The sequence below is a fragment of the Actinomadura sp. BRA 177 genome (genome assembly GCF_013372625.1).
GTDB lineage: Bacteria > Actinomycetota > Actinomycetes > Streptosporangiales > Streptosporangiaceae > Spirillospora.
In genome coordinates this window covers 1-56,474 of the sequence record NZ_JABXFD010000724.1, presented here as the reverse complement: position 1 = coordinate 56,474, position 56,474 = coordinate 1, and the positions used below count along the sequence as shown (strand labels likewise).

Annotated in this window: 56 protein-coding genes, 1 tRNA gene and 2 pseudogenes (1 of these 59 running past the window's edge); 46 read left to right on the top strand and 13 right to left on the bottom strand. The window is 70.6% G+C overall.

The annotated features are described in order from the left end of the window. The 8 genes from HUX53_RS39215 to HUX53_RS39180 form a co-directional block, all read left to right on the top strand. Positions 1–2,064, top strand: the 3' portion of a protein-coding gene (locus HUX53_RS39215) for an FtsK/SpoIIIE domain-containing protein (protein ID WP_176408321.1). Its footprint begins 195 nt before the window's first position; 2,064 of the gene's 2,259 nt are visible here — the last part of the coding sequence; the start codon falls outside the window, past its left edge; its stop codon occupies positions 2,062–2,064. A gap of 143 nt (positions 2,065–2,207) precedes the next feature. Then, the gene (locus HUX53_RS42160; protein ID WP_255206041.1) at positions 2,208–2,336 is read left to right on the top strand and encodes a hypothetical protein; all 129 of its coding nucleotides are present in this window, start codon (positions 2,208–2,210) and stop codon (positions 2,334–2,336) included. A 269-nt stretch (positions 2,337–2,605) separates the two neighbouring features. Then, on the top strand, positions 2,606–2,959 hold the full coding sequence (locus tag HUX53_RS39205; RefSeq protein ID WP_176408320.1) for a hypothetical protein: 354 nt from the start codon (positions 2,606–2,608) through the stop codon (positions 2,957–2,959). Beyond that, positions 2,956–4,107: a DNA cytosine methyltransferase gene (locus HUX53_RS39200; RefSeq protein WP_176408319.1), complete on the top strand. Its 1,152-nt coding sequence runs from the start codon at positions 2,956–2,958 to the stop codon at positions 4,105–4,107. The genes HUX53_RS39205 and HUX53_RS39200 overlap by 4 nt, the downstream gene beginning before the upstream one ends. Beyond that, a complete protein-coding gene (locus HUX53_RS39195; protein WP_217920416.1) occupies positions 4,104–5,039 on the top strand; it encodes a bifunctional DNA primase/polymerase in 936 nt (311 codons plus the stop codon). The genes HUX53_RS39200 and HUX53_RS39195 overlap by 4 nt, the downstream gene beginning before the upstream one ends. After that, positions 5,036–6,604, top strand: coding sequence for a hypothetical protein (locus HUX53_RS39190; protein WP_176408318.1), 1,569 nt, complete (start codon positions 5,036–5,038; stop codon positions 6,602–6,604). Before HUX53_RS39195 ends, HUX53_RS39190 begins: the two co-directional genes overlap by 4 nt. Positions 6,605–6,956: 352 nt before the next feature. Then, entirely contained in the window at positions 6,957–7,151 is a 195-nt protein-coding gene (locus HUX53_RS39185; protein WP_176408317.1) for an AlpA family transcriptional regulator, read from the top strand. After that, on the top strand, positions 7,148–8,515 hold the full coding sequence (locus HUX53_RS39180) for a site-specific integrase (RefSeq protein WP_176408316.1): 1,368 nt from the start codon (positions 7,148–7,150) through the stop codon (positions 8,513–8,515). The genes HUX53_RS39185 and HUX53_RS39180 overlap by 4 nt, the downstream gene beginning before the upstream one ends. Positions 8,516–8,647: 132 nt before the next feature. Here HUX53_RS39180 and HUX53_RS39175 read toward each other — a convergent pair. Next, positions 8,648–8,719, bottom strand: a tRNA-Arg gene (locus tag HUX53_RS39175). A 128-nt stretch (positions 8,720–8,847) separates the two neighbouring features. Between HUX53_RS39175 and HUX53_RS39170 the strand changes: the two genes are divergently transcribed. The 13 genes and pseudogenes from HUX53_RS39170 to HUX53_RS42150 all read left to right on the top strand — a co-directional run. Then, entirely contained in the window at positions 8,848–9,210 is a 363-nt protein-coding gene (locus HUX53_RS39170) for a response regulator transcription factor (protein ID WP_176408340.1), read from the top strand. Positions 9,211–9,231: 21 nt separating this feature from the next. Beyond that, positions 9,232–9,894 carry a DALR anticodon-binding domain-containing protein gene (locus tag HUX53_RS42860; RefSeq protein ID WP_176408315.1) on the top strand — a complete coding sequence of 221 codons (663 nt, stop codon included), beginning with the start codon at positions 9,232–9,234 and terminating at the stop codon, positions 9,892–9,894. Next, the gene (gene lysA, locus HUX53_RS39160) at positions 9,891–11,282 is read left to right on the top strand and encodes a diaminopimelate decarboxylase (protein WP_176408314.1); all 1,392 of its coding nucleotides are present in this window, start codon (positions 9,891–9,893) and stop codon (positions 11,280–11,282) included. The genes HUX53_RS42860 and lysA overlap by 4 nt, the downstream gene beginning before the upstream one ends. After that, a complete protein-coding gene (locus tag HUX53_RS39155; RefSeq protein ID WP_176408313.1) occupies positions 11,279–12,583 on the top strand; it encodes a homoserine dehydrogenase in 1,305 nt (434 codons plus the stop codon). The genes lysA and HUX53_RS39155 overlap by 4 nt, the downstream gene beginning before the upstream one ends. A 79-nt stretch (positions 12,584–12,662) precedes the next feature. After that, the gene (thrC, locus tag HUX53_RS39150) at positions 12,663–13,730 is read left to right on the top strand and encodes a threonine synthase (protein ID WP_176408312.1); all 1,068 of its coding nucleotides are present in this window, start codon (positions 12,663–12,665) and stop codon (positions 13,728–13,730) included. Positions 13,731–13,753: 23 nt separating this feature from the next. Next, positions 13,754–14,674 carry a homoserine kinase gene (gene thrB, locus HUX53_RS39145; protein WP_309237642.1) on the top strand — a complete coding sequence of 307 codons (921 nt, stop codon included), beginning with the start codon at positions 13,754–13,756 and terminating at the stop codon, positions 14,672–14,674. A gap of 456 nt (positions 14,675–15,130) precedes the next feature. Then, positions 15,131–17,170: a transcription termination factor Rho gene (gene rho, locus HUX53_RS39140; RefSeq protein ID WP_176408310.1), complete on the top strand. Its 2,040-nt coding sequence runs from the start codon at positions 15,131–15,133 to the stop codon at positions 17,168–17,170. 263 nt (positions 17,171–17,433) lie between these two features. Continuing rightward, positions 17,434–18,813, top strand: a complete 1,380-nt coding sequence (locus tag HUX53_RS39135; RefSeq protein ID WP_309237641.1) for a sensor histidine kinase — start codon at positions 17,434–17,436, stop codon at positions 18,811–18,813. Between the two features lie 32 nt (positions 18,814–18,845). Next, the gene (locus HUX53_RS39130; RefSeq protein WP_176408309.1) at positions 18,846–19,499 is read left to right on the top strand and encodes a response regulator transcription factor; all 654 of its coding nucleotides are present in this window, start codon (positions 18,846–18,848) and stop codon (positions 19,497–19,499) included. A gap of 180 nt (positions 19,500–19,679) precedes the next feature. Continuing rightward, positions 19,680–19,898 carry a 50S ribosomal protein L31 gene (rpmE, locus tag HUX53_RS39125; RefSeq protein ID WP_021598595.1) on the top strand — a complete coding sequence of 73 codons (219 nt, stop codon included), beginning with the start codon at positions 19,680–19,682 and terminating at the stop codon, positions 19,896–19,898. A gap of 111 nt (positions 19,899–20,009) precedes the next feature. Further along, positions 20,010–21,074: a peptide chain release factor 1 gene (gene prfA, locus HUX53_RS39120; protein WP_176408308.1), complete on the top strand. Its 1,065-nt coding sequence runs from the start codon at positions 20,010–20,012 to the stop codon at positions 21,072–21,074. Further along, positions 21,071–21,931, top strand: a complete 861-nt coding sequence (prmC, locus tag HUX53_RS39115; protein WP_176408307.1) for a peptide chain release factor N(5)-glutamine methyltransferase — start codon at positions 21,071–21,073, stop codon at positions 21,929–21,931. Before prfA ends, prmC begins: the two co-directional genes overlap by 4 nt. 61 nt (positions 21,932–21,992) lie before the next feature. Next, positions 21,993–22,634 (top strand): annotated as a pseudogene (locus HUX53_RS42150) (L-threonylcarbamoyladenylate synthase); the annotation flags it as partial. 484 nt (positions 22,635–23,118) lie between these two features. On the opposite strand, the gene HUX53_RS39105 reads toward HUX53_RS42150, so the two are convergent. Continuing rightward, positions 23,119–23,550 carry a hypothetical protein gene (locus HUX53_RS39105; RefSeq protein ID WP_176408305.1) on the bottom strand — a complete coding sequence of 144 codons (432 nt, stop codon included), beginning with the start codon at positions 23,548–23,550 and terminating at the stop codon, positions 23,119–23,121. A gap of 216 nt (positions 23,551–23,766) precedes the next feature. On the opposite strand from HUX53_RS39105, the gene HUX53_RS39100 reads away from it, so the two are divergent. The 14 genes from HUX53_RS39100 to HUX53_RS39035 all read left to right on the top strand — a co-directional run bounded on the left by HUX53_RS39100 (position 23,767) and on the right by HUX53_RS39035 (position 36,304). Further along, entirely contained in the window at positions 23,767–24,669 is a 903-nt protein-coding gene (locus tag HUX53_RS39100) for a DUF2207 domain-containing protein (protein ID WP_176408304.1), read from the top strand. Positions 24,670–24,829: 160 nt separating this feature from the next. Next, positions 24,830–25,990 carry an MraY family glycosyltransferase gene (locus HUX53_RS39095; protein WP_176408303.1) on the top strand — a complete coding sequence of 387 codons (1,161 nt, stop codon included), beginning with the start codon at positions 24,830–24,832 and terminating at the stop codon, positions 25,988–25,990. 207 nt (positions 25,991–26,197) lie between these two features. After that, entirely contained in the window at positions 26,198–26,614 is a 417-nt protein-coding gene (locus HUX53_RS39090; RefSeq protein ID WP_176408302.1) for a hypothetical protein, read from the top strand. A gap of 84 nt (positions 26,615–26,698) precedes the next feature. Continuing rightward, positions 26,699–26,923 (top strand): hypothetical protein, encoded by a 225-nt coding sequence (locus HUX53_RS39085; RefSeq protein ID WP_176408301.1) that lies wholly within the window; start codon positions 26,699–26,701, stop codon positions 26,921–26,923. Positions 26,924–26,993: 70 nt separating this feature from the next. Then, positions 26,994–27,788: a F0F1 ATP synthase subunit A gene (gene atpB, locus HUX53_RS39080; protein ID WP_176408300.1), complete on the top strand. Its 795-nt coding sequence runs from the start codon at positions 26,994–26,996 to the stop codon at positions 27,786–27,788. A 103-nt stretch (positions 27,789–27,891) separates the two neighbouring features. Continuing rightward, complete coding sequence (gene atpE / locus HUX53_RS39075) at positions 27,892–28,125, top strand: ATP synthase F0 subunit C (RefSeq protein ID WP_176408299.1); 234 nt, start codon at positions 27,892–27,894, stop codon at positions 28,123–28,125. Between the two features lie 29 nt (positions 28,126–28,154). Then, entirely contained in the window at positions 28,155–28,715 is a 561-nt protein-coding gene (locus HUX53_RS39070; protein WP_176408298.1) for a F0F1 ATP synthase subunit B, read from the top strand. Next, entirely contained in the window at positions 28,712–29,533 is an 822-nt protein-coding gene (locus HUX53_RS39065) for a F0F1 ATP synthase subunit delta (protein ID WP_176408297.1), read from the top strand. The genes HUX53_RS39070 and HUX53_RS39065 overlap by 4 nt, the downstream gene beginning before the upstream one ends. 87 nt (positions 29,534–29,620) lie before the next feature. Continuing rightward, a complete protein-coding gene (gene atpA / locus HUX53_RS39060) occupies positions 29,621–31,255 on the top strand; it encodes a F0F1 ATP synthase subunit alpha (protein WP_176408296.1) in 1,635 nt (544 codons plus the stop codon). A 5-nt stretch (positions 31,256–31,260) separates the two neighbouring features. Beyond that, positions 31,261–32,166, top strand: coding sequence for a F0F1 ATP synthase subunit gamma (locus HUX53_RS39055; RefSeq protein WP_176408295.1), 906 nt, complete (start codon positions 31,261–31,263; stop codon positions 32,164–32,166). Positions 32,167–32,168: 2 nt separating this feature from the next. Beyond that, positions 32,169–33,599: a F0F1 ATP synthase subunit beta gene (gene atpD / locus HUX53_RS39050; protein ID WP_176408294.1), complete on the top strand. Its 1,431-nt coding sequence runs from the start codon at positions 32,169–32,171 to the stop codon at positions 33,597–33,599. 141 nt (positions 33,600–33,740) lie between these two features. After that, a complete protein-coding gene (locus HUX53_RS39045; protein WP_176408293.1) occupies positions 33,741–34,127 on the top strand; it encodes a F0F1 ATP synthase subunit epsilon in 387 nt (128 codons plus the stop codon). A gap of 42 nt (positions 34,128–34,169) precedes the next feature. Next, positions 34,170–34,634: a DUF2550 domain-containing protein gene (locus tag HUX53_RS39040; protein ID WP_176408292.1), complete on the top strand. Its 465-nt coding sequence runs from the start codon at positions 34,170–34,172 to the stop codon at positions 34,632–34,634. A gap of 128 nt (positions 34,635–34,762) precedes the next feature. Next, a complete protein-coding gene (locus tag HUX53_RS39035; RefSeq protein ID WP_309237640.1) occupies positions 34,763–36,304 on the top strand; it encodes a M28 family peptidase in 1,542 nt (513 codons plus the stop codon). Positions 36,305–36,313: 9 nt separating this feature from the next. Here HUX53_RS39035 and HUX53_RS39030 read toward each other — a convergent pair whose 3' ends face one another. Both HUX53_RS39030 and HUX53_RS39025 read right to left on the bottom strand, forming a co-directional pair. Next, the gene (locus tag HUX53_RS39030; RefSeq protein WP_176408291.1) at positions 36,314–37,252 is read right to left on the bottom strand and encodes a DUF4097 family beta strand repeat-containing protein; all 939 of its coding nucleotides are present in this window, start codon (positions 37,250–37,252) and stop codon (positions 36,314–36,316) included. A gap of 135 nt (positions 37,253–37,387) precedes the next feature. Then, complete coding sequence (locus tag HUX53_RS39025; protein WP_176408290.1) at positions 37,388–38,002, bottom strand: cob(I)yrinic acid a,c-diamide adenosyltransferase; 615 nt, start codon at positions 38,000–38,002, stop codon at positions 37,388–37,390. Positions 38,003–38,074: 72 nt separating this feature from the next. Between HUX53_RS39025 and HUX53_RS42855 the strand changes: the two genes are divergently transcribed. Continuing rightward, positions 38,075–39,667, top strand: coding sequence for a GMC family oxidoreductase (locus tag HUX53_RS42855; protein WP_176408289.1), 1,593 nt, complete (start codon positions 38,075–38,077; stop codon positions 39,665–39,667). A gap of 55 nt (positions 39,668–39,722) precedes the next feature. Here the strand turns inward: HUX53_RS42855 and HUX53_RS40480 are convergent, their stop codons facing one another. Further along, positions 39,723–39,875, bottom strand: a complete 153-nt coding sequence (locus HUX53_RS40480; protein WP_217920414.1) for a hypothetical protein — start codon at positions 39,873–39,875, stop codon at positions 39,723–39,725. Positions 39,876–40,005: 130 nt separating this feature from the next. On the opposite strand from HUX53_RS40480, the pseudogene HUX53_RS43270 reads away from it, so the two are divergent. The 7 genes and pseudogenes from HUX53_RS43270 to HUX53_RS38990 all read left to right on the top strand — a co-directional run. Next, a pseudogene (locus HUX53_RS43270) lies at positions 40,006–40,752 on the top strand (serine hydrolase domain-containing protein); the annotation flags it as partial. Between the two features lie 91 nt (positions 40,753–40,843). Then, positions 40,844–41,167, top strand: coding sequence for a hypothetical protein (locus HUX53_RS42135; RefSeq protein ID WP_255206040.1), 324 nt, complete (start codon positions 40,844–40,846; stop codon positions 41,165–41,167). 88 nt (positions 41,168–41,255) lie between these two features. Then, positions 41,256–42,329 carry a DUF6745 domain-containing protein gene (locus tag HUX53_RS39010; RefSeq protein WP_176408288.1) on the top strand — a complete coding sequence of 358 codons (1,074 nt, stop codon included), beginning with the start codon at positions 41,256–41,258 and terminating at the stop codon, positions 42,327–42,329. An 11-nt stretch (positions 42,330–42,340) separates the two neighbouring features. After that, a complete protein-coding gene (locus tag HUX53_RS39005; RefSeq protein WP_176408287.1) occupies positions 42,341–42,784 on the top strand; it encodes a hypothetical protein in 444 nt (147 codons plus the stop codon). Between the two features lie 1,226 nt (positions 42,785–44,010). Further along, a complete protein-coding gene (locus HUX53_RS39000) occupies positions 44,011–45,429 on the top strand; it encodes an HNH endonuclease signature motif containing protein (RefSeq protein ID WP_176408286.1) in 1,419 nt (472 codons plus the stop codon). A gap of 736 nt (positions 45,430–46,165) precedes the next feature. Then, on the top strand, positions 46,166–46,603 hold the full coding sequence (locus HUX53_RS38995; protein WP_176408285.1) for a hemerythrin domain-containing protein: 438 nt from the start codon (positions 46,166–46,168) through the stop codon (positions 46,601–46,603). 19 nt (positions 46,604–46,622) lie between these two features. Beyond that, a complete protein-coding gene (locus tag HUX53_RS38990; protein WP_176408284.1) occupies positions 46,623–46,988 on the top strand; it encodes a cupin domain-containing protein in 366 nt (121 codons plus the stop codon). On the opposite strand, the gene HUX53_RS38985 is transcribed toward HUX53_RS38990, so the two are convergent. From HUX53_RS38985 to nucS, 7 genes are all read right to left on the bottom strand, one after another. Continuing rightward, entirely contained in the window at positions 46,985–48,511 is a 1,527-nt protein-coding gene (locus HUX53_RS38985; RefSeq protein WP_176408283.1) for an OmpA family protein, read from the bottom strand. The two genes, HUX53_RS38990 and HUX53_RS38985, sit on opposite strands and share 4 nt — an antisense overlap. 86 nt (positions 48,512–48,597) lie before the next feature. Continuing rightward, positions 48,598–49,089, bottom strand: coding sequence for a GNAT family N-acetyltransferase (locus tag HUX53_RS38980; protein ID WP_176408282.1), 492 nt, complete (start codon positions 49,087–49,089; stop codon positions 48,598–48,600). A gap of 50 nt (positions 49,090–49,139) precedes the next feature. Further along, positions 49,140–50,639: an aldehyde dehydrogenase family protein gene (locus HUX53_RS38975; protein WP_176408281.1), complete on the bottom strand. Its 1,500-nt coding sequence runs from the start codon at positions 50,637–50,639 to the stop codon at positions 49,140–49,142. A 193-nt stretch (positions 50,640–50,832) separates the two neighbouring features. Continuing rightward, the gene (locus HUX53_RS38970) at positions 50,833–51,621 is read right to left on the bottom strand and encodes a site-2 protease family protein (protein WP_176408280.1); all 789 of its coding nucleotides are present in this window, start codon (positions 51,619–51,621) and stop codon (positions 50,833–50,835) included. Positions 51,622–51,666: 45 nt separating this feature from the next. Continuing rightward, positions 51,667–52,251: a TetR/AcrR family transcriptional regulator gene (locus tag HUX53_RS42355; protein ID WP_176408279.1), complete on the bottom strand. Its 585-nt coding sequence runs from the start codon at positions 52,249–52,251 to the stop codon at positions 51,667–51,669. A 30-nt stretch (positions 52,252–52,281) separates the two neighbouring features. Beyond that, positions 52,282–52,689 carry a DUF3224 domain-containing protein gene (locus HUX53_RS38960; RefSeq protein WP_255206039.1) on the bottom strand — a complete coding sequence of 136 codons (408 nt, stop codon included), beginning with the start codon at positions 52,687–52,689 and terminating at the stop codon, positions 52,282–52,284. A gap of 26 nt (positions 52,690–52,715) precedes the next feature. Then, positions 52,716–53,396 carry an endonuclease NucS gene (nucS, locus tag HUX53_RS38955; RefSeq protein WP_176408277.1) on the bottom strand — a complete coding sequence of 227 codons (681 nt, stop codon included), beginning with the start codon at positions 53,394–53,396 and terminating at the stop codon, positions 52,716–52,718. A gap of 140 nt (positions 53,397–53,536) precedes the next feature. On the opposite strand from nucS, the gene HUX53_RS38950 reads away from it, so the two are divergent. Together HUX53_RS38950 and HUX53_RS38945 are read left to right on the top strand one after the other, a co-directional pair. Further along, positions 53,537–53,719 (top strand): hypothetical protein, encoded by a 183-nt coding sequence (locus tag HUX53_RS38950; RefSeq protein ID WP_176408276.1) that lies wholly within the window; start codon positions 53,537–53,539, stop codon positions 53,717–53,719. 142 nt (positions 53,720–53,861) lie between these two features. Next, complete coding sequence (locus HUX53_RS38945; RefSeq protein WP_176408275.1) at positions 53,862–54,248, top strand: SCO5389 family protein; 387 nt, start codon at positions 53,862–53,864, stop codon at positions 54,246–54,248. Between the two features lie 159 nt (positions 54,249–54,407). On the opposite strand, the gene HUX53_RS38940 is transcribed toward HUX53_RS38945, so the two are convergent. Continuing rightward, complete coding sequence (locus HUX53_RS38940; protein WP_176408274.1) at positions 54,408–55,391, bottom strand: LLM class flavin-dependent oxidoreductase; 984 nt, start codon at positions 55,389–55,391, stop codon at positions 54,408–54,410. A gap of 55 nt (positions 55,392–55,446) precedes the next feature. On the opposite strand from HUX53_RS38940, the gene HUX53_RS38935 reads away from it, so the two are divergent. Continuing rightward, a complete protein-coding gene (locus tag HUX53_RS38935) occupies positions 55,447–56,367 on the top strand; it encodes a 3-hydroxyacyl-CoA dehydrogenase family protein (RefSeq protein WP_255206038.1) in 921 nt (306 codons plus the stop codon). Positions 56,368–56,474: the final 107 nt, after the last annotated feature.

Genomic DNA, 56,474 nt, shown 5'->3' with positions numbered 1-56,474 from the left:
GACGGCGACGCGCTAGAGGGCCGCGTGCTGGTGGACCGTCCCGACACGTTCCGGCCGGACGTGCGCGCCCGCCGGATGACCGGTGAGCGTGCGCAGCGACGCCCGATCATCGCGCCGTGGCTGCGCGACCGCAGCGAGGCACGCGCCACCGTCCGGTGGGCGGTCGGCTACGCCAGCCACGTCACCGGCTACCACGCCGCCCGCATCCCGCTCTACAGCTTGCGGCTGGCCGGACGCTCGCCCCGTGGCCTGTTCCGGGTGGTGGCCGGCACGTGGCGGTGGACGTTCGACATGGACGCCCGGCCGCTGCGTACACACGCCATCGACCGCCGCAACGACGAGGCGTACTTGAAGCTGATGAGTGAGCGCAACGACCGCGTCCGCGCCCGCCTCATGGTGACCGGCGCCGGTGTGGTCGGTGGCGGGCTGGCCGCCGTGTCGGTGGCCGCCGCTGGCGGCGTCACCCAAACCGCCGTCCTGGCCGCGCTGGTGTTCCTGCTCGGGTGGATCGGCACGCCGACCGACCGCCGCATCCTGGACACCGCGGTTGTCTCGACCAAGGCGCCCAAGCTCACCTCGGAAATCGTGGTGCGGGCGCTGGCCGCGCTCGGCAACGCCGAGATCAACAAGGCGGTCGGCAAGGGCGGATCCGGGATCACCTTCCCCGCGCCGATCACCCGCGATGGTCCCGGCTGGCGCGCCGAGGTCGATCTCCCGTACGGCGTGACCGCTACCGACATCATGGAACGCCGCGACCGCCTCGCCTCCGGCCTGCGCCGTCCGCTGGGCTGCGTGTGGCCCGAACCCGCCCACCACCAGCACGCCGGACGGCTGGTGCTGTGGGTCGGTGACCAGGACATGAACCAGGTACGCCCGCCGGTGTGGCCGCTGGCCAAGACCGGCGCCGCCGCGGACGTGTTCAAGGCCATCCCGTTCGGCACCGACCAGCGCGGACGCCCGGTCACGCTCACCCTGATGTATGCCAACATGCTGATCGGCGCCATGCCCGGCGCCGGCAAGACGTTCGCGCTCAAGGTGCCGCTACTGGCCGCGGCCCTCGACCCGACCGCGCAGCTTCGGGTGTTCGAACTCAAGGGCACCGGTGACCTGGACTTCGCCGAGAAGGTCGCCCACCACTACGGGAGCGGCCCCGACGACACCACCATCGGCGAGTGCCTCGCCTCGCTCCGCGAGGTCTACAAGGACCTGGAGCGCCGCGCCAAGACGCTGGCCGGACTGCCCAAGGACGTCCGTCCCGAGAACAAGGTCACCCCGCAACTGGCCGCCTCCACCACCTACGGTCTCGGGCCGCTGGTGTTCGTGGTGGACGAGTGCCAAGAGCTGTTCTCCCACCCCGAATACGGCAAAGAGGCCGGCGAACTGGCCACCGCGATCATCAAGCGTGGCCGCGCCCTCGGCGTCATCCTGCTGCTCGCCACACAACGCCCGGACAAGGACTCGTTGCCGACCGGAATCTCGGCGAACGTGGGCATCCGGTTCTGCCTACGGGTCATGGGCCAGCTCGAAAACGACATGATCCTCGGCACCTCGATGTACAAGAACGGGATCCGCGCCACCACCTTCACCAAGCAAGACCGCGGCATCGGCTACCTCGCTGGAGAGGCCGACGAACCCCAGATCGCCCGCGGCTACTACCTCAACGGCCCCACCGCCGACCGCATCGCCGACCGCGCCCGCGCCGCCCGCAAGACCGCCGGAACCCTCACCGGCTACGCCGCCGGCGAGGACACCACCCCAACCGCCGAGGACGGTTCCTCGCTGCTGGACGACATCGCCGCCGTCCTGCTGCCCGGCGAAGACAAGGTGTGGTCCGAGACCATCGTGACCCGCCTCGCCGACCTACGCCCCACCGCCTACGGCGCATGGGGCGACCTCGACCCGACCGGCAAGGCCAAGCACCTGGCCGCCGCCCTCAAGCCCTACGGCGTCGCCACCGGACAGATTTGGGGACAGGACGAAACCGGCAAGGGCGGCAACCGCCGCGGCATCACCGCCGCGCACATCCGCGACGCCCTCGACAGCCACGGCAACACCGCCCCGTGACACCCGACCGGCCCGCTAGGTCTAGCGGCCCCCACCGCTAGACCTAGCGGCCCGGCTAGCGACCCACACCCCACGCCACCAGCGATCAAGCATCTAGCGGCCCCTACCTGCACCCATGCCAAAAACCGCCCTAGGAGGCACCTTTGAGCCCCCTGCTCGCCACCGCTAGCGACACCGGCCTCAACCTCGGCGCGTGGTTGCTGTTCGCCGTCCTGGCCGCCGCCGGCTACCTGTCCCCACTGCGTCATCTGGCCGTATCGGGCGTGCCGTAAATGCGACGGCGCCGGCCGGTTCCGCTCCCCGTCCGGCCGCGCCTGGCGCTACTGCAACCGCTGCAGCGGCAAGGGCGCCCAACTCCGACCCGGCCGCCGCATCTGGACCCACCTCAAGAACACCAACCGCCACCGCCAGTGAGGAGACGCGCCCGCCCTGGACGCAAAAGCGGCCCTCGGCGCACAAGCCACCAAGCACGCCGCCGAGAGCCGCACCCCCAACCGATCACGGACCCCAACGAGGTCCCTAGAAGGAGGCACCTTCCATCATGACGCACAGCCCGCCCGAACTCCCGCCCGTCGAGCAATGGCCCATGCTGGCCGCGCCCGACTGCCCCACCTGCCAGCGCCCTGCCGACGTGGCATGGATCGGCCCGGCCACCCTCGCCGACGGCGCCGAGGTCAACGTGTGGCGCTGCCGCGCCTGCCCCGCCGACTTCTCCATCCCCGCCGTCCGCTGGCCCGTCCTCGACGGCCCGGACTGCCCGTCCTGCCGCACCGAGGTGACGTGCTGGGCCGCGCTCGCCCCCGACGCCCTCGGCGACCTGTGGACGTGCGAGCACGGGCACGAGTTCGTGCTCACGCCCGAGGGACGGATCATCCTGCCCGAGGACGCCGCATGACCCACATGACCGTGTTGGAGGGGTTCGCCGGCGCCGGTGGCCTGTCCGAGGGCGCCCGCATGATCGGCCTCGCCCCCACCCTCGGCTACGAGACCAACCCCGACGCCTGCCGCACCGCCCACGCCGCCGGGCACCCCCGCGTGCAAGCCGACGTGCGCGCCCTCGACCCCGCCCGCCTCGCCGACGCCGAGGGATGGATCTCCGGACCGCCCTGCCCCACCTACGCCGCGTCCGGCAAACGGTCGGGCCGCACCGACTACGCCACCGTCCTGACCGCCGTCGAGCACCTCGCCGACAGCCACCACCCGCGCCGGACCCTGGACGGCATCGGCGCCGAGGTCGCCGACCCGCGTACCGCGCTGGTGCTGGAAGCCCTCGACGTTGCGCTCGACGCGCCGAATCTGCGTTGGGTGGTGGCCGAACAGGTGCCCGCCGTCGCCGGCATCTGGCGAGAGTTCGCCGCCGAGTTGGCCGCCTGCCACCGGTGGGACGCCTGCACCGTGCTGACGTTGCGCGCCGACGACTTCGGCGCCGCCACCCGCCGCACCCGCGTGTTCCTGATCGCCACCCGCGACGGCGCCCCCGACCTGACCGGCCTGCCCTACCGGGACCGGTGGGACTGCCACCGGTTCGGCCCCGGCCCAACCGACCGGCCGCCCAACCCGATTACGCCGTTCCCGCTGACGTCGATGGCCGCCGCCCGCGGCTGGCCGGACGGCGTGCGAGTCAACACCCGCGGCAACCGCCGCACCTCCGGCGGCAACGAGTTCGCCGCCGACCGGCCCGCACTGTCACTGACCGGCAACGGCGCCCGCACCTGGTACCGCACCGACCTCGGACCCGTCGCCGGACGCCTCACCGACCACGACGCCGGACGGTTGCAAACCTTCCCGTCCGACTACCCCTGGCAAGGGTCACGCTCATCCCGATTCCAGCGCATCGCCGACGCCGTACCCCCGGTCATGGCCGCCGCCGTCCTCGGCGCCGCCACCCGCCGCCCCTGGCAGCCCGCCGTCTGGCAACGCCTCACCGAGGTCTACGGCCACACCCGCCCGGCCACCCCGCACACCCGGTCCGGTCTGGACTGTCCGGCCTCACCACAACTCGACCTGTTCGTCCTGCCTACTGGTGAGGGGGCAGCGGCGTGACCGAACCCGCACCGCCGCACGCATCCTCGCGGCCCGGCGCCGCCGTGCTGATGCGGTACGCGCTGGCCGCCGCCGCGCGCGGCTGGCACGTCTTCCCGCTTGCGCCCGGTGACAAGGAACCGCCCCACGGGGTGCGGTGGACGCGTACGGCCACCACAGACCCCGACGTGATCCGGCGGATATGGGCGCGGCGCCCCTACAACATCGGGATTGCGTGCGGCCCGTCCGGTCTGCTGGTGATCGACCTGGACATGCCCAAGCCCGGCGAACGCCCGCCGCCTCGGTGGGCGCTGCCCGGCGTCAACGACGGCGCCGACGTGTTCGCGCTGGTGTGCGAACAGGCGGGCGAGGCGATGCCGCTGGAGACCTTCCACGTCCGCACCCGGCGCGGCGGGTTCCACTTGTACTTCACCGCACCCGACGGAATCCGGCTGACCAACACCTCCGACGACCGCGGCAACGGGCTGGGCTGGAAGGTCGACACCCGCGGCGACGGCGGATACGTCGTCGGACCCGGATCCTTTGTCGACCTGCCGGACGGGACCGGCGCCTACGCCCCGATCCACACCCCGGCACCAGCGCCGCTGCCGGGCTGGCTGGCCGAACGGCTGCGACCGGCGCCGCTGCCGGCGCAACGCCCCGTCACGGTCGACCTGGCCACCGGCCACCGCGGCGCTTACCTGGGCAAGGCGGTCACCGCCAGCCTGGACGCGCTCGCCGCCGCGCCCGAGGGCCGCCGTAACGCCACCCTGTACGGCGCCGCCGTCGCCCTCGGCCAGCTGGTGGCCGGTGGCGCCCTGGACCCCGACGACACCGAACAACTGCTGACCGCTGCCGCCCTGCGCACCGGGCTGGCCGAGATGGCCGCCCGCCGGACCGTCCGGTCCGGGTTCCGCGCTGGCACTCAACGACCTAGGAGCGTGCCCGCATGACCGCCAAGCCGCACCTGCAGGTGGGATCCGGCCCCGAAACCATCCGCGTCCTGAAAGCCGAACTCGCCGGCGGCACCCTGCCCGACACCTACGTGTCCGCCGGATCGTTGGTGCACATGGAGACTGTGTCCGGCGGGCAGACGTCCCCGGCCGCCGACGAAGACTCACCGCTCCCGGTGACCGCCAGCCCGATCACCCCCGCCACTCTCGCGGGCCTGCTGGCCGAACACGCCTACGTCTACCGCGTCCGGTCCCGCAAGACCGGCAACGGCGCAAGCGAGACCTTCGAGGAAGAGGTCACCCCGGCCCGCGACATCCTGTCGTCAGTGCTGGCCGGCAAGACCTGGCCCGGCCTGGCCCCGCTGCGCGGCGTGATCGGCGCGCCGGTGCTGCGACGTGACGGCACCTTGCTGCAACGCCCCGGCTACGACCCCGCCACCGGCCTGTACCTGGCCTCCAAAGTCGCGCTGCCACCCGTTCCCGAACGGCCCACCGCCGAACAGGTGAACGGTGCCCGTGACTTCCTGCTGAACCGGTTCCTGCGCGACTTCCCATGGTCAAGTGCCGCCGACCGCGCGAACTATGTGGCGCTTCTGGTCACCCCGATCTTGCGGCACTTCACCCGCTCCCTGACGCCGTTCGCGCTGATCGACGCGACCATGCCCGCATCCGGGAAGTCCATCCTGACCGGCGGTCCCGGCATGCTCTACGGCCAGCGCGTCATGCCCTGGGCCTACACCGAGGAAGAACTCCGCAAGTCCATCACTGCCGTCCTGGCCGAACAGGTGGGCGTGGTGGTGTGGGACAACCTCGCCGAGGGCACCGTCATCGACTCCGCGACCCTGGCACTGCTGGTCACCGCCGGCGTGTGGTCCGACCGGCAGCTCGGCGCGTCCCGCAACATCGCCACCGTCAACGACCGGCTATGGATGGCCACCGGCAACAACCTCCAAGTCGGTGGCGACATGGCATCGCGCACCGTCCGGGTGCACCTGGACCCCAACATGCCCCGGCCCGAGCAACGCGACCAAAGCCGCTTCGGGATCCCGCACCTTGACCAGTGGATCACCGCGCCCGCCAACCAGCTCACCGTTCTGTGGCACCTGCTGGTGATGGTCCTGGACTGGACGGGCAGTGGCGCCCCGCGCGCCGACACGGTCTCGATGCGCCAATTCACCCCATGGGCGCAAGCCCTCGGCGGGTTCCTGACCCACCACGGCATCGGCGGGTTCCTGGCCAACGCCGCCCAAGTGCGCGACATCGACGAGGACGAAACTCGGTGGCGCGCGTTCCTGGCCTGCTGGCATGACCTGCACGGCGCCGAGCCGATGACCGCTGCCGAGCTACGCCGCTCCGGCGAACCCGACCGCATCGGCCTGGACGAACACGACCGGTGGGAAGGCCAGTTCATCACCACCCACACCGGCCGCCTGCCCAATCCGCTGGCCCTGGGACGCCTGCTCACCGGACAGACCGGACGCTGGCGCGGCGACTACGTCATCCGCTCCGGCAAGCACGACCGCGGCGACCGCAACGTCTTCTGGGTCGAACACCATGAGCAGTGACCCGAACCGAAACCCGCTGAAACATCTCCGCATCTCCGCAACCCCGCAAACCCACCGCCGACCTGCGGTGATACCTGCGGAGGTCACCACCACCGGTCTTCGTCCATCTCCGCAACTCCGCAACGGTTGCGGAGATGGACCCCCGATTGCGGAGATGGCCAGAGCCCCACCCAACCCATCTCCGCACACATCACCGCAGGTCACGCACCCAAGTGCGGACATGCGGAGATGCGGAGATGTTTCAGCCCTCTCTACACAGCAGCACGCCGTCACCGGCGCACAGACCACCAAGCACGCCGCCGGCGACGCCCCAACCGATCACACCCGGACTGATTGAGGTGAACGCCCCCAAATGGCCCAGAGGTCCAACACGTGGATCACGGTTCCCGAGATCCTCGACGAACTCGACATCACTCGGCGCACGTGGCAGCGCTGGCGCGCACTCGGCAAGACGCCGCCCTGCACCGTCCTGCCGAACCGCAAGCTTCGGATCCGCCGAGTGGACTTCGAGAACTGGCTCTCCAGCCTCGAAGAGAGGACCGCGTGAACAAGAGCTACGACGTCCGGTTCTGGAAGGTCACCGTAAAGAAGGGCAGGAAACGGCCGTACGTCCTGCGCTGGGTGGTGGGCGGGAAAGTCCAGTCGCGACCATTCACCACTCGGGAACTGGCCGACAGCTTCAAGTCGGAACTCATCCAGGCTGCCCGGCGAGGCGAGGCATTCGACGTCGAGACCGGTCTTCCCGAGTCCAAGGTTCGCGCCGCGCTCTCCGTGAGCTGGTACCAGCACGCTCGGGACTACGTTGACGACCGGTGGGACAAGGTATCCGCCAAACAGCGCATTTCGATCGCTGAAACGCTGACCGCCGTCACGGTCGCGCTTACAGCCAAGCACAGGGGAGCGCCCGACCCGGAAACGCTGCGCATGGCACTCCGCCGGTGGGAGTTCAACAAGGCTCGGCGTGACGCCGAGCGTCCCGCCGAGGTGGCGGCCGCTCTCACATGGGCGACAAAGACCGGTGTTCCGCTCGCCGACCTCGCCGAGTTCGAGGGCATCACGAGGGTTCTGGACGCGTGTGCCCGCAAGCTGGACGGAACGCCGGCCGCGCCTAGCTACTACACGCGGCGCCGCCGGGTTCTCTACAACGTGCTCAAGTACGCCGTTCAGCGGAAACGCCTCGCGGTCAACCCCATCGACGGTCTCGACTGGAAACCGACGCAGGATGACGAGGTGTGGGAGGAGGTAGACCCGGCCGTTGTCCCGTCGCCCCGCCAAATGGCGGAACTCCTCACGGCCGTTAGCTACGCCGGACCTCGGCGAGGTCCTCGAATGGTGGCGTTCTTCGCGTGCGTCTATTACGCGATGATGCGGCCCGGCGAGGTCGTCTCACTGCGGGATGTCGACTGCAACCTTCCCTCGACGGGATGGGGCCGCCTGATGCTCGCCGGTTCGCGTCCCTCGGTCGGCACCGAGTGGACGGATTCCGGCGAATACCACGATGACCGCGGACTCAAAGGCCGCAACCGCAAGGCCAAGCGGCCCGTCCCCATACCGCCGGAACTCGTCAGGATCCTGCGGGCGCACATCGACCGGTTCGGCGTCGCCCCCGACGGCCGTCTGTTCCGCACGGAGCGCGGGGGAGTGCTCCTCCCGTCCGGCTATGGGCGCACGTGGCACCGAGCGCGCACGGTCGCCCTCACGCCCGTCGAGGAGGCGTCCGACCTGGCTCGGCGCCCGTACGACCTACGGCACGCCGGGGTGTCCCTACGGCTCCAAGCCGGCGTCCCGCCTACGCAGGTCGCCGAGTGGGCCGGACACAGTGTCGAGGTGCTCTTGAAGATCTACGCCAAGGTCATAGCCGGTCAGGACCGCGTATGGGAGGGGCTCATAGACGACGCCCTCGGCGACTGACAGCCGGAACACAAATGGAACGCGCGCCGTGGCATACGGCGTCCCACGGTGGCATCTGATGTCACATGGCCCATGAACGACAGAAGCCGGTTTCCGCAGGTCAAGCGCGGGAACCGGCTGATCGTTGAGAGGTGCCCCCTGCAGGATTCGAACCTGCGCACACGGCTCCGGAGGCCGTTGCTCTATCCCCTGAGCTAAGGGGGCCCTGCGCCCGTGTGGGGGCGCGGTAGAAGGTTAGCAGGGTTGGCGGGGTGACGCGCACCTGGGATTTCGCCGTGCGTCCGGGGGTGGGAGTGGGCTAACTTCGAGCCGTGACCGAGCCACTGGGACGCGTGCTGGTCGTCGATGATGACGAGGTGATCCGCCAGCTCATCGCCGTGAACCTGCAACTGGAGGGGTTCGAGGTGGAGACCGCGGTGGACGGTCAGGACTGCCTGGAGAAGGTGGGCGAAGTACGGCCGGACGTCATCACGCTGGACGTGATGATGCCCAGGCTGGACGGGTGGGTCACCGCGGTGAAGCTGCGGGAGGATCCGGGGACCGCGCACATCCGGGTCGTGATGATCACGGCGCGGGCGCAGGAGCACGATGTGCGGCGCGGGCACGAGATCGGCGTCGACGCCTACGTGACCAAGCCGTTCGACCCGAATCAGCTGATCCAGACGGTGCGGAAACTTGCTGCCGTGTCCAAATAGTGGTCGGATAGTCTCACCAGGGTGACTCCAGGCGATGCCCTTCTGCGCGCGGTGCGGGACGCCGTGGCCGAGGGTGAGATCGATGTCGCCGTGCCGGAGAGCGTGGTGGTCTTCTCGCGCGGGCAGGGTGTTTTCGAGAGTCCGGTGGCCCTGCGGCTCGGGGTCGATCCCCAGGTGATCGCGCGGCGGGTCGGGGGTGTCGTCTCGGGGGGCGGGTTCGTCCGGGTCGTGCTCGGGGTGGACGAGGTCATCAAGGGGATTCTGCGTGATCCTCGTTACGGCGTTGCCCGGGTTCCGGCGAACATGTGGCGTGAGTGGCCTCGGACGTTCGAGAATCCCGGGTTCTCGGTGCGTTATGCCTATGCGCGGGCCTGTTGGGCGGAGCGGTGGGCGCGTGAGTTCGGGGTCCTGGAGGCGGGGGAGTTGGAGGCTGAGCTCGTGTGGGCGCTGGGGGACGTGCCGGGGCGGGCCGAACAGGCGGAGCGGGAACGGGATGCCAGGCCGCTGATGTTTTGTTTGGAGAGAGTGGCCGAGGCGTACCACGACGTGCATGAGCGCTGCCCGGCGGTCCCGAAGGGCGATGAGGAGCCCGTTCCGGGACGGGCGGGCCTGGCGCGGGCGGTCAGGGTCGTCCTCGGCAACGGGCTGAACACGATCGGTGAAACCCCTAGAGAGCGGATATGAGTCGAGTACACCCTGCTGGGCCGCGGCATGCCGATGTCCTGCCCGAGGAGAACCCCGTCGGGCCGGCGGACGATCTGAACGCGCTGGATCCCGCCGTGTGGCCGCGCAACGCCCGGCGTGAGGACGGCGTCCTGACGGTCGGCGGCGTCGACGTCCGGGATCTGGCCAAGGAGTACGGGACGCCTCTGTACGTCTATGACGAGGAGGACGTCCGGAGCCGCGCCAGGGAGTACGCGGCGGCGTTCCATGACGGGGACGTCCACTACGCGGGCAAGGCGTTCCTCTGTACTGCCGTCGCCAAGTGGCTCAAGGAAGAGGGCCTCGGGCTCGACGTGTGCAGCGGCGGTGAGCTTGCTGTTGCTCTGGCGGCAGGGTTCCCTACGGAGCGCATCACGCTGCACGGGAGCAACAAGGCGTCCTGGGAGATTGACAAGGCCCTTGAGGTCGGGGTCGGACGGATCGTGCTGGATTCGTTCGAGGAGATCGCCCGGGTGGCGTACCTCGCCCAGGAGAAGGGCGTCCGGGCCAAGGTGATGGTGCGCGTCACCACGGGGGTGGAGGCGCACACCCACGAGTTCATCGCGACCGCTCACGACGACCAGAAGTTCGGGTTCTCGCGGAGTTCCGGGGCCGCGCTGGAGGCGGTGCGCAGGGTTCTGGAGCTGAAGCAGCTGGAGCTGGTCGGGCTGCACTCCCACATCGGGTCGCAGATCTTCGACGTGGACGGGTTCGAGGTGGCCGCGCACCGGCTGGCGGAGCTGCTGGTGGCGATCCGGGACGAGCACGGCATCGAGCTTCCGGAGCTCGACCTCGGCGGCGGCTACGGCATCGCCTACGTGCCGGGCGAGGAGCCGCACGACCCCAAGTCCATCGCGGACGGGCTGCGGGACATCGTGGCCCACGAGTGCAGGGCGTACGACCTGGCGATGCCGCGGCTGACCGTGGAGCCGGGCCGGGCGATCATCGGTCCGGGCGGCGTCACGGTGTACGAGGTCGGCACGGTCAAGGACGTCGAGGGCCTGCGCACCTATGTCTCCGTGGACGGCGGCATGAGCGACAACCTGCGCACCGCGCTGTACGGCGCCGAGTACAGCGGCGTGCTCGCGAGCAGGACGTCCGACGCATCACCCATGCTCAGTAGGCTTGTCGGGAAGCACTGCGAAAGCGGCGACATTGTAGTGCGGGACCTGTGGTTCCCCGCAGATCTTGCGGCGGGGGACCTGGTGGCGGTGGCGGCGACCGGTGCGTACTGTCGGTCGATGGCCAGCAACTACAACTACGTCCCGAAGCCCGCCGTGGTGGCGGTGAGGGACGGCAGGTCGCGCGTGATCGTCCGCCGGGAGAGCGCGGAGGACCTGCTGCGGCTCGATGCGGAGGTCGAAGCGTGAAACCCGGACTGCGCGTGGCGCTGCTCGGATGCGGCGTGGTCGGCACGGAGGTCGTCCGGCTGCTGATCGAGCAGGCGGACGATCTGGCCGCGCGGGTCGGGGCGCCGCTGGAGCTGGCCGGGATCGCCGTCCGCAGGCCGGACCGGGTCCGCGCGGGCGTCCCCCGCGAGCTGCTGACGACGGACGCGCAGGCGCTGGTGACCCGGGACGACGTCGACATCGTCATCGAGGTCATCGGCGGCATCGAGCCGGCCCGGACGCTGATGCTGGAGGCGATGAAGTCCGGCAAGTCGGTCATCACGGCGAACAAGGCGCTGCTGGCCGAGGACGGCGCGACGCTGTTCGCGGCGGCCCGCGAGTACGGCGCCGACCTGTACTACGAGGCGTCCGTCGCGGGTGCGATCCCGCTGTTGCGGCCCCTCAGGGACTCGCTCGTCGGCGACCACGTGCACCGGGTGCTCGGCATCGTGAACGGCACCACGAACTACATCCTCGACCAGATGGACACGCACGGCGCCGGTTTCAACGACGCGCTGGAGGAGGCGCAGGCGCTCGGCTACGCGGAGGCCGATCCGACGGCCGATGTGGAGGGTTTCGACGCGGCGGCCAAGGCGGCGATCCTGGCGCAGCTCGCCTTCCACACGCCCGTCACGGCCGCGGACGTCCACCGTGAGGGCATCACCGAGGTGAGCGCCGCCGATGTGGCGGGCGCCAAGGGAATGGACTGCGTCGTCAAGCTCCTGGCCATCTGCGAGCGCATTCCTTCGGAGGACGGACGGAACGGCCGCGGCGTGTCCGTACGCGTGTATCCGGCGATGATTCCTAGGTCGCACCCACTGGCGAGCGTTCGCGAGGCCTACAACGCGGTCTTCGTAGAGGCCGAGTCTGCGGGCTCGCTCATGTTCTATGGCGCGGGTGCCGGGGGCGCTCCGACGGCGTCCGCCATCCTTGGTGACCTGGTCGCGGTCGCACGGAACGTGGCCGGCGGTACACCGGGCCCTGTCGAGGTCACGTACGCGAAGCTTCCCGTCCTTCCGATGGGCGAGACGGTCACGCGCTACTACATCCAGGTGGACGTCACCGACGAAGCCGGTGTTCTGGCCACGGTCGCCGAAGAGTTCGCCAGGCACGGTGTGTCGATCCAGGCCGTCCGGCAGGTCGGGCTGGGCGAGGAGGCTCAACTCGTCGTCGTGACGCACCGCGCCCCGGACGCCGCGCTGACCGCGACGGTGGAGGGCCTGCGCGGGCTGGAGATCGTCCGTGCGGTGGCGAGCGTGATGCGCGTCGAAGGCGACGTGTGAGCCGCACCCGGGGATCGGAACGGTACGGGCGATCCCGGTAGACTCCGGGCAACATCCCAGGTCATTCCAGGAGACCGACGTGAACCCGAACGCCCGCGCGTGGCGTGGCCTCATCGAGGAGTACCGCGACCGGCTTCCGGTGACGGACAAGACACCGGTCGTCACGCTGCTGGAGGGCGGCACCCCGCTGGTGCCCGCCCACCGGCTGTCCCAGCTGACCGGCTGCGAGGTGCACCTCAAGGTCGAAGGCGCCAACCCGACCGGTTCGTTCAAGGACCGCGGCATGACGATGGCGATCAGCAAGGCCGCCGAGGACGGCGCGAAGGCCGTCATCTGCGCCTCGACCGGCAACACCTCGGCGTCCGCCGCCGCCTACGCGGTGCGGGCCGGGATGACCTGCGCGGTCCTCGTCCCGGCCGGCAAGATCGCGATGGGCAAGCTGGCGCAGGCGCTGGTGCACGGCGCGCGGCTGCTGCAGGTCGACGGCAACTTCGACGACTGCCTCGAACTGGCGCAGAAGCTGTCGGTCGACTACCCGGTGGCGCTCGTCAACTCGGTCAACAAGTACCGGCTGCTGGGCCAGAAGACGGCGGCGTTCGAGATCGTGGACGCGCTCGGCGACGCCCCCGACGTCCACTGCCTGCCCGTCGGAAACGCCGGGAACATCTCCGCGTACTGGATGGGCTACAAGGAGTACGCCGCCGACAAGGAGGCGTCCAGGACCCCGCGCATGCTGGGCTTCCAGGCCAGCGGCGCGGCGCCGTTCGTCAAGGGCGAGCCCGTCCTGAAGCCGCAGACGATCGCGACCGCGATCCGCATCGGCAACCCCGCGTCCTGGGACCTGGCCGTCGCGGCGCGGGACGAGTCCGGCGGCGCGATCGACTCCGTCACCGACCGGCAGATCCTCGCCGCCTACCGCCTTCTCGCCCGCGAGGAGGGCGTCTTCGTGGAGCCCGCCTCCGCGGCGAGCGTCGCGGGCCTCCTGCAGGCGGCCGAGCAGGGCGTCGTCGCGCCCGGCTCCACGGTCGTCTGCACGGTCACGGGCAACGGCCTCAAGGACCCCGACTGGGCTATCTCCGGCGCCCCCGCGCCGACCACCATCAAGGTGGACGCGCACTCCGCCGCCTCCGAACTCGGCCTCACCTAAGCGTGGGCTGGACCGAAGGCCCGGTGCGGGTCCGGACCCCCGCGACCAGCGCCAACCTGGGCCCCGGCTTCGACTCGCTCGGCCTCGCGCTGAGCCTGTACGACGACGTCGAGGTCGAGGTGACCGGCGGCGGGGTGGCCATCGAGGTGGACGGCGAGGGCGCCGAGGTCGCCGACCGGGGCGAGCGGCACCTGATCGTGAAGGTGCTGCGCCGCGCCTTCGACGTCCTGGACGACCTGGCCGGATCCGGCCCTTCCCGGCCGCCGGGGCTCCGGCTGCGCTGCCGCAACCGGATCCCGCACAGCCGCGGGCTCGGCTCGTCGTCCGCCGCGATCGTCGCCGCGATCGTCGCGGCCCGCGCGCTGCACCCCGCCGGGAAGTTGCTCACCGACGAGGCCGCGCTGTGCCTCGCCACCGAGATCGAGGGGCATCCCGACAATGTCGCGCCGTGCCTCGCCGGCGGCCTCACCGTCGCCTGGACGACCCCGTCCGGCCCGCGCCTGGTCCGGCTGGAATCGCAGGTCGCGCAGGTCGCGGCGATCGTCCCCGAGCACCGGCTGGCGACCGAGCGGGCCCGCGGGCTGCTGCCCGCGAGCGTCCCGCACGCCGACGCCGCCGCCAACTCGGCGCGCGCCGCCCTGCTCGTCGCGGCGCTCACGGCGGGGCTGCCCGAGGACGTCCTGCTGGACGCGACGCAGGACCGGCTGCACCAGGACTACCGCGCGCCCGCCATGCCCGAGTCCGCGGCGCTCGTCAAGACGCTGCGGGACGCGGGGGTGCCGGCGGTGATTTCCGGGGCGGGCCCGACCGTGCTGGCCTTCACAAACGCATCACGAGTTGATTCAGTAGTGCCCGAAGTGGGTAAAGGGTGGCACATACACCCGTTGGACGTCGCGACCCGCGGCGCACGCGTCATGACCGGAGAACTCGAGGTCCGGGCCTGATCGCGGCACCGTGGGCGGGGCCGCGACGGCGCTCCGGCCGGTGCCGGCCCCGGCCCGATCCCGCTAGGTAAAATGCGAAGACATCGACCTCTGGGGAATAGCAGTGTGCCCTGGTGATGTTAGGCTGGATGCCGCACCAGATGCCCCGTTCGGGGCAGCGTGCTCGTCAGCCGCGCGTCGCCTGTTCGACCCTCCGGTCGTGTCGGTCCCGCGTACCAGGCTCCCCGACACCGTGACATCCCGTTGTCAGGCATTCCAGCGCAACAACTTCGGACGTGGCGGTACCGGGGACACGCACGAGCGGAACGTCCCGTCCACCATCTGGCTGTGCCCAGAACACGCAGATCCCGGTTCCATCGTGATCAGCGGAGCCCGTCCCGGCGCCCCCGCCGGGCCGCACCACCGGGTCGACTGGCCGAACGCCGGCCAACGCCCGCTCCCTGGGAAGGACCCTTAGTGAGCGAATCCAGCGAACTCCTTACGGACGCACCCAGCACGGGACCCGCCGACGCGGCCCCGGCCGGCACGGAGTCCGCCGCCCCCCGGCGCCGCCGGGCCGGTACCGGCCTCTCGGCCATGGTGCTGCCCGAGCTCAAGAAGCTCGCGTCCGACCTCGGCATCACCGGCGTGACCGGGATGCGCAAGAGCCAGCTCATCGCCGCCATCCAGGAGAAGCAGGGCGGCGGGCAGGAGCAGGGCTCGGCGGGGGGCGAGCAGGGAGCCGCTGCCCCGAAGGCCGAGCGCCCCCGGCGGACCCGCACCGCGGCCGCCAAGCGCGAGGTCTCCGACGACCAGGTCACCATCGCCGACAGCGCGCCCGCCGCCGAGCAGGCCCCGGCCAAGCAGGCCGAGAAGCCCGCCGACACCGAGGGCAAGGGCGCCGAGAAGGCGGAGCGGGCCGACAAGCCGGAGAAGGCCGAGCGGGCGGACCGGCAGGGCGGCCGCCAGCGCGGTGACAGGCAGGACCGGGGGGCCGGCGAGGGACGCGGCGAGCGGCACGGCCGCGACCAGGGCCGCGACCAGAACGGCGAGGACGGCGAGTCCCAGGGCGGCGGCCGCGACCACGGCCGCGACCAGCAGCGCGAGCAGGGCCGCGAGGGCGGCGGACGCCAGCGGCAGCGCGGCGGCCGCGACCGGGGCGACCGGGGTGACCGGAACGACCGGGGTGACCGGGGCGATCGGAACGACCAGGGTGGCGGCCGGCAGCGCGGCGGCCAGAACCAGGGCGGCGGCGGCCAGCACGGCGGCCAGCACGACGATGACGACGGCAGCGGCCGGGGCCGGCGCGGGCGCCGGTTCCGCGAGCGCAACCGCGGCCGCGGCGGCCGCGAGCGCTACGAGGAGCCGGTGATCACCGAGGACGACGTCCTCATCCCGGTCGCGGGCATCCTCGACATCCTCGACAACTACGCCTTCGTCCGGACGACCGGCTACCTGCCCGGCCCGAACGACGTGTACGTGTCGCTGGCGCAGGTCCGCAAGAACGGCCTCCGCAAGGGCGACGTCATCACCGGCGCCGTCCGGCAGGCCCGCGAGGGCGAGCGGCGCGAGAAGTTCAACGCGCTGGTCCGCCTCGACACGGTCAACGGGATGGAGCCGGAGCAGGCCAAGGGCCGCGTCGACTTCACCAAGCTGACCCCGCTGTACCCGCAGGAGCGGCTGCGGCTGGAGTCCGACCCCGGCATCCTGACCACCCGGATCATCGACCTGGTGTCGCCGATCGGCAAGGGCCAGCGCGGCCTGATCGTGTCGCCGCCGAAGGCCGGCAAGACGATGGTGCTCCAGGCGATCGCCAACGCGATCACCAAGAACAACCCGGAGTGCCACCTGATGGTCGTCCTGGTGGACGAGCGTCCGGAAGAGGTCACCGACATGCAGCGGACGGTGAAGGGCGAGGTCATCCACTCGACCTTCGACCGTCCCGCCGAGGACCACACCACGGTCGCCGAGTTGGCGATCGAGCGCGCCAAGCGGCTCGTCGAGCTGGGCCACGACGTCGTCGTGCTGCTCGACTCGATCACCCGCCTGGGCCGGGCCTACAACCTGGCGGCGCCGGCGTCCGGCCGCATCCTGTCCGGTGGTGTCGACTCGACCGCGCTGTACCCGCCGAAGCGGTTCTTCGGCGCGGCGCGCAACATCGAGAACGGCGGCTCGCTGACGATCCTCGCCACCGCGCTGGTGGAGACCGGGTCCCGCATGGACGAGGTCATCTTCGAGGAGTTCAAGGGCACCGGCAACATGGAGCTGAAGCTCAACCGGTCGCTCGCGGACAAGCGGATCTTCCCGGCGGTGGACGTCGACCAGTCGTCCACCCGCAAGGAGGAGATCCTGATGGCTCCGGAGGAGCTGCGGGTCGTCTGGCAGCTGCGCCGTGTGCTGCACGCGCTCGACACCCAGCAGGCGCTGGAACTCCTCATCGAGAAGATGAAGGAGACCAAGTCCAACGCCGAGTTCCTGCTCCAGGTGCAGAAGACCACGGTCTCCGACGACCGCTGACGCACCAACGCACGCAGACGCCCCCGCCCGGACCACCGGACGGGGGCGTTCCGCGTCCCACGCGTCCCGTGTCGCATGGTGGGGGCCGCGCCGTGATGTGGGGCCGAGTGCCGTGCTAGTGGGGCGGCGCTGCGGTGCTAGGGCCGGACGTGGTGATGGTGGGGTTAGCCCCACCTTTTATTCGGCGGTGCGCGTCATGGTTGGTCTGCCCTCTGGCCCGGCAATCTGGTGACCGTAGGTTGGAATGGGGCACGGAGGGCGATGTGGGTGAGCTGAGCAGAGATTCCGGCGGCGGCGCCGTGGGGTGGGCCGCGACGTGGTGGGCCGCGGCGACGCGCGGCGGCGGGGACGCGCCGTCCGTGCTGACCGGCTCGTGGGCGCCGCTCGCGATGGTGCGGTCGTCCGTCACCTGGCGTTCCGCGCTCTACCTGGCCGTCAGCCTGGCGTTCGGGATCGGCTGGCTCGTCGTGCTGACCGCCGGGCTGTCGGTGTCGGTCGCGCTGCTGATCATCTGGGTCGGGCTGCCGCTGCTGGCGCTGCTGATGATCGCATGGCGGGCCGGGGCGATGCTGGAGCGGCGGCTCGTCCGGGCGGCGTTCGGCGTCCGCGTCCCGGACCCGTACCGGCGGCTGCCCGCAGGGCGCAACCCGCTGACGAAGCTCAAGGGCATGGTGACCGACCCCGCCACCTGGAAGGACCTGGTCTACCTCGCCGTCCTGTTCCCGGTGACGCTGGTCGAGTTCGTCGTGTCGGCGGCGGTCTGGGGCGCGACGGTCACCACGCTGTTCCTGCCGGCGATCGTCGCGGGGAACGGCGGCGCCGAGATCAACTTCGGGGTCGTCTCGTACTGGGCGGGCAACCCGCTGGAGGCCGTCCCGGTGATGGCGCTGGGGGCGGTGTTCCTCGTCATCGCGGTGTACGCGACGCGGGCGATGGCGATCGGCCACACCGTGTGGGCCGCGCTGCTGCTCGGCCCGAGCCCGGCGCAGGCCGAGAACGTGGAGCTGCGCAAGCGCACCGAGCACCTGCGGGCCAGCCGCGCCCGCGGCGTGGACGCCGCCGAGTTCGAGCGGCGCCGCATCGAGCGCGACCTGCACGACGGCGCGCAGCAGCGGCTGCTGGCCGTGGCGATGGACATCGGACGGGCCCGCGCCAAGCTCGACGACGACCCGGAGGGCGCGCGGGCGCTGATCGAGCAGGCGCACTCCGGCACCAAGGAGGCCATCTCCGAGCTGCGCGACCTGGCCCGCGGGATCTACCCGGCGATCCTCACCGACCGCGGCCTGGACCCGGCGCTGTCCGGCCTCGCCGGCCGCGCCCCGGTGCCCGTCGAGGTGGACGTCGACCTGCCGGAGCGCCCGCCGGCGGCGGTGGAGAGCATCGCCTACTTCATCGTGGCCGAGTCGCTGGCGAACGTCGCGAAGTACGCCCGCGCGACGCAGGTGTCGGTCCGGGTGGCGCGCGAGGACCGCTGGGTCGTCGTCGAGGTGATCGACAACGGGGTGGGCGGCGCCGTCGCCCGGCCCGAGGGCGGCCTGTCCGGCCTCGCCGACCGGGCCGCGACGATCGACGGCATGCTCATCGTGGACAGCCCGCCCGGCGGCCCCACCATCGTCCGCGCGGACCTGCCCTGCACTTGGTGATCGATGCTCCCGGCGCGCAACATAATGGGTGGATGCGGGTTGTGATCGCCGAGGACTCGGTGCTGCTGCGGGAAGGGCTCGTCCGGCTGCTCGGCGACGCCGGGATCGAGACGGTGGCGACCGTGGGGGACGGGCCGGGGCTGCTCGGCATCGTCGAGGAGCACGCCCCCGACCTCGCCATCGTGGACGTCCGGATGCCGCCGTCCTTCACCGACGAGGGACTCCGCGCCGCACTCGCGGTGAGGGAGCGGCGGCCGGGCACGCCGATCCTCGTCCTGTCGCAGTACGTGGAGGAGCGGTACGCGACCGACCTGATCGGCGGCGGCGCCGAGGGCGTCGGCTACCTGCTGAAGGAGCGGGTGTCGGACGTCGCCGAGTTCATCGACGCGGTCCGCCGCATCGCGGCCGGCGGGACGGTCATCGACCCGGAGGTGATCGGCCAGCTGCTCGGCCGGCGCCGCACCGGCGACCCGCTGGAGTCGCTGACGCCGCGCGAGCGCGAGGTGCTCGGCCTGATGGCGCAGGGACGCTCGAACGGCGCGATCGCCGCGGACCTCGTCGTCACCGAGGGCGCCGTGGAGAAGCACATCTCCAACATCTTCCTGAAGCTGGACCTGCAGCCCGCGCAGGGCGGGCACCGCCGCGTCATGGCCGTGCTGGCGTACCTGGGACGTGCGGGCGGCTGACGGCCGGGCCGGCCGAGACCGGCGCCGTCCAAGATCGGGAATGACCGGTGACCTCGCCACGTTCAGGTATCTGGCACACTTGAGGTGCAACCGCTGCGGTACCGGTTCACGTCCCCATTTCTCCCGTGGCCCTGCCATGGGCGCAGGACGCCCGGCGACCGCCTGAGGCGAGGAGAACCCATGAAGCCCGACATTCACCCGAACTACGTCGTCACGACCGTGACGTGCACGTGCGGCAACACCTTCGAGACCCGCAGCACCGCCGAGAACGGCGTGATCCACGCGGACGTCTGCTCGAACTGCCACCCGTTCTACACGGGCAAGCAGAAGATCCTCGACACCGGTGGCCGGGTGGCGCGCTTCGAGCAGCGCTTCGGCAAGAAGAAGGCCGGCAAGTAGGGCGAGCGCCGCACATAGAGCAGGAACGGCCCGGGGACACTCGAGGTCCCCGGGCCTTTCGAAGTCGGCGAACCGGAGGCCGTCTCCGGGCCGGGACGGGTCAGGACCAACGTGAATCTCGACGAACTGATCAGCGAATACGCGGGCATCGAGGAACGGCTCGCCGACCCGTCCGTCCATGCCGACCAGGCCCTGGCGCGCAAGCTCGGCAAGCGGTACGCGGAGCTGCGGCCCATCGTCGAGACGCAGCGCGAGCTGGCGTCCACCGAGGACGACCTGGCCACCGCCCGCGAACTGGCCGGTGAGGACGCGGCGTTCGCCGCCGAGGCCGACGAGCTCGAAACACGCCGCGAGGACCTTGAGAAGCGGCTGCGCCGCCTGCTCGTCCCGCGCGACCCGAGCGACTCCAAGGACGTCATCCTCCAGGTGAAGGCCGGTGAGGGCGGCGAGGAGTCCGCGCTGTTCGCCGGCGACCTGCTGCGCATGTACCTGCGGTACGCCGAGCGCATCGGCTGGAAGACCGAGATCATCGACTCGCACCCGTCCGACCTCGGCGGCTACAAGGACGTCACGGTCGCCGTGAAGGCCAAGGGCAGCGCCGAGGAAGGCGTCTGGACGCGGCTGAAGTACGAGGGCGGCGTGCACCGCGTGCAGCGGGTGCCCGCGACCGAGTCGCAGGGCCGCATCCACACCAGCGCGGTCGGCGTCCTCGTGACGCCCGAGGCCGAGGACGTCGACGTCCAGATCGACCCGAACGACCTGCGCATCGACGTGTACCGCTCGTCCGGGCCGGGCGGGCAGAGCGTCAACACGACCGACTCCGCGGTCCGCATCACGCACCAGCCGACCGGCGTCGTCGTCTCCTGCCAGAACGAGAAGAGCCAGCTGCAGAACAAGGAGCAGGCGCTGCGCATCCTGCGGTCCCGGCTGCTGGCGATGGCGCAGGAGGAGGCCGACGCGGCCGCCGCGGCCGAGCGCAAGAGCCAGGTCCGCACCGTGGACCGCTCCGAGCGCGTCCGCACCTACAACTATCCGGAGAACCGGATCTCCGACCACCGCGTCGGCTACAAGGCCTACAACCTCGACCAGGTGCTGGACGGCGACCTCCACAACGTCACGCAGGCGCTCGTCGACGCCGACATGGAACGCCGCCTGGTCGAAGCCCAGACATCATGAAACTGCTGCTCGACGAGATCGCCAGGGCCACCGCCCGCCTCGCCGACGCGGGCGCCGCCTCGCCCCGCGCCGACGCCGAGGAGCTCGCGGCGGCCGTGCACCAGGTGCGGCGCGGGGAGCTGCACGGCGTCCCCGACAGCGCGTTCGACGCCCGCTTCTGGGAGTTCGTCGCGCGCCGCGAGGCGGGGGAGCCGCTCCAGCACATCACCGGCCGCGCGTACTTCCGCTACCTGGAACTGAAGGTCGGCCCCGGCGTGTTCGTCCCGCGCCCGGAGACCGAGGTGATGGCCGGCTGGGCGCTGGAGACGCTGCGCGACATGGACGTCCGCGACCCCCTGGTCGTCGACCTCGGCACCGGCTCCGCCGCGATCGCGCTCTCCATCGCACTCGAAGCGCCCCGCGCCCGCGTGCACGCCGTCGAGAAGGACCCGACGGCCTTCGTCCACGCCACCCGCAACATAGAGGAGCTCGACGAGCGGGGCCGCGTTCGCCTGCACCTGGACGACTTCGCCGCCGCCCTCCCCGAGCTGAACGGCACCGTCGACCTGGTCGTCAGCAACCCGCCGTACATCCCGATGAGCGAGTGGGAGTACGTCCCGCCGGACGTCCGCGACCACGACCCGGCCGACGCGCTGTGGGGCGGCGGCGAGGACGGCCTGGACGCGATCCGCGTCGTCGAGCGCACCGCCCGCCGTCTGCTGCGTCCCGGCGGCTACGTGGCCGTCGAGCACAGCGACCTGCAGGGCAACGGCGTCTACTGGATCTTCGCGGAGGAGAACGGCTGGCGCGACGTCCGCAACCGCCGTGACCTGACCAACCGCGACCGCTTCGTGACCGCCCGCCTGGTGCGCGACTAGCCCCGCTATTCTGGTCGGTGCCGTTTCGAAGAGCGCCGCGTAGATGGGAAGCCGGGCGACCGTGAGCCGACGTTATGACTGCGCTGAGCCGATGGAGCGTACCCGCGGGATCGCCGAGGCCGTGTCGGCCGTGCGGCGCGGCGAGCTGATCGTCCTGCCGACCGACACCGTGTACGGGGTCGGCGCGGACGCGTTCGTGGGCCCCGCCGTGACCGCGCTGCTGGAGGCGAAGGGACGCGGCCGGGACATGCCCCCGCCCGTCCTGGTCGGTTCCGTACGGGCCGCCACGGCCCTGGTGGACGACCTCGGCACCTACGGCCAGGACCTCATCGACGAGTTCTGGCCGGGCGCGCTGACCCTCGTCTGCCGCGCGAACCCGAACCTGATGTGGGACCTCGGCGAGACCAAGGGGACCGTCGCCATCCGCATGCCGATGCACGAGCTGGCGGTGGAGGTCCTCAAGGAGACCGGCCCGCTGGCCGTGAGCAGCGCGAACCTGAGCGGGCAGCCCGCCGCGCGGAACGCCGGCGAGGCCGAGAAGATGCTCGGCGACTCGATCTCGGTCTACCTGGACGGCGGAGTGTCGGGACACGCCGACCCGTCCACGATTCTGGACCTGACGGGCCCCGTCCCGCGCGTCCTGCGCGCCGGCGCCATCCCCCTCGACAAGATCCGCGCCGTAGTGGGCGTCCTCCTTACCGACGAGGACGAACCGGACGAGTCCACAGAAGCCGCCTCAGCCCCGGAATCACCCAAGCCCTCCCTCACCAAGGAAGAGCCCGCAGAACCCCAGCAAACGCCAGCTGAGCCCCCTGCGGACCCCGCCAAGCCGTCCTTCACCAAGGACGAGGCCTCGGCTGCGGACTCCGCCAAGCCTTCCCTTGCCAAGGGGGAGACCTCGGAAGTGCGGGAAGCGTCTGTTGGGGCGCCTGCGGACGGCGGCGCGGAGCCGTCCCTCGCCGCGGACGACTCTCCGCAGACGCATGAAGAGTTTGCCGAGCACCTTGCGGATCCCGCTGAGTCCCGCGTCAAGGATGATCCGGGGACGCACGGAGAGGTCGCCGAGGCGCCTGCGGACGGCGCTGTGAAGTCGTCGCCCGCCAAGGACGAGCGGGAGAGTTGAGCCCGGGAAGCGCGAAGGCCCCGCCGGGCCGGGCGGGGCCTGTGTCGACAGGCGACTCCGTGGCTCAGAAGAGCTTCTTGCCCTTGCCGTAGTAGTACTTGCCGGTCTTCTTGTTGCGGCCGCACTCCTGCACCCACAGGTGGCTGCTGTAGCTGGAGCTCACGCTGATCTTGACGGTGGCCTTGCCGTCGTAGTTGTACTTCGTGCCGCCGGACGTCGTGCCGACGATCTTGAAGCGGGACCAGTACTGCTTGCTGCCCTCGGTGAACAGGAAGCGGACGCAGGCGGTCCAGCCGTTCTTCTTGGTGTCGCGGAGGTAGCCCTTCACGTAGGTCTTGCCGCCGCTGCGGGTGTAGGTGCCCCACGCGTCGATGCCGCTGTAGGAGTTGTAGGGCTTCCAACTCTTGGCGGCTGCCGCGTTGGCGGGGGTGCCCACGGCGGCCATGCCGGCCATCAGGGTGCCGGCGGTCAGGGCTACTGCAGCGAATCGCCGCATAGGTCCCTCCAGGCTCGTGTTTCGGGGGGTTAGCAGCGGATAACTTAGCAGCGTCCGCATGGTCACCTTTATCGCGGGCTTACCGGCTGACCAGGGACGGACGATGTCCGCGGCGCGGCGAACCGATCGGGCCGCAGGCGCGTCCAATCGTCCGGGAAGCGTTCGTCGCGGCCGTCGCGGCGTTACGCCGACACGATCATGGCAACAAGTGGAACCATGCCTGACGTGCGTGGCCGTGTCCGGGGGCCCGCGATCTTCGCGGGCCTCCTGCTGCTGACCCTCGTGCTCGTGCTGCCCGCCCCCGCCGCCGCGGAGCCCGCGCCCGGCGTGTCCGGGGCCGTCCCGACGCCCGGCCCGGCCGTCGGCGGGAGCATCGCGACCTACGACGTCGTGCTCACCCTCGGCGCCGACGGCGTCCTGTACGTCCGGGAGACGATCACCTACGACTTCGACCAGAGCGGCGAGCACGGGATCGTCCGGCGGGTGCCGTTCCGCATCGGGAACCGGGTCTACGACGTGCGGAACGTGCGCACCAGTTCGTCCACCGGCGCGCCGTCCCGGGCCCGGATGACGCGGTTCCTGCACGACGTGCGGATCAGCGTCGGCGACCGGCACCGCGAGGTCCGCGGACGGCAGGCGTACGTGCTCGAGTACGAGGTGGGACGGGCCTTCACCCCGCGCGCGGGCCACGACGAGCTGGTGTGGGACGCGATCGGGACGGCCTGGAACGTCCCGATCGGGAACGCGGCGGTGCGGGTGGAGGCGCCGGTCCCGCTGCGGCACGTGAGCTGCCGCGCGGGCGCCCCGGGCGCGACGACCCGGTGCCTGCGCGACCGCGACGGCCCCTATGCCGTGGACTTCCTGCAGACCCTGCTCGCCCCGCACGGTCCCGCCGCGCTGGACGGGCGACTGGCCCGCCACCGCACCGAGCGCCAGGGCGAGCACCGCGGTGCCGGGCTGCTCGCGGCCGGCGTGCTGCTGATCGTCGCCGACGCCGGGGACGAGATCGCGGCCCGCGGGGCGTGGGCGTTCTCGCTGGGCGACCGGTGCCTGGCCGGGCTCGCGCTGGTGATCGTCGGTGCGGGGATCATGTGCGCGCATCGCGTCCGGGCGGTGTGATCGGCAGCGGACGGCGTCCGGGTGGGTCTACAGTTGGTCGGTCGTGAACACATTGCACCGTTCGGTCGTCTAACGAAGACGAGCCCGGTGTATTGGGTGCGACTGACCGGGTAACACGGCAGCGGCGATCGGCGGAAGCCGGTGAGGGGAGGCGCGGGGAGTGCGGGAGTACCTGCTCACCATCCTTGTCGCCGCCCTCGTCGCCTACCTGCTGACCCCCTCGGTGCGCCGGTTCGCCGTCTGGTTCGGGGCGCAGGCCGTCCCGCGCGAGCGCGACGTGCACGTCATCCCGACGCCCCGGCTGGGCGGTCTCGCGATGTTCGGCGGGATGGTGGCGGCGCTGGTGGTCGCGACCGGGCTGCCGGAGATGCGCAAGGTCCTGGACGACGGCGACATCAGCGTCGCGAAGGCGCTGCTGCTGTCGGGCGGGCTGATCGTGCTGATCGGCATCGCCGACGACCGGTGGGAGGTGGACGCGCTCACCAAGTTCGCCGGGCAGGTCGCGGCCGCCGGGATCTTCATCATGCAGGGCATCCAGATCTACGTGATCCCGCTGCCGACGGGCGAGTCGCTGTCGCTGCCGCCCGCCTACGGGGTGCCGCTGACGGTCCTGGTCGTGGTCGCCACGATCAACGCGGTGAACTTCATCGACGGCCTGGACGGCCTGGCCGCGGGCGTCGTCGGCATCGCCGCGCTGGCGCTGTTCTCCTACGCCTACCTGCTGTCGCGGACGAACGGGCTGACCACGCTGACCGGCGCGACGCTCGTCGCCGCCGTCCTGTTCGGGATGTGCGCGGGCTTCCTGCCGCACAACTTCAGCCCCGCCAAGATCTTCATGGGCGACACCGGCTCGATGCTGATCGGGCTGCTGCTCAGCGCGTCCACGATCATGCTGACCGGGCAGTTCGACCCGGCCATCCTGGCCAACGGGCTGTTCCCGTTCTTCGTCCCGGTGCTGCTGATCCCGGCGGTGGCGGCGGTCCCCTTCATGGACATGCTGCTGGCGGTGCTGCGCCGCACCAGCCAGGGCCGGTCGCCCTTCTCCCCGGACAAGCAGCACCTGCACCACCGGCTGCTGCAGCTCGGCCACTCCACCCGCCGGGCCGTGCTGATCATGTACTTCTGGGTCGGGCTGCTGGCCTCCGGCCTGGTCGGGCTGGCACTGTTCGACGCCGCGTGGATCACCCTCGGGATCACGCTGCTGGTCGCGACGGCCGGCGTGCTGCTGATGCTGCGCGTCCCCGGCCGCCGGCGGCGCCGGGCCGCCGCCGGTCCGGGCACCGGCGACCAGCCCGCCCAGCGCCCCCCGATGCGCGTCTGACCTCCCGCGGACGCCGCCGCGCGGGTCGGCGGGATACGGCATAACCATCCCCTGAGCTGGGCTAAAGTCCAGGTGCGAGCGTGACCGGAGGGAGCCTCCCGGGCCCTGGATCCGCATTACCTCTAGGGTAATTGTGGACATACCGGACGCTTGTGATACCTTTCACGAACAACAGACGACCACTGAACGTGACCAGCCGGAGCCCTCATGCACACCTCCGACGCCCGGATGCTCCGCGGCGCCGCGATCCCGACGTCCGTCGCCGGGGTGGGCGCCGTTCTGCTCGGCCTGCTGACCGCCGGCGCCAAGGGCGCCCTGGCGGCGGCACTCGCCTCCGTCGTGGTGATCGCCTTCTTCTCGATCAGCGCGCTGGTGGTCTCCTGGGCCGCCAGGTACTCCGCGCAGACGATGATGCTCGCCGCGCTGGCGAGCTACGCGGTCAAGATCCTCGCGGTGATGGTGCTGGTCACGGCGATGGACGGCGTCTCCATCTGGAACACCACGGTCTTCGGCTGGACGGTCATCGGCCTCGCGCTGCTCTGGATCGCCGCCGAGTTCCGCATCGCACTGCAGCAGAGGCCCTACATTGACGAACCCGAGAACGTCCTGGACCGGAGTCCCTGATGCAGGCCCCGCGGACGGTGCCTGCCCCAACGGACTACTCCAATATGACCACCGCATGGGTGGCCTGCTATCGTCCGGAGCGCGATGAGCGAGCAGAAACGCCGGCCGGAGGACGGCCAGCGAGAATTCGCCGACGTCGCCTGGTCCGTGCCCAGCTACCTTCTCTCCGGGATGATCATCTGGGGCGGTATCGGGTGGCTGCTGTCCACGTGGACGCACCAGACCTGGCTGATCCCCATCGGCCTGGTCATCGGTGCCGGGCTCGCCATCTACCTGGTCTACCTGAAGTACGGCAGCCACTCCTCCTGAGCGGCCCCGCCGAGGAAGCCGCCGAGGAAGCCTTCGTGAAACATCACCACATTGATGAAGGGAACGCCGCGTGAACGCGCTGACGGTCCTCGCCTCCGGGGGAGATGAGTTCCAAGCCCCGGGCCCGGAGCTGTTCGACTTCCCGCCCCTGTTCGCCGGCGGCCCCGAGTGGCTCACCAAGCCCGTCGTCTTCGCGGTCTTCGGCGCCCTGGTGACATGCGTCCTGTTCTGGATGGCCTTCGCCAAGCCCAAGCTCGTGCCGCGCGGCATGCAGAACATCGGCGAGGTCGGCTACATGTTCGTGCGGGACGAGATCGCCCGCCCGTTCCTCGGCAAGAACACCGACCGGTGGATGCCGATGCTGATGTCGCTGTTCTTCCTGATCTGGATCTGGAACATCTTCGCGGTCATCCCGATCATCCAGTTCCCGATCGCGTCGCACATCGCGTTCCCGGCCGTCCTGGCGATCTTCGTCTACGTCGTCAAGGTGTACCTGGGCATCAAGCACCAGGGCCCGGTGAAGTACTTCACCAACCTGATCCCCGCGAACCTGCCGCTGCCGGTCTACTTCCTGCTGGTGCCGATCGAGTACCTCTCGACGTTCATCCTGGCGCCGTTCACCCACGCGGTCCGGCTCTTCGCCAACATGTTCGCCGGGCACACGATCCTGGCGTTCTTCAGCCTCGTCGGCTTCTGGTTCCTGTTCGAGAAGCCCACCGCGCTCGGGTTCGGCGTCGGCATCGTCGGCGTGGTCGTCACGATCATCATGACCGCGTTCGAGCTGCTGATCCAGTTCCTGCAGGCGTTCCTGTTCGCGATGCTCGCCGCGATGTACATCCAGAGCGGCCTCGAAGCGGACCACTAAGCCCCCCCCGGGGCGGCGGCGCCCCGGCGCCGGGCCCCTACCGAACAACCTCGTTAGCCCAGACCGGCGGAGCCTCCGCCGGCCGACAGAAAAGGAAAGTTCAATGGGAGTCCTCGCCGAGGTCAGCGGTAACGTCACCTCCATCGGGTACGGCCTTGCGGCCATCGGCCCGGGCATCGGCATCGGCATCATCTTCGGCCAGGGCGTGAACGCCATCGCCCGCCAGCCCGAGCTGACCGGCGTGATCCGCACGAACATGATGCTGGGTTTCGTCCTCACCGAGGCGCTGGCCCTGATCGGCCTCGTCGCGCCGTTCATCTTCCAGGGCATCAAGTAGCCGTCCGAACCTGAGGAAGGGCTGCAGACATGATCACAGCAGCTTCCGTCCTAGCGGCGGAGGAGGCCAACAACCCTCTGATCCCGCACCCGTTCGAGCTGGTCGTCGGCATCTTCTCGTTCGTCGTCGTCATGGTCGTCCTGGGCCGCATCCTCGTCCCGCGCCTGCAGAAGACGCTGGAGGAGCGGACCGAGGCGATCGAGGGCGGTCTCGAGCGGGCCGAGCAGGCGCAGAAGGAGGCCCAGCAGGTCCTCGACCAGTACAAGGCGCAGCAGAAGGCGGGCGCCGTCGAGGCGTCCAACGAGCGGCGCAAGGCCGAGGAGCAGGGCGCGCAGATCATCGCCGAGGCCAAGGAGAAGGCCCAGGCGGAGGCTCGCAAGATCGTCGAGGACGCCAAGAAGCAGATCGAGGCCGAGCGGCAGCAGGCGCTGCAGTCGCTGCGCGCCGAGATCGGCGCCATGTCGGTCGACCTCGCCGGTCGCGTCGTGGGCGAGTCCCTGGAGGACAGCGCGCGGCAGAGCCGGGTCGTCGACCGGTTCCTCGATGAGCTGGAGAGCCGCGCTCGCACGCAGGAGCAGATCACATCATGACCATCACGGGAGCGGTGAGCAGGGCGTCGCTGGCCGAGGCCAAGGACCGGCTGGAGGCCGTCATTCCCTCCGCCGACCTGGCCGCGCTCGGCGGCGACCTGTTCGCGGTGCTGCACCTGATCGACCGCGAGCACGGCCTGCGGCGGGCGGTCTCCGACCCGTCCCGGGACGGTGCCGACAAGGCGCAGCTCGTCCAGATCCTGCTGGAGGGCAAGGTGTCGCCGGCCGCTCTCGGGCTGGTCGCCGACGTCGTCCGGCTGCGCTGGTCGAAGCCGTCGGAGCTGGCGGACGCGGTGGAGGCCCTCGCGGTCACCGCCGAGGCCGCCCGCGCCGAGGCGGACCGGAACATCGACGACCTGGAGGACGAGCTGTTCCGGTTCTCCCGGGTCGTCGAGGGTGAGGTCGCCCTGCGCGGCGCCCTCGCCGCTCCGGGGCTGCCGGACGAGCGCAAGCTCGGCCTGGTCAACGCGCTGCTGGACGGCAAGGTCACGCCGGCGACGCTGACGCTGGTCACCGAGCTGGTGCTGCGCCCGCGAGGACGTAGCCTGGAGGGTGGGCTCGCCGAGTTCGGCAAGCTCGTCGCCCAGCGCCGGGAGCGGCTGACCGCGCTCGTGCGGACGCCGACCGAGCTGTCGGCGCAGCAGCGGACGCGGCTCGCCGCGGTGCTCGCCGCCGCCTACGGCCACGAAGTACACCTGAACATCGAGATCGACCCGGACACGATCGGCGGACTGTCGGTCGAGATCGGGGACGAGATCATCGACGGCACGATCGCCGGACGGCTGGACGACGTCCGCCGGCGGCTCGGCGCCGGCTGAGACCGGCGGCGCCGAGCCCCAGCCGGTTGAGCCGGCCCCACTGCGGGTGCCGGTTGAGCTGACCTTTAAGGGAGCAAGAGAGGAATCATGGCGGAGCTGACGATCCGTCCGGACGAGATCCGGAACGCGCTGGAGCGCTTCGTCCAGTCGTACGAGCCCGAGGCCGCCGCGCGCGAAGAGGTCGGCACCGTCGTCGATTCCGGCGACGGTATCGCCCACGTCGAGGGACTGCCCTCCGCGATGGCGAACGAACTCCTTGAGTTCGAGGACGGTACCCGTGGCCTGGCTCTGAACCTGGACGTGCGTGAGATCGGCGCCGTTGTCCTTGGCGACTTCAGCAACATCGAGGAGGGCCAGAAGGTCCGGCGGACCGGCGAGGTTCTGTCGGCGCCGGTCGGCGACGCCTTCCTCGGCCGTGTTGTGGACGCGCTGGGCAGCCCGCTCGACGGCCTTGGCGCGATCGAGTCGACCGAGCGCCGCGCGCTCGAGCTGCAGGCCCCCACGGTCGTGCAGCGGCAGTCGGTGAAGGAGCCGCTGCAGACCGGCATCAAGGCCATCGACGCGATGACGCCGATCGGCCGCGGCCAGCGGCAGCTGATCATCGGTGACCGGCAGACCGGCAAGACCACGGTCTGCGTGGACACCATCATCAACCAGAAGGAAGCCTGGGAGACGGGCGACCCGGACAAGCAGGTGCGCTGCATCTACGTCGCGGTCGGCCAGAAGGGCTCCACGATCGCCAACGTCCGCCGCTCCCTGGAGGAGGCCGGCGCGCTGGAGTACACCACGATCGTGGCGGCCCCGGCGTCCGACCCGGCGGGCTACAAGTACATCGCCCCCTACACCGGGTCCGCGATCGGGCAGCACTGGATGTACCAGGGCAAGCACGTCCTGATCGTGTTCGACGACCTGTCGAAGCAGGCCGAGGCGTACCGCGCGGTGTCGCTGCTGCTGCGCCGCCCGCCGGGCCGCGAGGCCTACCCGGGCGACGTCTTCTACCTGCACTCGCGGCTGCTGGAGCGCTGCGCGAAGCTGTCGGACGACCTCGGCGCCGGTTCGATGACGGGTCTGCCGATCATCGAGACCAAGGGCAACGACGTGTCGGCCTACATCCCGACGAACGTCATCTCGATCACCGACGGGCAGTGCTTCCTGGAGACGGACCTGTTCAACCAGGGCGTCCGGCCGGCGATCAACGTCGGCATCTCGGTGTCCCGGGTCGGCGGTTCGGCGCAGATCAAGGCGATGCGCAAGGTCGCCGGCACGCTGCGCCTCGCGCTGTCGCAGTTCCGCGACCTGGAGGCGTTCGCCGCCTTCGCCTCCGACCTGGACGCCGCGTCGCGCGCCCAGCTGGAGCGCGGCGCCCGCCTGGTCGAGCTGCTGAAGCAGCCGCAGGGCGCGCCGTTCCCGGCGGAGCAGGAGGTCGTGTCGGTGTGGGCGGGCACGTCCGGTGAGCTGGACGACGTCCCGGTCGCCGACATCCGCCGCTTCGAGCGCGAGTTCCTCGACTACATCCAGCGCGAGGAGGGCGGCCTGCTGACCGCCATCCGCGAGACCGGCCAGCTCTCCGACGACGGCCTCACCAGCCTCAAGAACACCATTACGGAGTTCAAGAAGGGCTTCCAGACCAGCGAGGGCGACCTGCTGGCCGAGGAGCCCGTCGAGGCGATCGACGAAGAGGACGTCGAGCAGGAGACGATCACCCGCGTCAAGAAGGGCTGACGGCCATGGCCGCACAGCTTCGCCAACTCCGGCAGCAGATCAAGACGGTCAAGTCGACCGCCAAGATCACGCGTGCCCAGGAGATGATCGCCACGTCGCGGATCGTCAAGGCCCAGCAGGCGGTGGCGGCGTCCAAGCCGTACGCGTCGCAGATCACGCAGGCGCTGTCCGCGCTGGTCAGCCACCATGTCGGGGTCGACCATCCGATTCTGCAGGAGCAGCCGACCGACACCCGCAGCGCGGTTCTGATCGTCACCAGCGATCGCGGGTTCTGCGGCGCCTACAACGCCAACGTGATCCGCGAGGCCGAGGCGCTGATCAAGGCGCTGCGGGACGAGGGCCGCGAGCCGGTCCCGTACGTGGTCGGCAACAAGGGCATCACCTGGTACCGGTTCCGGGGCCGGGAGGTCGCGCAGACCTGGCACGGGTTCAGCGACCGTCCCGCCTTCGGGCACGCGGAGCAGATCGGGCGCCGGCTCACCGAGGACTTCCTCAAGACCGACGCCGAGGGCGGGGTCGGTGAGATCCACGTGGTCTACACCGAGTTCGTCTCGATGCTGACCCAGGCCGTCCAGGTCAAGCGGCTGATGCCGCTGGAGATCGAGGAGGCCGAGGCCGGCGAGGGCGGCCCGGTCCCGCCGGCGTACGAGTTCGAGCCGTCCGCGCAGGCCGCGCTCGACCTGCTGCTGCCCAACTACGTCGAGAGCCGCATCTTCCACATGCTGCTGCAGTCGGCGGCGTCGTTCCAGGCGTCGGTCCGGCGGGCCATGAAGTCGGCGACCGACAATGCCAATGATCTGCTCGGGGTCTACACGCGCCAGATGAACCAGGCGCGGCAGGCCGCGATCACCCAGGAAATCAGCGAGATCGTCGGTGGCGCTGACGCGCTCGCCGAGTCTGGCGGGGAGTGATAATGACTGCACAGGTAGAGACGGCGACCGCGACCGGGCGCGTCGCACGCGTCATCGGCCCGGTCGTCGACGTGGAGTTCCCCGCCGACGCCCTCCCGGACATCTACAACGCGCTCAACGTCCAGGTCACCCTGGGCGGCGAGGAGAAGACCCTGACCTTCGAGGTCGCCCAGCACCTGGGCGACAACATGGTCCGGGCCATCTCGATGCAGCCGACGGACGGCCTGGTCCGCGGCGCGCCGGTGCACGACAGCGGCAAGTCCATCGCGGTCCCGGTCGGCGACATCACCAAGGGCCACGTGTGGAACGCCCTCGGCGAGGCGCTGGACGCCCCCACCGCGTCGCTGGAGATCAACGAGCGGTGGGGCATCCACCGCAAGGCCCCGGCGTTCGACCAGCTGGAGTCGAAGACGGAGATGCTGGAGACCGGCATCAAGGTCATCGACCTCCTCGCCCCGTACGTCAAGGGCGGGAAGATCGGCCTGTTCGGCGGCGCCGGTGTGGGCAAGACGGTGCTCATCCAGGAGATGATCCGCCGTGTCGCCCGCAACTTCGGTGGCACCTCGGTGTTCGCCGGCGTCGGCGAGCGCACCCGTGAGGGCAACGACCTCTGGGTGGAGATGGACGAGGCGGACGTCCTCAAGGACACCGCCCTCGTGTTCGGCCAGATGGACGAGCCGCCGGGCACCCGGCTGCGGGTGGCGCTGGGCGCCCTGACGATGGCGGAGTACTTCCGCGACGTCCAGGGCCAGGACGTGCTGCTGTTCATCGACAACATCTTCCGGTTCACGCAGGCCGGCTCGGAGGTCTCCACGCTGCTCGGGCGCATGCCGTCCGCGGTGGGGTACCAGCCGACGCTGGCCGACGAGATGGGCGTGCTGCAGGAGCGGATCACCTCGACGCGCGGTCACTCGATCACCTCGATGCAGGCGATCTACGTGCCCGCCGACGACATCACCGACCCGGCGCCGCACACCACGTTCGCGCACCTGGACGCCACCACGACGCTCTCCCGGAGCATCTCCGAGAAGGGCATCTTCCCGGCGGTCGACCCGCTCGACTCCACCTCGCGGATCATGGACCCGCAGATCCTGGGGAACGAGCACTACGAGGTCGCCCAGGAGGTCGTCCGGATCCTGCAGAAGTACAAGGAGCTGCAGGACATCATCGCGATCCTCGGCATCGACGAGCTGTCGGAGGAGGACAAGGTCACCGTCCAGCGGGCGCGGCGCATCGAGCGCTTCCTGTCGCACCCGATGTACGTGGCCGAGCAGTTCACCGGCCAGCCCGGTGTGACGGTCTCCAAGGACGAGACGGTCGCCTCCTTCAAGGCGCTCGCCGAGGGCAAGTTCGACCACCTGCCCGAGCAGGCGTTCTTCATGTGCGGTGGCATCGAGGACGTCGAGAAGAAGGCCAGGGAGCTGGAGAAGTAACCGCTCCGGCGGGGCCGCTCCGGGACATGCCGTTCCGGGGCGGCCCCGCCGGAACCGCTCTGATGAACCTTTTTTCATCCTCGGAGGTTCGGCCCCGGGGCTTCTCGGGATACGCCGGATGAAAAGCATGAGGAGACAGGTGTGGCGAATCTGAGGGTCGGGCTGGTCTCGCCGGAGCGCGAGATCTGGACCGGCGAGGCCAAGATGGTGGTCGCGCAGACCATCGAGGGGTCGCTCGGCATCCTGCCGGGCCACGCCCCGGTGCTGGGCGTCCTGCTGGACGGCAGCGTGGTGAAGATCGAGCCGGCGGACGGCGGCAAGCCGATCACCGCGGCGGTCGGCAGCGGGTTCTTCTCGGTGGCCGCCGACGAGGTGTCGGTGCTGGCCGAGCAGGCCGAACTGGGCGACGAGGTCGACGTCGACGACGCCCGGCGGGCGCTGGACCAGGCGCTCACGCTGGAGGGCGAGGACGCGACACCGGAGCGGCGCGCCCGGGCCCGGCTGCGCGCGGCGGGCATCGAGGCCTAGCATCTAGCATCGAGGTCCGGAGGTCGACGGACGGCGGGGGATTTGGGCGAGCACCTGGCACTGGACGTGGGCGGTGCCCTGGCGGCGCTCGTCCTCGTGGCGGCGCTGCTGTTCGTCTGCATGGCGGTACGCCGCTGGCTGTTCACGCACGGCGGCGGCACCGTGGAGTGCAGCCTGCGCGAACTGTCCCGGGAGGGCGGAGCGCCGGGGGTGTGGCGGCTCGGCATCGGCCGGTACAAGGGCGATGAGCTGCACTGGCACCGCGTGTTCGGTTTCCGGAGAAGGCCCCGGCAGGTGATCCACCGCCGGGGCCTCGTCGTGTCCAACCGGCGGCTGCCCGGCCCGCAGGAGGCGGAGGGCCTGCTGCCGGACGTCAGCGTCATCGAGGTGCGCGACGGGGCGCTGACCGTCGAACTGGCGATGGGCGCGGCGGCGCTGACCGGCTTCCTGGCGTGGCTGGAGGCCGCGCCGCCCGGCCTGCCGGTGGATCTGCACCAACCGGAATGACCGGGTCGGGAATGAGCTGGTAAGGCGCCGGTATCGAGTTGGCGTTGCGGTGCCGCCGCTGCTTGCGGCGGGCGGGGCGCGGGTTCACGATCACTGCGTCCGCTCCGTCCCCGTCCGCTGGAGTGCACGTGCGCAAGCTGATCACCGGCCGCAACCTCGTCACCGGCACGGCCGTGGCGCTGCCCGCCCTGTTCCTGCCGCTGGCGCTGCCCGCGGCGGGTGCCGCGCCGGCCCGCCCCGACCTCGCGAAGCTGGTCACGCTGAAGGACGTCAAGGCGCACCTGGCGGCGTTCCAGGAGATCGCCGACTACAACGGCGGCAACCGCGCGGCGGGGACTGCCGGCTACGACGTGTCGGTCAAGTACGTCGTCGGACGGCTGCGGAAGGCCGGCCTCACCCCGAAGGTGCGCAAGTTCACCTACCCGTACTGGCGGGAGAAGTCGGACGCGGTGCTCGCCCGGACGGCGCCGTCCAAGAAGACCTACAAGCGGGAGAAGGACTTCCTGACGTTCGCCTACTCGGGGTCAGGCGATGTGACCGCGCCCGTGGTCGCGGTGGACGTCCCCGCCAAGGGCGACGGGACGAGCGGCTGCGAGAAGGACGACTTCAAGGGCTTCAAGAAGGGCTCGATCGCCCTCGTCCAGCGGGGGACGTGCACGTTCCGGACGAAGGTGTCGCGGGCGAAGGCGGCGGGCGCGTCCGCCGTGGCCGTGTTCAACACGCCGGGGGAGAAGGGGCCGATCAACGGGACGGTGGGGAAGCCGTCCACGATCCCGGTCGTCGGCCTGACGCACGAGCTGGGCGCCGCGCTGGTGAAGGACGCGAAGAAGGACGCGAAGAAGAGCGGCCTGAAGCTGCGCGTGAAGACCGACACCGTGCACGGGAAGAAGTCGTCGGCCAACGTCATCGCCGACACCGAGCGCGGGGACCCCGGCAACGTGGTGCTGGTCGGCGCGCACCTCGACAGCGTCCCGGCGGGCGCGGGGATCAACGACAACGGCACCGGCGCCGCCGCGCTCCTCGCGATCGCCGGGAAGATCAAGGACCTCGGCAAGGGCGGCCTGCGCAACCGGGTGCGGTTCGCCTGGTGGGGCGCCGAGGAGGAGGGGCTGCGCGGCTCGTCCCACTACGTGGAGTCGCTGCCGGGGGGCCAGCGGGAGAAGATCGCCCTCAACATCAACCTCGACATGCTCGGCTCGCCCAACGGCACCCGCGGCGTGTACGACGGCGACCACTCCACCGGCGGCGGCACGCGGGCGCCCGCCGGGTCGGGGGCGATCGAGAAGATGTTCCGCGACTACTTCAAGGGCCGCCACCTGCCGACGTCCGAGAGCGAGTTCAACGGGCGCTCCGACTACGGGCCGTTCATCGAGCGGGGCATCCCGTCCGGCGGCATCGCCACCGGTGCGGAGGGTATGAAGACCGCCGCCGAGGCCAAGGCGTTCGGCGGACGGGCCGGCAAGGCGTACGACGGGTGCTATCACGCCAAGTGCGACCGGTTGAAGAACGTGAACCTCAAGCTCCTCGACACCAACGCGGACGGTGTCGCGCATGTCGTGCAGCATCTGGCGGAGACGACCGTCGCGGTCAACGGCGGTGCCCGGCTGGCCCTGCCGATCGTCCCGTCGTCCTACGCGCCGGTCTGGCAGGGCCCGTACCTGGTCCGCTAGTCCGGCTCGCTAGCCCCGGCTCGGCTCGACGGAGACGCTGCCGTCCTTGGTGTCGAGTTCGATGCGCCGCTTGGACTGGGAGTCCTGGTGGAGGGCGGGGTCGATCCGCTTGCTTCCGTTGTCGGTGGACACGCTGATCGCGTAGGTCTCCCCGACGGGCAGGCGGAGGTGGACGGACCCGTTGGCGCTGGTGGCCTTCACGCTGGTGGGCGGCGCGGTGAGGCGCAGGTTGATGCCGCCGTCCTTCGTCTCCGCGGTGAGCCGGTCGACGGTCAGCCCGTGGGCGTCGATGCTGCCGTTGCTGGTGTCCAGGTCGGCGGTGGTGACGTTCCCGCTGAGCCTGATGCGTCCGTCCTTGGACCTGGCCTTCAGCGTGTCGGCGGTGAGCCCGCTCGCGTCCACGGAACCGTTGTTGCTGCTCAGGTCGGCGGTGGTGACGCGGCCCGAGACGCGCAGCGACCCGTCGTTGGAGCTGAGGGACGCGGTGGACGCGCGCAGGTCCGTCGCGGTGATCGAGCCGTTGTCGCTGTGCAGCTTCACCGTCCCGGCGAGCCCGGACGCGACGATCGACCCGTCCTTGTTGTCGATCTGCACGGGGGTCGAGCGCGGAACCCGGATGCGGTAGGAGACGCCGCACTGGCTGAACCCGATCACCTGGGCGCCGCACTTGGAGATGAGCTTGAGCGCGCCCCCCTCGACGGTGTGCTTCGCCGTCGGCTTGTTCTTCTCGTTGGACCAGCTCAGCCGCTCGTTCACCGTGATGCCGGGGGAGTCGGACGCGGTCACCTCGACCCGGCTCCCGTGCGTCTGGATCTTCAGCGTGGTGACGCCGGCCGGCGCGTCGTAGGAGCGGTCCTCGTGGCGGGTACCGCCGAAGCTCACGTTGCCGCAGCCGACCAGCGCCACCGCCGCCGCTGCCAGGACGGCCGTGCCCGTCAGGGTCCTCACGTGGTCTCTCCCCGTTGTCGCCATGCGTCCGTACAAGACCAGCCTGGCCCGGACGGGACGGCGTCACCAGGTGGGGAGCCGGTCATCCGGGGGTGGGGTTAGCCCTACCCCCGTCCACCGTCGGCGTTCGCCGGCTCAGCGTTCGCCGCCCGGCTTCCACAGCACGTCGCCGTGCTCGGCGTTCGCGACGCGGCACAGGATGAACAGCAGGTCCGACAGGCGGTTGAGGTACTTGGCGGTCAGCGGATTCACGCCGCCCTCAGCCTTTTCATCGGCGCTGCCGTGCGTTTCGATCGCCGCCCAGGTGGAGCGTTCGGCGCGCCGCGCCACCGTCCGCGCGACGTGCAGGAGCGCGGCGCCGGGCGTCCCGCCGGGGAGGATGAAGCTGCGCAGCGTCGGCAGGTCGGCGTTGTGCTCGTCGCACGCCGCCTCAAGCCGCTCGATGTAGGACGCCTCGACGCGCAGCGGCGGGTACTGCGGGTCGGGGACGACCGGCGCGCACAGGTCGGCGCCCACGTCGAACAGGTCGTTCTGGATGCGGGTCAGCAGCGTCACCAGGCCGTCGGGCAGCGAACCGAGCGCGAGGGCCGTCCCGATCGCGGCGTTGGCCTCCTCCACGTCGGCGTAGGCGGCGAGGCGCGGATCGGTCTTGCTCGTCCGCGACGCGTCGCCCAGCGCGGTGGTGCCGTCGTCGCCCGTCCGGGTGTAGATCCGCGAGAGCACGACGGGATTGTCCCTGTTCTTCGCCATAGGACGCAGCCTAGCCCTGCCGCTGGTAGAAGCCCGTTCGGTAGGGTTCCGGGAAACATCCCGGAGGCCGCCGTGTACGACTACATCATCGTGGGAGCGGGGAGCGCGGGCTGCGTCCTCGCCGCCCGACTGACCGAGGACCCCTCCGTGAAGGTCCTGCTGCTGGAGGCGGGCCCGCCCGACGACGCGCCGGAGATCCACATCCCGGCCGCGGTCGCCGCGCTGATCAGGGGCCCGTACGACTGGGACTACGCCACCACCCCGCAGGAGCACGCCGCCGGCCGCAGCGTGTACTGGCCGCGCGGGCGGACGCTCGGCGGCAGCTCGTCCACCAACGCGATGATCTACATCCGCGGCGCCCGGCACGACTACGACACCTGGCGCGACGCGCACGGCTGCGACGGCTGGGGCTACGAGGACCTGCTGCCCTACTTCCGCCGCGCCGAGGACCAGCAGCGCGGCGACCTCCCCTACCACGGCGTCGGCGGCCCGCTCCGCGTCGAGGACCTGCGGTACAAGCACCCGCTGACCCGCGCGTGGGTGCAGTCCGCGAAGGCGTACGGCCTCGCCGCGAACCCCGACTTCAACGGCGCCGACCAGGACGGAGTGGGCTTCTACCAGGTCACCCACAAGCGCGGTAAGCGCTGGTCGACGGCCGTCGGGTACCTGCACCCGATCGAGAACCGGCCGAACCTCACGGTCGTCACCGACGCCCTCGCCACCCGCGTCACGATCGAGGACGGCCGCGCCGTCGGCGTCCGCTACGAGGCGCGCGGCGAGACGCACTCGGTCCGCGCCGAGGCCGAGGTGATCCTGTCCGGGGGCGCGGTGAACAGCCCGCAGCTGCTCATGCTGTCCGGCATCGGCCCCGCCGACCACCTCCGCTCGCTGGGCATCGACGTCATCGTCGACTCCCCGGTCGGGCGGGGGCTCCAGGACCACCCGTTCGTGAACGTCATGTTCGCGACTCCCCGCACGAAGGTGCTGTGGGAGCAGGCGAACGCGCGTGCCTTCGCGATGTACCAGGCCCTGGCGCGCGGCCCCTACGCCTCGAACGTCGCGGAGGCCGGCGGGTTCGTCCGGACGGTCGAGGGTCTGCCCGCCCCCGACCTGCAGTACCACGTCCTCCCGACGCCCTTCGTGAACCAGGGCCTCACCGAGTCGTCCGAGCGGCTCCTGTCGGTCATGGTCACCGCCATCGCGATCGAGAGCCGCGGCGCGCTCACCCTCCGCTCGCCCAGCCCCTACGCCAAACCGCTGATCGACCCGGCCTACCTCACCGACAAGGCCGACCTGGACATCCTGGTCGCCGGCGTCCGGCAGGCCCGCGAGATCGCCGCGTCCGGCCCCCTCGCCTCCCTGGTCGGCGGCGAGTGGGCGCCGGGCGAGCAGGCCGACTCGGACGAGGCCATCGTCGACTTCATCCGCCGCGAGGTCGCGACGCTGTTCCACCCGACGAGCACCTGCGCGATGGGCGCGGACGACTCCGTCTGCGACCCGTCCCTGCGCGTCCGGGGCGTCGAGGGCCTGCGCGTCGTGGACGCCTCGGTCATGCCGACCGTCCCGCGCGGCAACACCAACGCCCCCACCATCGCGATCGCCGAACGGGCCGCCGACCTGATCAGGGGCCGCACCCCCTTGGCTCCGGCAAACGCTCAGAAATGAGGAACGCCCCCGTCCTCCTGGGACGGGGGCGTGCGGTGCGTACAGGCAGCGGGCGTCACCGCTTGAGCGCCTTCGCGATGCGAGCGCGGCGCGCGTCCTTCGCCTCGGCCCGCAGCACGCGTACGCGGTCGTTGATGATGGCCTTGCTGATCTCCGGGCGGATCATGTCCAACTCCTTGTTCCCTGCCGGTCCCTCTTGGCCCGACATGTACAAGGTTCGTCCTAAGCCCCCACACCCCACATTGGGACGACGCCTTATCTGCGCCGCCTAGGACGCCTTAGATCGGTCCCCTTCACCGGAAGGAACTCAGACGGACGCCCAGTCACGCACCCAGGAACTGGCCGACCACCTGGTCGCGTCAGGACAGGAGATCGGCCTCCAGATAGCCGCCTACCTGAACGGCGAACTCGTGGTGAACGTGTGCGCCGGTAAGGCGGACGCTTCCACAGGTCGCCTGGTCGACGAGCGCACCCTCTTTCCCGGTTCAGGGCTGATCTCGACCGTCGTCCACGTGCTCGCCGAGCGAGGACTGTTCGACTACGCCGACCCGGTCGCCGCCTACTGGCCGGAGTTCTGCGCCCACGGCAAGCAGGGCATCACGATCGCGCACGTCCTCACCCATTCGGCCGGGGTGCCGCAGGCGCCGCCCGGACTCACGGTCGAAGACCTCGCCGGCTGGGACGGAGTGTGTGCGCGGATCGCCGACCTGCGGCCGCTCTGGCGGCCGGGCACCGCGACCGGGTTCCACGTTCTGACCTTCGGCTTCATCCTCGGCGAGGTCGTCCGCCGGGTCACCGGACGCCCCGTCTCGGCGGTGCTGCGGGACGACGTCGCCGCCCCGCTCGGCGTCCCCGGCGACCTGTGCTTCGGCGCCCCCGCCGCCGACCTGCCCCGGGCGGCGCGGCTGAAGGACGGAGACAGGTCGGACCCCTTGGTCAACTTCCCACCCGGTTCGCTGTACCACGAGGTCTTGCCGTCCTGGATGGGGGCGGGCGCCGCGCTGGGGAACCGGCCCGACTACCAGGGCGTCCACGTCCCGTCCAGCGGCGGGGCGACCGCACCCGCGCTCGCCCGCATGTTCGCCGCCCTCATCGGCGAAGTGGACGGCGTCCGCCTCATCGGCCCGGCCAGAACCAACCGCGTCTCCTCACTCGTCACGGTGAGGGAGGACCGGGGTGAACGGGCTGCCCGTCCCGAAAGGCCTCGGCTACATCGTCGGCACCGCGGAAATGGGCATCGCGAGCGCCTTCGGCTGGCTCGGCAACGGCGGCCTCGCGTTCGCCGACCCGGCACGCGGGTTCGCCTTCGCCTACCTGCCCAACCTGCTGACCTACGGACCCGTGGACGGCGCCTACCAGGTCGCCGACGCGATCCGGGCGGAACTCGGCCTGGAGGGCAGGACGATTCAGGCTCTCCGGCGATGGGCGAGAGGGCGCGTGTTCCGCCGCCTCCGCACCCGCGTCCCCAAGCGAAGAGCAGCCGCCGGACCCCGCCAGTAGGCCGTCCGAAAGGGGTGGACATCGTGGCGCGCGGTGTGCCAGCATCCGGGACCATGATCTCTGAAAGGGGCGTCGCCGCCCTCGTCCGGTGAGCGACCACGCGCAGCGGGAAGCTGCCGACATCCGCGCGGAATGGCTCGGGCACCTGCTCTCCACCGCGCCCGCCGACCGCCCGGCCGCCGAAGCCGCCATCTCCGAGCTGTACCGGCTGATCGGCCTCGATCCACCACGTTTCCATTGGGCGGTCTCGCCCCTCGCGGCCCTGGAGACCGTCCCGCCCGGGGCCCGTCCGTCCCAGACCGCGGACCGTCTTGGCGACTGGCCGCTGCCGGCACGTCTCCGCAGGTTGATCAGCGAAACGTCCGTGGGTCTCGACGCCCGGATCGTCCAGGGCTACCGTCCGCTGGACCAGATGTTGCGGCAACAGGTCCGAGCACCGATCACGACCTCCACCCGAAGTACCCTCCGCATGGCGCTCCGGACCGTCCATGAGCGAGCCGAGCCGGGAACCTTCTGGTACGAGGCCCAGTGCGTCTCCTGGTCGGCGCACTACGACGCCGTTCGCCGGACGTCCGGCGTGATCTTCACACCCGAGCAGAACCGCCTGCTCGACCTGTGGGCGACGCCGACGCGGTCCTGCGGCTGGTGGTGGCCGCGCGAGGACGTCTGCGTCGTCTCCGAACGACCCGTCGAGGTGCACGCCGAGGTCTGGGGCGACGAGGGGCAGGTGCGGCTGCACCGCCCGGACGGCCCCGCGCTCCGGTACGCCGACGGCTGGGACGTGCACGCCTGGCACGGCACGAGGGTGCCGCCCTGGGTGGTGGACGACCCGTCCATCGACCGGATCACGGGGGAGCCGAACGTCGAGGTCCGCCGCTGCGCGATCGAGAACATCGGCTGGGGCGACTACATCGACCGGGCCGGCCTGCGTCTCGTGGCCACCGCGCCGGACCCCGGCAACCCCGGCTCGGAACTCCACCTCTACGACCTGCGCGAACAGACCCGGGTGCTGCTCGCCGTCAACGGCTCCACCGAACGCGACGGACACCGCCGCCGCTACGGGCTGACCGTCCCGGACGCCTTCACGGACCCGGTCGCCGCCGCCGGATGGACCTACGGCCTGTCCGCCGACCAGTACTCCCGACTCGTCCGCCGAACCTGAAGGTGATCCCCATGACCGTGACGCTCGCGTCCCTTTCCCAGCAGACCGGCCTGGCCGTACTCGACCACCTCGAACAGTCGGTGAGCATCCCCGTCCTCGAAGGCCTCCAGGCCCAGGGGGACCTGATCGTCATCCCCCTCGCCGAAATCGCGGCGACCCTCACCTTCCACCCGAACGCCTTCTGGACGGACGTCCCACCCGAGGGCATCGAGCTGCTCCGCGGCGCGGCGGGCGGCAACCCGCACACCCTCGTAGCCGACCCCGCCACCTGCCGCTGGACACGCCACGTCTCGGACTCCGGCGGCCTCGCCATCGGCGTCTTCGAAGCGTCCGCCCCCGTCTACCTGTTGCACCCCGAACACGGCGCCTCCGGCTGCGTCCCAGGCCACTACGCCATCCGCCGCCAACGCGAACACAGCCCCGGAAGCTGGAGCCCCCGCCTAGTCGCCGACTAACCCAACTCCGGCAACCGGCTCAGAACCGGCCCCCCGACGCCTTCCGCCCAAGGGCAGCACCCGCTCCCCGGAGTGATTCGCAGCTGGTGCTGCCCTCACCCCATGTCGCGCCCGCTTCTCGCGCTATCTTTTGCGCCCCCTTGCTCGCCCGCCGCTTGCTGTCTGTGCTTTTCTTAACGGTCGTGCGCGTGCCTGAGGTCTTCTTTTTCTCGGTTTTTATGTGGTTGCTGTAGGTGGACGGCTGAGGTGGCCTCCCGAAGGCGAGCGCGCACGTTCCTCTTTGTCGCCGGTTGCTGTCACGTTGGTTGAGGTAGTCGGTTTGGGTGAGGTGTTCATCTGCGGGTGTGCGCGGGGTGCTACCGGTGCCGCGCTACGCGCGGAAAGACGGTCAGCGGGGAGGGGGTCGGTTGGGGGCGGTGTTTATCTGCGGGTGTGTGCGGGGTGCTGCTGGTGCCGCGCTGCGCGCGGAAGTGCGTCGACGAGGAGAGGGGCGGTTGGCGGAGGTGTTCGTCTGCGGGTGTGTGCGGGGTGTTGTCGGTGCCGCACTTTGCGCGGAGAGGCGGTCGGTGGGGGTTCGGTTGGGTGGTGTTCGTCTGCGGGTATGTGCGGGGAACTGCTGGTGTCGCGCTGCGCGCGGAAAGGCGGTCGACGAGGAGAGGGGCTGGCTCGGGTTGTTGGTGATGGCGCGCGCGGAGCGCGCGCTTGGCGGCCGGACCCCGCGCTCGCCTTTCCCTGAACAACCCCCTCATCCCGCAACCGCAACCAACGTGACAGCAACCGGCGGCCCGCCGTGCGTTACGCGTCTACCTTCGGGATGCACCTAAGCCACCCACCTGCATTAGCCACCCCAACTCGATAGAGCCGCCCTCAGCCCGCGCTGACCGTTGGATGACCAGTGGCCGGACTCTGCGCTCGCCTTTCCCTGAACAACCCCCTCATCCCGCAACCGCAACCAACGTGACAGCAGCCGGCGGCCTGCCGTGCGTTGTGCGTCTGCCTTCGGGAGGCACCTCAGGCACCCACCTGCATTAGCCACCCAACCCGATAAAGCCGTCCTCAGCCTGCGCTGACCGTTGGGTGATCAGCGGCCGTAAGGAGCGTCCTTTCTGTCGTGGGTGAGCTGAAAATGGGGTGATAAAAATGTGGCGTGTCCGGATTGTCTAGCACTCTTGGCGTGGACGTCGCTTATAATTGGGGGAGGAATTCGGGTTGGGAGGTGAGTCCCCGTGTCAATCTTCGTCCAGGTCGCCGCAATTGGTGGCGGTCAGCGTGAATGGGAAGACCGGGAGTGGTTTCCGCCCGGCCCGCAATTGGCGATCTGCCTGTCCGGCGGGAAAGAGCGTCTGGCCGATCTGACCGATGACGAACTCCTCCAGGTCGCGGCCGCCGCCCGTCGGCAGACCTCGTGGGCGCAGGCGCGGGAACTGGCCGCCATCGGCGAACTCGCCCGCCGCCGCACGTCCGACGAAGACTCCGATGCCGAGGAGTCGGGCGGTCCCGATTACCGGGTTCTGTCGGCTCGCGAATCGGTCACCGAAGAGGTCGCGGCCGCCCTCACCGTCACCGGCAACTCCGCCGCCACGCTGGTCCACCTGGCCGAACAGTTGACCGGCCCGCTCGCCCGCACCGGAGACGCGCTCGGCGCCGGCCGCATCGACATGGCAAAGGCCCGCGTGATCTGCGACGTCACCGAGCACCTTCCCGGCGACGTGGCCGGGCGCGTCCAGCATGCCGCCCTGGAAAAGGCGCCCGAGCAGACCACCGGGCAACTCCGCCGCCGGATCAAGCGGATCGCGCAGCGCCTCGCCCCCGAAGAGATCGAAGAACGGCGGCGCGAAGCGGTGCGGCAGCGCCGGCTGGAGTTGTGGGACACCCCGTCCGGCACATCCGATCTCTCCCTGTGCGACCTGGCAACCGAGGACGCCCACGCCATCTACAACAAGATCACCGCTGCGGCCAACGGCATCAAGGCGGACGGTGACCCCCGCCCCCTGAGTACCGTCCGCGCCGACCTCGCCACCCGGCTGTTGCACGGAATCGAGCTCCCCGAAGCCGTCCGCACCCTTCTTTCCCGGACGTTCGACGACACCGGCCCCGTCCCCGGCTCGGACGGTGGCGCACCGGTCAGCGTCCTCGAGCCGACGGACGGGAAAGAAGCGATCGGCGCTCAGCCTGACGACGCTGCCGATGCGAGCATCGCGGTGCTCGCGGACGAGGTGGACCGGCGCCTGAACCACGTGCGCGGACGCGTCCACCCCCGCGACCTGCCGCACGCCATCCGGAAGGCGGCGCGGCAGATCCACGACCAACTCGCCGACGCCCGCGACATCGCCTGCCAAGGAGACGAGCAGCGCCACGGCAGCCCCGGCTACCGGCCACCCACCGCCATGCGCCAGGAGATCGAGGCCCGCCACAGCAGGTGCGTGTTCCCCACCTGCAACCAGCCCTCCCACCGCTGCGACCTCGACCACACCATCCCATGGCGTCCCGGCATCACCTGCCGCTGCAACCTCGCCCCACTCTGCAGACGCCACCACAGACTCAAACAGCGCACTGACTGGAGACTGTTTCAGATCTGGGCCGGACTGCTGATCTGGGTCACACCCTCCGGCGCCTGGTACATCGTCCGCCCCGACCGGCAGTGAGCCCCCTCCGCTGGGTGTGGTCTCGCGCAGTTTGCGCCGGACTCACCATGACTTGAGTTGGGTGTTCGCACGTGCTGGCGTGGGCGCGATTGGCGTCGGCTGCCAGTACCGCGATGGGCGGTGGTGGTTCTTGTGCTTCCGGACTGTCGAGTTCATCGGTCCGGTGACCGAGTTGGGCGCGGTGGCGTGGTGGGTCCGAGCGGCGTCATGACGGACGGGGACGTGTTCCTGGCAACGCTGGCGCAGGTGTTGCGAGACCACGGCTCTCCGGCGATGAGGACCGGCGGACGGCCGATGGGCCGGACTCACGCGGGGCGGAGATCGAGTGCTGACCGCGTCTCGGTGGCGGAGGCTGCTGGTGGTTCATGTGGGGCGGGGCGTCTGGGTGTGCGGGGGCGGTCGATGGGGCGGACTCACGCAAGTGCTGTCCGCGTCTTGGTGGCTGAGGCCGCTGGTGGTTCATGTGGGCGAGGGCGTTTGGGGTGCTAGGGCGGCACGGGACCGGGGTGCTGGTGTAGGTCAAGACGGTGCTGCGGCGAGGCGTGCCCTGATTGTGATGAGAAGCCCCCCGTTGGCGGGATGGGGGCGTGGAGTGACCGTCACGCATCGCGGTCGGTGCCTCGTTTCTCACATTTATGGCATTATTTACAGGCTCAATCTGTATTAATATCGAGGCTCCAGCGTCGTCGGCCGGGGTGGCCGGGGCATCGTCTGAGCGCGGTATCGAGGTTGCGGCATGGAGATCGAGTCACTGGCGATGGCCCTGGAGCGGGAGCATCGGGAGATAGATGCGGGGATCGAGGCGTTCACGGCTGAGCCGGGTGCTCGGGAGTCGTTGGAGCGGGCCGTTCGGGCGCTGCGGCGGCACATCTACCTCGAAGAGGAGTTCCTGTTTCCGGCGCTGCATGCGGCGGGGCTCACGGCGCCGGTGCTCGTCATGCTGCGTGACCACGGGCAGATGTGGGCGACGCTCGACGCGCTGGACGCCGGGGCCGGGCCCGCGTCGTGCCGGCGGCTGAGCGTCCAGCTGCTGCACCACAACCTGAAGGAGGAGAAGATCCTCTACCCGGAGCTGGACCGGGTCGTCCCGGAGCCGCAAGCCGGACGGTTGAGGGCCTTCCTTGATTCCGGAGAGATGCCCGCGGAGTGGGTGTGCCTGCGCGCGCGGGCCTGATGAGTGAACGGAGAGCACGGTGGAGAAGAAGGCGGTCATCGGGAGCGCGGCGGAGCTCGCGGAGTTCAGTGCCGAGTCGTACTGCCCGAAGGTGCTGTCGGCGACCGACGCCACCCGGGTGATGGTCGTCGGCATGGAGGACGGGCAGGAAATCCCGCTGCACACGCCGGGCGTGGAGCTGGCTCTGGCGATCATGGAGGGGGCAGGGGAGGTGTGGATCGGTGATGCACCGCGTCCGGTGGCGGCGGGCGACCTCGTGGTCATTCCCGCCGGGACCAATCGGGGTGTGCGCGCCAAGGGGCGGCTCGTCTTCATGAACGTCGTGTCGCCGCCGCCGACCGCCGCGGACCATGACGCCGAGCGCCGTCCGTGGCCGGCAGGTTAGGTGACCGGGACGCCGGTGATGCGGGGGAACGAGGTCAGCGATACGTCGGTGGTGGCGCCGGGCGGCAGCTTGACGATCGCCCAGAACTCCTTCTTCTCGCGGGGGAACAGGGACGCCATGCCGATCCGGATGCCCGCCGTCCCGGTGCACAGACAGAGTGCCGAGCGGCTGCCCGTGCCGAGGACGTAGCGGGCGGCGGGGTAGCGCATTCCTGCGGACCGGTCGACCAGCGCGACGTTGGCGGCCGCCCAGTACTTGAGCTGCATCCATTCCTCGTCGGAGTCCAGGCCGGGGACGGCGCCCTCGGCCGTGCCCGTGTTCGTGATCTCGTAGGTCAGGGCGCCGTAGCCGCCGCCCAGCGCATGGACGCCCGTGACGCGGGCGGAGAAGGTCGTCTTGCCGTCGTCGCTCTTCGCGGTGACCGGCCCCGAACGGCCAGGGGAGGACGCGGGTACGGTGGGGCCGGCCTGCGGCGGGCGCTGGAAGACGACCGTGACGCGCCGGTTGCGGCGGCGCCCCTCCTCGGTGTCGTTGGACCACAGCGGCCGGTGGGAGCCGTAGCCCTTGGCGTCGAAGGTCACCCCGGTGCGGGTGACGAGGGTGGAGAGCTTCGCCCGGACGGTGTCGGCGCGCCGCGCGGACAGCGGGTCGTTGATCGAGTCGGTGCCGCTGGAGTCCGCGTGGCCTTCGATCCGGACGGTGCGGCCGGGGGACGCGTCGATCTGCGCGGCGGTGCGGCGCAGCAGCGCCTCGGCCCGCGGGGTGAGGGCAGTCTGATTGAGCCGGAACAGGACGTCGGACGACAGGCTCACCTTCACCTGGTCGCCGTCGTCGTGGATCTCGGTTGTCCCGTCGAGTGCCTCGGCCCGCGCGTCGATCGGGTGGGCGATCGTCCGCACTGGTGTTGCGTCCGGGCTGGGGAGGGCGTCGCTCGGTGGTGCGGTCGGCGGCGCGTCGCTGATCGGGACGTTGACGAACGGCCGGGCGAGCGGTGTGTAGACGGTGGCGGTCTTCGGGTGCCCGGACGGTGCCGGCAGCACGGCGAACCAGGTCTGGGACTCGCCGGGGTCGACGTACGCGCCGAAGTCCTCCTTCTCCGGCGTGCACAGGCAGCCCTTGCCGTCCGTCCGCCGGTACGGCTCCAAGAGCCGCCGGGCCGCCGTGTCGATGAGCGCGATCCCGTCCGGGACGGAGCCGTCCTCGTCCGACCCCTCGTCCTTGAGCTGCTCGCCGACGTTGAGGGTGTCCGCGCCGGAGTTGGTCACCCGCAGCTGGACGACCAGGTGCCGTGGTCCGAACCGGTTGAGGCCGACCAGGTCCACCTTGACCTGCGGGTTGCGGGCCGCGCGGGTGGACATGGCGGAGGCGATCGCGGGCCGCCGGTCGGGGCCCGCGGGCGCGGCCGGCACCTGGGACGCGGTGTCGCCCGCGCGATCATCGCCGCCCGGGTCGCAGCCCGTCGCGGTCAGTGCGAGTCCGGCGATGATCGCCGTCATGCCGAGGAGGGGACGGGGAGCGCGCATGATCGTCCTTGGCGGCCGTGGTCACTGGGAGTCGGGTGCTGAGACCGCGGTACTCCTGGAACGGTTTCGCCGGTGGCCGAACTCGGTCAGGCGACCTCGATGAAGCCCAGGTGGTCGTAGAGGCGGCGGGCGCGGCGGTTGCGGCGGGTCACGGCCAGGGAGAGGGTGGCGTGGTGCGGCGCCAGGGCGTGCATCGTCGCCTGGATCAGTGCCCGGCCGAGGCCCTGGCCGGCGTGGGACGGGGCGGTGAAGAGGAACGCCAGGAGGGGGTCGTCCCGGTAGAGGGTGACCAGGGCGGCGCCGATCGGACGGTCCTCGTGGTCGGCGACGAAAGAGGCTTCGCGGAGGAACGTCCCGTATTCGCCGTTCAGGGTGAGCTGGATCTCGCGGGCCGCGCCCGGCAGGTCGCCGACGTCGGCCTCGTCGGGGGTGCCACGGTAGGCGGCCCACATGGCGGCGGCGAGCGCGGGGACGTCGGCGTCCGTGAACGGGCGGAGGCCGCGCGGGGGCGGGGGCGCCGCGCCCAGGGGCGCCTGGAGGCGGCTGCGCACGGGTGCGCCGAACGTCCCGGATGCCATGGTTTCGAGTGTAGATCGCGCCCCCGGGCGGGGCCCGGGGGCGCGTGCGCTCAGCGCTTGTAGCGGCGGCCGTGGATCATGTTGATGAGGCCGAGGACGCGGGCCATCTCCTTCTCGGTGCGGCCGAACGAGGTGAGGTTCATGGTGGCGAACCGCTGCCGGGTGATGGCCTTGGCGCGGGTGAACTCGCGCAGGCCGTCCGCGCCGTGGATGCGGCCGAACCCGGACTCGCCGACGCCGCCGAACGGGAGGGCGGCGACCGAGGCGAACGCGGCGAAGGCGTTGATCGACGTCATGCCGGACCGCATCCGGCGGGCGACGTCCAGCGCGCGGGACTTGTTGCCGGAGAAGATCGTCCCGGCGAGGCCGTAGCTGGTCCGGTTGGCCTTCTCGACGGCCTCGTCGAGGTCCTTGACCCGGTGCACGGTGATCGTCGGGCCGAACGTCTCCTCGCAGACGGCGGACGAGTCGTCCGGCACGTTGGCGAGGACGACCGGCTCCACGTACGGCTTGCGCACCGACTCGGCGCCGCCGACGACGGCCTTGCCGCCCTTGGCGAGGGCGTCCTTGATGTGCCGTTCGATGATGTCGAGCTGGGACGGCATGGTGATCGGGCCGTAGGCGGCCTCGCGGTCGAAGCCGGGACGCAGCTCGGCGGCCTTCTCGGTGAGCTTGCCGAGGAACTTGTCGTACGCCTCGTCCACGACGTAGATGCGCTCGACGCCGATGCAGGTCTGGCCCGCGTTCGACATGGCGCCCCACAGCGCGGCGTCGGCGGCGGCGTCGAGGTCGGCGTCGGAGTCGACGATGCAGGCGTCCTTGCCGCCGCACTCGGCGACGATCGGGGTGAGGTTCTCGGCGCAGGCCGCCATGACGCGCTTGGCGGTGCGGGCCGAGCCGGTGAAGGCGACCTTGTCGACGTGCGGGGACGAGGCGAGCGCCGCGCCGGTCTCGCCGAGGCCGGTGATCGTCTGCATGACCGGGTGCTCGGGGATCACCGCGGCGAACAGCTCGGCGAGCAGCACGCCGACGCCCGGGGTGAACTCGGACGGCTTGAACACGACGGTGTTGCCGGCGGCGAGCGCGTAGGCGATGGAACCCATCGGGGTGAACACCGGGTAGTTCCACGGGCCGATGACGCCGACGACGCCGAGCGGCTGGTATTCCAGCACGCACTTCTGGTTGACGGCCATGAGGCCGGGGAAGACGGTGCGCGGCCCGAGGACCTTCTGCGCGTTGCGGGCGGCCCAGTCCAGGTGGGTGATCGCCATGATCGTCTCAAGCTGGGCGTCCTGTACCGGCTTGCCGGTCTCCTGGTGGATGAGCTCGGCCATCCGGTTCAGGTTGCGGGCCAGCGAGCCCTTGACGTTGAGCAGCCGGAGCCGGCGCTCCTTCCAGCCGAGGGCGCGCCACCAGCCGGCGGCCTCGCGGGCGCGTTCGATCGCCGCCGCCACGGCGGCACCGTCCTGGACGGGGTGCTCGGCGACGACCTCGCCGGTGGCCGGGTTCAGTGACGCGAACGTCTCGGCGCTCTCCGTGGCCACGGACATGAGGAACCTCCCGGGAGGAGCCTGGTAAGTGATTACTTGCGCTGTGTACCGGCTAGTAAACCACCCTAAGCCCCCGTCCGGGAGTCGGGGATCCGGCTTCCGTGGAATCCGGCCGGAACGCGCCGCGGCGGCCGGACGGTCGCGGTGTGGCAGCCGGCCGGTCGCGGCGTGGCGGGAGAGCGCGCGTGAGGGGTCAGTTCGACCAGAACTGGAAGAGCCCCAGGCCCATCCGGATCGGGATCTCGCCCAGGCCCAGCGCGTCCGTGATGTTGAAGATGACGGTGAAGAAGGCGTTGTTGATCGGCCCGAGCCACAGCAGGGCGATCAGGATGAGGAAGACGTAGCCGCCGTACGGGCTAACCTTGTCGACCCAGCGGCGCGGCAGGTACGGCTCGATGATCCCGAACCCGTCCAGGCCGGGGATCGGCAGCAGGTTCAGGACGGCCGCCGTGACCTGGAGGAACGCCAGGAACGCCACGCCCAGCCAGAAGACGCCGTGGTCCTGGTGGGCGAAGTTCTTGTAGAGCACCGCCAGCATGATCGCGAACAGCGCGTTGGACAGCGGGCCCGCCGCCGAGATCAGGCTGTGCCGCAGCCGGCCCGGGATCGCGTGCCGGTCGATCCAGACGGCGCCGCCCGGCAGGCCGATGCCGCCGAGCATGATGAACACCACCGGGATCACGAAGCTCAGCACCATGTCGGAGTACTTCAGCGGGTTCAGCGTGAGGTACCCCTTGGACGGGATGCTGCGGTCGCCCGACCGGTAGGCGATGTAGGCGTGCCCGAACTCGTGCATGCAGAGCGACAGCATCCACGCCGCCAGGACGAACCCGAACAGCGCGACCCGCGCCGCCGTGGCCGGCTCCTCCCCGTACCGCCAGGCGATCAGGCCGCACAGCACGGTCGCCGCCGCGATCGCGAGGAACACCGGGCTCGGCCGGACGGCCGCGCTCCCGCGCGCCTCGTGTGCAGTCCCGTTCATCGCTCTCTCTCCCGCACGCTCTTCATCTCGGAAAAACCCACCCGCTCACGGTGCCGCGATCACCGGGACGACATAGGTGCGCAGGAAGCGGCGCAGCCCGTCGGCGTCCCGGTCCCGGTCCATCACGATCAGCGAGGTGATGATCCGGAAGAGGAACTCGACCGTCCCCTCCACCTCGATGTCGGGGCGCAGCGTCCGCTGCCGCTGCGCCTGCTCGAAGTACGGCCGGACGTAGTCGGCGCACAGCGCGAGCACGTGCTCGGCCGCCCCCGCCACCGCCGCCTGCATGTGCCCCGCCGCCTCCGGCACGAGGAAGTGCGCGATGGTCGGCTCGTTGCGGACGTACTCGATCGCGTCCAGCGTGCCCTCGACGATCGCCTCCGGCACCGACCGCTCCCGGCGCAGCCGCGCGGCGAGCCGGTCCAGGAACCGGTGCAGGTCGCGGACCACGACGGCGAGGATCAGCTCGTCCCGCCCGCCGGTGACGCTCCGGTACACCGTCGCCCGCGACAGCCGCGCGGCCGCCGCGATGTCCTCGACCGTCGTCTTGGCGACGCCGAAGCGGCCGAAGCACTCTTCGGCCGCGTCGATGATCCGCTCGCGCGTCGCGTCGGTGGTGACCGGGGGCATGACAGCACATTACCGGCAGCCCATCGGCCCTCAATCCAGCGTGTACTCCAGGGACCAGGTGTGCGAGCCGTCCTCGGCGACGGTGATCTGGCCGAGACCGCGGATGCCCGCGAGCTCCCCGGTCCCGGACGTGGGCACGACCAGCCACCGCAGCCACTGCGTGTCGGGCGTCCCGTCCTCGCTGCCCGCGCTGTGCTGCAGCACGAACGTGCCCTCGCGGCCGTGCAGGATCCCTTGGACGCGCTCGACCCCCACATACGCGGCCGGCCCGGCGGGCGTCTCCACGGTGATCAGTTCGGTGCTGCTCGTCCCGACGAGGTCGCCGTGGAACTGCTTGCCGACGTGGACGCGGGTCAGCTTCGTGCCGTCCTGCTCCGCGTAGGGCTTCTCCGCGTCCCACGCCTCGATGTCGAAGCTGCCGCTGGCTTGAAACGTCATGCCCGCCATGATGCCCGCCCCGTGGGTTAGAAGAGGGTGCCTTCGTGTTCGATGCCGCGTAGGGCGTCGTAGTCGAGGGTGACGCAGTCGATGCCGCGGTCGGTGGCCAGGACACGGGCCTGCGGCTTGATCTCCTGCGCCGCGAACACGCCGCGGACGGGCGCGAGGTGTGGGTCCCGGTTGAGCAGCTCCAGGTACCTGGTCAGCTGCTCGACGCCGTCGATCTCGCCGCGCCGCTTGATCTCGATGGCGACGGTGGCGCTGTCGGCGTCCCGGCAGAGGATGTCGACCGGGCCGATCGCGGTGGGGAACTCGCGGCGGATCAGCGTGTAGCCGTCCCCGAGCGTGGTGATGTGCTCGGCGAGCAGCTCCTGGAGGTGCGCCTCGACGCCGTCCTTCTGCAGGCCCGGGTCGATGCCCAGCTCATGGCTGGTGTCGTGCAGGATCTCCGCGATGGTGAGGATGAGCCGCTCGCCCGACTTGCCGTGCGTGACCGTCCATTTCGCGATCGCGCCGTTCTCCTCGTAGCTCTCCTCGCGCAGCGAGCAGGGCGGGTTCATCCAGTTGAGGGGCTTGTAGGCGCGGTCGTCGGCGTGGATGCTCACGCTCCCGTCCGCCTTGATCAGGATCAGGCGGGGGGCCATCGGCAGGTGGGCGGTGAGCTTGCCGGCGTAGTCGACGCTGCAGCGGGCGATAACGAGACGCACGCTGCCCAACCTTAGTGGCGGGCCTAAGGCGCGTGGGCCGGGTCGGATAAGGCGTGCTGCCGATGTGGGGACGGGGTCCTTAGGACGAGTGTCTTGGGTGTCGGGTCGTGCCGAGCGGCCCGGGACCTTCGGGAGACACCGTGTACCACCACGACATCATGCAGTCGATCATGAGCGAGCGGGCCGCCGGGCTGCGGACGCGGGCGGCGGCCGAGCGGGACGCCCGGCTGGCGCGCCGGGCCCGCGAGTTCTGGGCCGAGCGCGCCGAGCGGGTCACCGCCGTCCGCCGGGCGCGCCGCCACGGAGCGGCACCGGCGCGATGACCCCGGCCCCTGGACGGACGGGGGTCGTCCAGGGGCACTCCGTAGCGGAATGAAAATCTTTGTCAAGCCTGGAATTCTCCGGGCGCCGTGATTAGCGTCGGCGGGTGGGTGTTCATCCTCCAACCGGCGAAAGGACCCCCGCATGTCTCTCGACGTGACTCCGGAACTGCTCGAGACGGCGCAGAAGGGCGAGGTCGGCGACGCGGCCTTCGTCGAGTGCATCAAGACGTCCCTCCCGTACGCGTGGGACATGATCAGCGGCCTGGTGGCCCGGCTCCAGGTGGACGGCGGCGACTTCGCCGACAACCTCACCCCGCCGCCGGACGAGCAGGCCCGCGGCCAGCTGCTCAGGGTCCTCGCGAGCGACGCCATGCGGGACGCGCTGGAGCGCCACTTCGGCATGAAGCTGGCCTTCCAGAACTGCCACCGCGTCGCCGTCTTCCCGACCGGCGACTCCACCGCCTACCGGACGTTCGTGACGGCCCGCGAACAGATCCTCAACCAGTCCCCCGAACTCCGCGACTGCTGACCCCGACCCCGCGGCGTGCCGCCCTCCGAACGCTGGTACCGGAGGACGGCACGCCGCACGCGTGCTTCCCCGACGGGACGCACCCGGCCGGCCGAGGTCGTGCAATGGTCGGCGCCGCCGTGGTGTGTTGTCCGGGCGGTGTCGCCCAAGAGTGACGTTTCAGGTGGCGGCGCGCACCTTGGGGAGGACTTCGGCGCCCAGGCGGGCGATGTTCTCCAGGGTGGCTTCACGGGAGCCGGCCGCTTCGACCAGGAGAATCAGGTGTTCGATGCCGGTTTGCTCGGCCGTGGCCAGGAGGGATTCGGCGCAGTCGTCCGGTGAGCCGACCGGATGGATGTCGCACATGCGGCGGGTGTAGCCGACGGGGTCGGGGGAGGGGCGTGGACGGTCGTCCACGGCGACGTAGCCGTCCAGGCCGGGGGCCAGCCAGCGGGGCATTTCCGTCATCAGGGTCTTGACCGCTTCTTCGCGGGTGTCGGCGACTTGGGCTACGTGGGTCGAAATGTGTGGGAGGTCGGGGTTGCCGTGGCGGGCGACGGCGGCGGCCTTCTCGTCCGCGTCCACGTGCAAGCCCAGAAGCATCGGGAGGTTGCGTTCGGCGGCCAGGCGCTCGGTCGTGGGGGAGGTGCAGGCGACGGTCACGGGCGGCGGGACGAGCGCGCGGGGGACGATCGGTACCTCACGGAAGCGGAAGAATTCCCCCTCCGCGGAGACACGGTCAGCGCGCAGAGAGGTAAGGAGAAGGTCCAGGGATTCGGCGAAGCCGTGCTCGTAGCGGGGGAGGCCGGTGCCGAAGACCTCCAAGTCGCGCCACGGGCCGCCGCGTCCGACGCCGAGGTGGAAGCGGCCGCCGGAGAGCAGGGAGAGCATCGCCGCCTGCTCGGCGAGCGCCACCGGATGCTGGGTGGACAGGACGCTCACCGCCGTCCCGACATGGATCCGTGCGGTCAGGGCCAGGAGATGCCCGGCCAGGAGCGTCGCCGACGGGACGACCCCGTACGACATGAAGTGGTGCTCGGCCAGCCACACGTCGTCGAACCCGGCACGTTCGGCGGCAATGGCGGCTTCGACGGTGCGGGACAAGGCGGCGGTGTCGTCCTGCCCAGAGAAACGGGTTGTCAAAAGGAAGATTCCTAGGCGCACGTCCCCGTCGTACCCGGCAACGGGGAAGCGCGAGCGCTCTGCAAGACTGCCAAGCATGACTGAGGGTTCGTTCAGCAGGGTCGGGGTCGTCGGACTGGGCACGATGGGCGCGGGCATCGCCGAGGTGCTGGCGCGCGGCGGCCTCGCGGTCGTCGGCATCGAGGTGAACCAGGACGCGCTGGAGCGCGGGCGCGGCCACCTGGAGGGCTCGACCGGACGGGCCGTCAAGCGCGGCAAGCTCACCGAGGACGCGCAGCGGGAGATCCTCGGCCGGATCACGCTGTCCACCGACTTCGCCGACCTCGGCGACTGCGACCTCGTGATCGAGGCCGTCCCCGAGCGGCTGGAGCTGAAGCGCAAGGTCTTCGCCGAGCTGGACAAGGTCTGCCGGGACGACGCCGTACTCGCGACGAACACCTCGTCGCTGTCGGTCACCGACATCGCGGTCACCACCGGCCGTCCCACCAAGATCGTCGGCGTGCACTTCTTCAACCCGGCGCCGGTGATGAAGCTGGTCGAGGTCATCGCGACCGTGCTGACCGAGCCGGCGGCGGTGACCCGCGTCGCCGACCTGGTGAAGGGCCTCGGCAAGACGCCGGTCACGATCGGCGACCGCGCCGGGTTCGTCGCCAACCGGCTGCTGTTCGGCTACCTGAACCAGGCCGCCGGGATGCTGGAGTCCGGGCACGCGACCCGCGACGACATCGACGCCGCGATGAAGGCCGGCGCCGGCCTGCCGATGGGCCCGTTCACCCTCATGGACCTGATCGGCCTCGACACCTGCCTGGAGGTGCTGGACGCGATCTACGCCGAGTCGCGCGACCGCCGGCACGCCGCCTCCCCGGTGCTGCGCGAACTCGTCACCGCCGGCCTGCTCGGCCGCAAGACCGGCCGCGGCTTCTACTCCTACGACAAGTCCGGCGCCGCCGAGGCCGGTCTTGCGGCCGAGCAGGCCCTGTCTCTTCTACACCTCTGACGCTGCCGACGAACAGGATCGGTTCGACCCATGTGGCCGCCGCACCATTTAACAAACAGAACAAGATGAACAACACCACCACCAAGCACCACCGATAACCATACACA

What these genes read in the sequence shown, in the direction of transcription:
- HUX53_RS38935 (WP_255206038.1), top strand. Translation starts at nt 55,447, where the DNA reads ATGACTGAGGGTTCGTTCAGCAGGGTCGGGGTCGTCGGACTGGGCACG.
- HUX53_RS39085 (WP_176408301.1), top strand. Translation starts at nt 26,699, where the DNA reads ATGAGCGAGCAGAAACGCCGGCCGGAGGACGGCCAGCGAGAATTCGCC.
- HUX53_RS39005 (WP_176408287.1), top strand. Translation starts at nt 42,341, where the DNA reads ATGACCGTGACGCTCGCGTCCCTTTCCCAGCAGACCGGCCTGGCCGTA.
- atpD (WP_176408294.1), top strand. Translation starts at nt 32,169, where the DNA reads ATGACTGCACAGGTAGAGACGGCGACCGCGACCGGGCGCGTCGCACGC.
- HUX53_RS40480 (WP_217920414.1), bottom strand. Translation starts at nt 39,875, where the DNA reads ATGTCGGGCCAAGAGGGACCGGCAGGGAACAAGGAGTTGGACATGATC.
- atpA (WP_176408296.1), top strand. Translation starts at nt 29,621, where the DNA reads ATGGCGGAGCTGACGATCCGTCCGGACGAGATCCGGAACGCGCTGGAG.
- HUX53_RS39205 (WP_176408320.1), top strand. Translation starts at nt 2,606, where the DNA reads ATGACGCACAGCCCGCCCGAACTCCCGCCCGTCGAGCAATGGCCCATG.
- HUX53_RS39055 (WP_176408295.1), top strand. Translation starts at nt 31,261, where the DNA reads ATGGCCGCACAGCTTCGCCAACTCCGGCAGCAGATCAAGACGGTCAAG.
- HUX53_RS39070 (WP_176408298.1), top strand. Translation starts at nt 28,155, where the DNA reads ATGATCACAGCAGCTTCCGTCCTAGCGGCGGAGGAGGCCAACAACCCT.
- HUX53_RS39100 (WP_176408304.1), top strand. Translation starts at nt 23,767, where the DNA reads ATGCCTGACGTGCGTGGCCGTGTCCGGGGGCCCGCGATCTTCGCGGGC.
- atpE (WP_176408299.1), top strand. Translation starts at nt 27,892, where the DNA reads ATGGGAGTCCTCGCCGAGGTCAGCGGTAACGTCACCTCCATCGGGTAC.
- HUX53_RS38995 (WP_176408285.1), top strand. Translation starts at nt 46,166, where the DNA reads ATGGAGATCGAGTCACTGGCGATGGCCCTGGAGCGGGAGCATCGGGAG.
- HUX53_RS38975 (WP_176408281.1), bottom strand. Translation starts at nt 50,639, where the DNA reads ATGTCCGTGGCCACGGAGAGCGCCGAGACGTTCGCGTCACTGAACCCG.
- HUX53_RS38985 (WP_176408283.1), bottom strand. Translation starts at nt 48,511, where the DNA reads ATGCGCGCTCCCCGTCCCCTCCTCGGCATGACGGCGATCATCGCCGGA.
- prmC (WP_176408307.1), top strand. Translation starts at nt 21,071, where the DNA reads ATGAAACTGCTGCTCGACGAGATCGCCAGGGCCACCGCCCGCCTCGCC.
- HUX53_RS38945 (WP_176408275.1), top strand. Translation starts at nt 53,862, where the DNA reads ATGTCTCTCGACGTGACTCCGGAACTGCTCGAGACGGCGCAGAAGGGC.
- rpmE (WP_021598595.1), top strand. Translation starts at nt 19,680, where the DNA reads ATGAAGCCCGACATTCACCCGAACTACGTCGTCACGACCGTGACGTGC.
- HUX53_RS39130 (WP_176408309.1), top strand. Translation starts at nt 18,846, where the DNA reads ATGCGGGTTGTGATCGCCGAGGACTCGGTGCTGCTGCGGGAAGGGCTC.
- HUX53_RS39090 (WP_176408302.1), top strand. Translation starts at nt 26,198, where the DNA reads ATGCACACCTCCGACGCCCGGATGCTCCGCGGCGCCGCGATCCCGACG.
- HUX53_RS39200 (WP_176408319.1), top strand. Translation starts at nt 2,956, where the DNA reads ATGACCCACATGACCGTGTTGGAGGGGTTCGCCGGCGCCGGTGGCCTG.
- HUX53_RS38960 (WP_255206039.1), bottom strand. Translation starts at nt 52,689, where the DNA reads ATGACGTTTCAAGCCAGCGGCAGCTTCGACATCGAGGCGTGGGACGCG.
- HUX53_RS39025 (WP_176408290.1), bottom strand. Translation starts at nt 38,002, where the DNA reads ATGGCGAAGAACAGGGACAATCCCGTCGTGCTCTCGCGGATCTACACC.
- HUX53_RS42355 (WP_176408279.1), bottom strand. Translation starts at nt 52,251, where the DNA reads ATGCCCCCGGTCACCACCGACGCGACGCGCGAGCGGATCATCGACGCG.
- HUX53_RS38970 (WP_176408280.1), bottom strand. Translation starts at nt 51,621, where the DNA reads ATGAACGGGACTGCACACGAGGCGCGCGGGAGCGCGGCCGTCCGGCCG.
- HUX53_RS39105 (WP_176408305.1), bottom strand. Translation starts at nt 23,550, where the DNA reads ATGCGGCGATTCGCTGCAGTAGCCCTGACCGCCGGCACCCTGATGGCC.
- HUX53_RS39190 (WP_176408318.1), top strand. Translation starts at nt 5,036, where the DNA reads ATGACCGCCAAGCCGCACCTGCAGGTGGGATCCGGCCCCGAAACCATC.
- HUX53_RS39065 (WP_176408297.1), top strand. Translation starts at nt 28,712, where the DNA reads ATGACCATCACGGGAGCGGTGAGCAGGGCGTCGCTGGCCGAGGCCAAG.
- lysA (WP_176408314.1), top strand. Translation starts at nt 9,891, where the DNA reads ATGAGTCGAGTACACCCTGCTGGGCCGCGGCATGCCGATGTCCTGCCC.
- HUX53_RS39185 (WP_176408317.1), top strand. Translation starts at nt 6,957, where the DNA reads ATGGCCCAGAGGTCCAACACGTGGATCACGGTTCCCGAGATCCTCGAC.
- HUX53_RS38980 (WP_176408282.1), bottom strand. Translation starts at nt 49,089, where the DNA reads ATGGCATCCGGGACGTTCGGCGCACCCGTGCGCAGCCGCCTCCAGGCG.